This window comes from Mesorhizobium sp. Pch-S, assembly GCF_004136315.1.
Lineage (GTDB): Bacteria > Pseudomonadota > Alphaproteobacteria > Rhizobiales > Rhizobiaceae > Mesorhizobium.
The window spans coordinates 4,839,833-4,894,600 of sequence record NZ_CP029562.1; the positions used below are offsets into that span (position 1 = coordinate 4,839,833).

Genomic DNA, 54,768 nt, shown 5'->3' on the forward strand with positions numbered 1-54,768 from the left:
GATCCGGTCGCGCAGCTTGCCGCCCAGCAGCTCATGGATCGGTACACCCAGCGCCTTGCCCTTGATGTCCCACAACGCCTGGTCGATGCCCGCGATCGCGCTCATCATGATCGATCCGCCACGATAGAAACCGCCGCGATGCATGACCGTCCAGTGATCTTCGATCAGACGCGGATCCTTGCCGACGAGGTAGTCGCCCAACTCCTTCACGGCTGCTTCGACCGTACGAGCCTTGCCCTCGACGATGGGTTCACCCCAACCGGTCACGCCGGCATCCGTCTCGATCTTCAGGAACAGCCAGCGCGGCGGAACGATATAAGTGGTGAGCGATGTGATCTTCATGGCTGTCCGTCTCTTCCACGTTGCTTCGCACTGGCCAGATCCCTGGCCGCCAGATCGAGAATGCGGTCCGCTGCCCGCCGAGCGGCCTCACCGTCGCGTATGCGAAGGGCTTCAACCACTTCCCGGTGGGCATGGACGGCTTCGGTGCGCCGGTCGCTCGAGATGGTCGCAGTTGTCTCCAGCGCAAAGGTGAGGGCGGCGTCGATCATGCCGCCGATCTGGCGGAAAACCGGGTTGTGGCATGCGCCATACAGGATCCGATGGAATAGGATGTCGGACTGGGCGAACCTGATCAGATCATCGCCGGCATCGGCCATGCCTTGCCATGCCGCTTCGAGATCGGCGATTTCGCGCAGCGTGGCTCGCGTCGCGGCAAGGCAGGCAACGAGTGGCTCGATGGCACGGCGGGTTTCCAGGATAGCATCAAAGAGGGTGTCATCCAGGGCATGCGGGGCGTGCCAGGCGAGCACTTGCGGGTCGATGATGTTCCAGTTGTCGGCCTCGCACACCACCGTGCCGATCCGCGGACGCGTGACGACAAGGCCCTTGGCTGCAAGGACCTTCAGCGCCTCACGAATGACGGTCCGGCTGACACCATATTCGACACCAAGGTCGTTCTCGGTCGGCAGCGTTCCGCCCGGTATGTAGCGACCCGAGAAGATGCCCGACGCAATTGCGGCCGTGATGTCCATCATTACCCGCGGCCTGGCCTTTGCCTGCCTCTGGCTCTCGCCATCAATGCCGTCCACCCGTGTCTCCTCCAAAGGCGTGTGATCGATCATAGCCGACCATTTGCTGATCTCGGCCATACCTTCCAGGGGCCGGGAATGCCAACGGGAATGACGTAGCTTATTTATCATACCAGAGCAATTGACTGGTATGATAAAAAGAATTATTGCGAATTGGTCTCCGGATCGAAGGTCCGGTCATCGTTGGGAGGTATCGATGAGATTCTTGAAGACCGCGCTTCTTGCGGGCGCGCTGGCCGTCACGGCCATGGTTTCTGCCTACGCACAGGAAACCAAGATCGGCTTTATCGTGAAGCAGCCGGAGGAGCCCTGGTTCCAGGACGAGTGGAAGTTTGCGGACCAGGCTGCCAAGGAAAAAGGCTTCACCCTTGTCAAGATTGGCGCCGAAGACGGCGAGAAGCTGATGTCGGCGATCGACAATCTTGGCGCGCAGGGCGTTCAAGGCTTCATCGTCTGCACGCCGGACGTCAAGCTGGGGCCTGGCATTGTCGCCAAGGCCGAGGCCAACAGTCTCAAGCTCATGACGGTTGATGATCGGCTTGTGAGTGCTGACGGCAAGCCGATCGAATCCGTTCCGCACATGGGCATTTCCGCGACCAAGATCGGCGAAGCCGTGGGGCAGGCGATCGTTGACGAAATGAAGGCGCGTGGCTGGAAGCCGGAAGAGGTTGGGGCGATCCGCGTCTCCTATGACCAGTTGCCCACGGCCGTCGATCGTGTCGAGGGTGCGATTTCCGTGCTCAAGGCGAACGGTTTCAAAGCCGAGAACATCTTTGATGCTCCTCAGGCCAAAACCGACACCGAGACTGCGCTCAATGCCGCGACCGTCGTGCTCAACGCTCATGCCGGCGTCAAGAAATGGGTTGCCTTCGGGTTGAATGACGAGGCGGTTCTCGGTGCGGTTCGTGCGTCCGAAAGCGTTGGCATTGCGCCGGCAAACATGATCGGCGTCGGTATCGGCGGTGCGGATTCGGCAATCAACGAGTTCAAGAAGCCGGCCGCCACGGGCTTTGTGGGCACGGTGATCATTTCACCGAAGCGCCATGGCTATGAAACCGCGCTCAACATGTATGACTGGGTCGCCAACAACAAGGAGCCCGAAAAGCTCATCCTGACTTCGGGGGCGCTTGCCAAGCGCGATACGTACGAAGCGGTCCGCAAGGATCTCGGAATCGAGTGATCTTTCCAAGTCTGCGGGCGGCACGAAGAATGCCGCCCGCAGGGCAGACGGGGTCAGGCCGATGGCATTTCTTGAATTCTCTCACATCACCAAAACCTATCCCGGTGTGACGGCACTGGCCGACGTGTCGTTCGATGTCGCGAAAGGTGCGGTGCACGGGCTGATGGGCGAGAACGGAGCCGGCAAATCGACGTTGATCAAGATCCTGTCAGGGGATCTGCAGGCCAACGAAGGAAAGATCACCATCGACGGCGTGTCGCAAACCTACGCTTCGGCCAAAGGTGCCTATGAAGCCGGCGTCGTGGTCATTCACCAAGAATTGCAACTCGTTCCTGAACTGACCGTAGCCGAAAACCTTGTTCTTGGCCGCTTCCCCGCCAATGCCGGTATCATTTCGCGCCGCAGGATGTTCGAGGATGTCGCAACCAGGCTGAAGCGTGCAGGCATCGATATCGACCCGGCCCGCAAGATCAAGACGCTTTCCATCGGCGAACGGCAGATGGTCGAAATCGCCAAAGCGGTGATGCTCGACGCGCGGGTCATCGCGCTGGACGAGCCAACCTCGTCCTTGTCTTCGCGCGAAAGCGAAATCCTGTTCGCGTTGATCGAGCGACTGCGTTCCGAGGGCAAGATAATTCTCTACGTATCCCATCGCCTCGACGAGGTGTTCAGGCTCTGCGACAGCCTCACCGTCTTGCGGGATGGCAAGCTTGCAGCCCACCACGCTTCGCTCGAGGGCGTCACCCGCGATCAGGTTGTCGCCGAGATGGTTGGTCGCGAAATTTCGGACATCTGGGGCTACCGCGCGCGCAAGGCCGGACAGACAAGGCTTGCTGTCGATGGGCTTAGCGGCGACCAACTGCTGCAACCGGCCTCGTTTGAAGCGCGTGCTGGCGAGATCCTCGGCTTTTTCGGTTTGATCGGGGCAGGGCGCTCCGAACTGATGCGGCTGGTTTACGGCGCCGACCGGCGTCTCGGCGGCTCGATCAGCATCGACGGCGACAAAGTCAGCGCGCGCGACCCGCATGGCTCCATCCGTGCCGGCATCGTGCTGTGCTCGGAAGACCGCAAGCACGACGGTATCGTCCAGGGACGCTCGATCGAGGAAAATATCAACATCTCCTCGCGTCGACACCACACCCGGTTTGGCGTACTCAACCGCGCGCGTGAAATCGAAACGGCAGAGACCTTCATCAAGAAGCTGCGCGTTCGCACACCATCACGCAAGCAGGACATCGCCAATCTTTCCGGTGGCAATCAGCAGAAGGTCATCCTGGGGCGCTGGTTGTCGGAGCAGGGGGTACGCGTGCTGATCGTGGATGAGCCGACGCGTGGCATCGATGTCGGTGCGAAGTCGGAAATCTACGAGCTGCTTTACGATCTGGCGGATGCGGGCATGGCGATCATCATTGTCTCGTCGGAACTGCCCGAAGTCATGGGTATCTGCGATCGTATCCTCGTGATGTGCGGCGGCCGCATCAGCGCTGAACTCGACCGTAGTCAGTTCGCCGAAAAGGCGATCCTGGCAGCAGCTTTGCCTGACAAGAAAACTCCCGACGCGATCGCATCCTGAGAGCAATGGCATGACCAATCAACTGAAAAGACTGCTGCTCGGCGAACAAGGCCTCGTCGTCATCTTTGTGCTCGCCTTCGCACTGGTATCGCTGCTCGTCCCGAACTTCCTGACCGAGCGCAACATGCTGGGGCTCTTCCAATCCGTGGTCACGGTCGGCATCGTCGCCTGCACCATGATGCTATGCCTGTCAGCGCGTGATTTTGACCTCTCGGTCGGGTCCACGGTGGCGTTTGCCGGCATGGTCGCCGTCATGGTGTCCAATGCAACGGGCTCGATTGCTGCAGGCTTGTTGGCGGCGCTCGCCTGTGGCGCAGCGGTCGGGTTCATCAACGGCTTCGTCATTGCCAAATTTCATATCAACGCCCTGATAACAACGCTGGCCACCATGCAGATCGTGCGCGGCCTGGCGCTGATCGCATCGGATGGCAGGGCTGTCGGCATCAACGATCCGAACTTCTACCAGCTGGCTCTGTCCAAGCTGTTCGGTATCCCGACGCCGATCTGGGTTCTGGTGGTGCTGTTTGCCATTTTCGGCTTCGTGCTGAACCGGACCGTGTTCGGCAAGAACACGTTGGCGATCGGCGGCAATCCCGAGGCTTCACGCCTTGCCGGAGTGAATGTCGACCGGACCCGCATCTGGATATTCGCGCTTCAGGGCATGGTCTGCGGCATTGCGGGCGTGTTGCTTGCTTCGCGGATCACCTCCGGTCAACCCAATGCGGCGGTTGGCCTCGAGCTGTCCGTCATATCCGCCTGCGTGCTGGGCGGTGTGTCGCTGGCCGGAGGCAGGGCGACGATGTCGGGCGTCATTGTCGGCGTGATGATCATGGGCATCGCGGAGAATGCGATGAACCTGCTGAACATCCCGGCCTTCTACCAGTATATCGTACGCGGCATCATCCTGCTGCTCGCCGTGCTGCTCGACAATCTGAGATCGTCAGCACTCGGGCGGCGCTGACGGTTACCCCCGATCGGAGCCCCACATGACTGAGCGACTGCTTGGAAAACGTATTCTGATCACGGGTGCCGCCCAGGGTATCGGGCTTGCGATTGCCCGCGCCTGTCTGGCGGAGGGAGCACGGCTGTTCCTGCTGGATCAGGACGGCGGGCTTCTCCAGAAAAGTGTCAGCGATCTGGGTGCGCCGACCGGCATGGTCGCATCGGCAGGGGTGGACATCACCGACGCGGACGGGGTCCAAGCAGCTGTGCAGGATGCGGCGAACCGGATCGGCCCACTCAACGCGCTCATCAACAATGCCGGTGTGAATGTGTTTCACAGGCCGTTGGAGACAAGCGAAGCGGAATGGTACCGGGCGCTCGACGTCAACGTCAAAGGCGCATGGAATTGCTGCAAGGCGGTGTTACCCGGCTTGATTGAACAGGGCGGCGGAGCGATCCTCAACATCGCATCAACGCACAGTTTCACCATCATTCCAGGCACGTTTCCCTATCCGGTGGCGAAACATGCCTTGCTTGGCCTGACGAAGTCGCTGGCGCTCGAATATGCCAGTCAGGGTATCCGGGTGAATGCGCTGGCTCCCGGATACGTGGAGACGCAAAAGGCAACAGACTATTGGAACAGCTTCGAGAATCCCCTGGCAGCCCGAGCTGCTACCATGGAACTGCATCCAGGCAAGCGGATCGCCTCGGTCGCGGAAATCGCTCACGCCGCCGTCTTCATGATCTCCGACGAGTGCCCCTTCATGAATGCTGCGACGCTGGTCGTCGACGGCGGACTGAGCCAGCTTCAGCATCCTGCGTAGCAATGCTGGCAGACCCTTGTCGGCCAACCAGTCGAAACAAGCAGATGACAGCGCATAAAGCCGACAGGACTACTCTGTCGGCTTTATGCAATCTCGATCAGCAGTCGCCGTTGAAGAAGCAGTCGTCGTCACGACGCTCGCGGTAGCGACGGTCATAGTAAGGGTCGTAGCGACGCGGTTCGACAACCGGAGGTCCGAACGGGTCATCGGAGTAACGACGTACCACCCGACGGCCCGGCGAACCTTCGCCGAACACAGCGCGGCAGCCACCGTCAACCCAGATCGTACCTGAGCCGCGATCATAACCCCAGGTGCGGTTGCGGATGCAGGGACTGTCCGATTTCTGTCGCACGATGACGGCGGAACGGAAATCGGCTCGGCATTCATTGTACTGATCACCGTCGGACGAGCACGTGACCGTGCGTCCGGCATTGGCCGGCAAGGTGGAAACCCCCATAAGGGCTGCAAAACCAATCAGGGAAGCGGCAGCTATCTTGATCACGGTGCGATCTCTTTTTCCGTATGTGCTCATTTTATAAAATGTCCTAGGCCGTACAAGGTGGCGCAGGGTAATGACGAGGCGATTATCCCAATCGGATTCTGGCATTTTTCGAACAGCGGAATTCACGAATGCACCGCCAAATGTAACGGATTGCGAGATGCCACTTTATCAACGCAGTATTGCCGCTACATTGCGGGCACATTTCAATCCAATGGTTTCGGGGTAAATGCTCGCCCGCCTGTTTGTGATTTTCGGTGGCCTTTTCGTGCTGGCGCTGCTTGCGGCGCTGGTGGTGCCGCCATTTGTCGACTGGACGGGCTATCGGGCCGATTTCGAGCGCGAGGCGAGCACCATTCTCGGCCGCAAGGTGACGGTAAAAGGTAGCGCAACGGCGCGACTTTTGCCATTTCCATCCGTAACGTTCACCGACGTTTCGGTGGCTGGCAGTGCAGGTGGGGAACCTGCGATGACCGTCGAGACTTTCTCGATGGATGCCGAACTCGCGCCGTTCCTGCGTGGCGAAGTGCTGATTTTCGACATGCGCCTGGTGAGGCCGAAAGCGATTATCAGCGTCGCAGCGGACGGTAAGGTGGACTGGACGGCGAGGCCGTCTTCGCCCTTCGACCCCGCCCAGGTGGCGATCGAGAAACTGACGGTGACCGATGGAGCGGTGGAACTGCGCCAGGAAGCAAGCGGGCGCGTCACCACGGTATCGGACATCAACGCTACTGTGTCGGCGAAATCTCTGGCCGGCCCATGGCGCGCCGAAGGCGCGTTGAAGGCCGACGGGGTTGCGACGCGTCTTTCGCTGACGACCGGCAAAGCCGACGGCGCCGGCAGGATCGCACTTCGGATCAAGGCCGATCCGGACGGCTATCCGTTGTCAGTTGAAGCCGACGGCAATGCCGGCGTCGAGAACGGAAGGGCGCTTTATTCCGGCCAGTTCAAGCTTGTGGGTGACAATAGTGCCCAGCTTGCCGCCGCAAAGCCGGATGGTGGATCGGCGGAGGCCGGTGCCAAAGCGCCTCCCACCTATCGGGTAAGCGGCAAGTTCCAACTCGACCATAGCAAACTCGCAGTCGAAGAATTTCGCCTGGAGACCGGACCGCTCGACAACCCCTACACCGCTGACGGCAAGGCTTCGGTCGATCTTGGCGCTGATCCGCGCTTCGCAATCGAGGCGAGTGGCGCACAAATCCAGTTCGAGGAAACGCCCGGCAAGGAGGGGACAGCTGCATTGCCGCAGCGCATAGCGGCGCTCGAGCGTGTGCTTCTGGCTTTGCCAAGACCGGTGATGCCCGGCTCCGTCGAAGTAAAATTGCCGGCGATGGTGGCTGGCGACACAACCATCCGCGACGTTGTGGTTTCCGCCGAACCTGTCGCAGGCGGATGGGCGGTGAAATCCCTGGCGGCGCTTTTGCCCGGACGCACCACACTGGAGGCCAACGGACGGCTTGGCGTTGACGGAGAGGTGCGTTTCACCGGTTCGCTTCTGCTTGCGGTGGCCCAGCCTTCCGGTTTCGCGGCGTGGTTGTCGCAGGATGTCGATGAAGCCGTTCGGCGCCTCCCGACCGCGGGGTTCAGCGCAAAAGTCGATCTGACCGACGCGCGGCAGAAATTCGACGATCTCGAACTGGTGCTGGGAAAGGCAAGTTTTCACGGCAGTCTCGATGCCACCCAGCCTGCGGAAGGCAAACCGGCCGTGGTGACGAGATTGGAAGGGGGAGCGCTTGATGTCGAAGGGTTGACAGCCTTTGCCGCGCTTTTCGTTTCGGACAAAGGGGTGAACCGTTTCGCGGACGCCGATCTCGACGCTGCGATCAAGGCGGGCCCGGTCGATGCCTGGGGTTTTTCGGCTGAGAAGCTCGATACGGCTTTGCGACTGCGGGCCGGCATGCTGGAGATCGACAAGCTGTCGGTCGGCGGGCTGGCGGGGGCGTCGATCAGCGCCACTGGCCGTATGAAGGATTTTCCGAAAGGACCGACCGGCAGTCTGGACGCTTCGCTGCTGGCATCCGACCTTGCACCGTTGATCGATGCCGCAGCCAAACGCTTTCCCGACAGTCGGCTGCTCACGGTGCTTTCCGAGCGTGGCAAGGCCTATCCGGGTCTGTATCGGGATACACGCCTCGATGTGGTGATGAGTGCTGCGGACAATGGGGATGGCACCACCGGGCTGGCGCTTTCCGGCAAGGGAACAAGCGGCGGTTCCGCGCTGTCGGTTTCACTGTCGGCGCATGGACAGCCAGGCGAGATGGCAAAGGCGCCATTCTCGCTGACTTTCGATGCCAAGAACCCTGATGCCGCCGCGCTTCTCGCCTTGTATGGTCTGCCAGCGCTGCCGCTTGGCATGGTCGGCGAGGCGACGACCGACATCACCGCCAGAGGACGCTTGCCGAGGGAGTCGCGACAGCCTTCAATCTCTGGGGCCCCGATCTGCGTGCGCGCTTCGACGGTACGTTGACCGACACGCCACAAGGACTGGCGGCCAAGGGCAAGGTGGCGCTCGACACGGCTGATATCGAACCCTGGCTGATGACGACGGGCGTTGCACTGCCCGGCATGGGGTTCGGCGCTCCCGTGGCGCTTGCCGCCGAAGCCGACTATCGCAACGGGCGGGTCGCTGTTTCCGGCCTTAAGGGAAGTGCAGCCGGCACCGCCTTGTCCGGCGATGTGGCTGCAGAATTCGATGCTGCCAAACCGCATCTGAGTGGACAGCTGGCACTGGACACGCTCGATCTCCATCCGCTGGCGGCAATGCTGTTTGGCAATGATGCACTGTCTGGCGACGGCACGAACTGGCCGAAGACGCCTTTTGCCTCCAGGCCGATGCTGCAGATGACCGCCGATCTCGAACTGGCGGTGGTGAAACTGCTGGCCGGTCCGCTGATAACGGCAGACGACGCGATGTTGTCGCTGAAACTTGCCGATGACGGGCTGGGCATCTCGAAGCTGAAGGCGAGGGTGTTCGGTGGCGAAATCACCGGTCTGTTCGATTTGAAGAACAACGATGGCACCGGGTTGCTGAGCGGCCAGGCGACGCTAGCGGGTTCGGACCTCTCCAGGCTCCTGCCCGCATCGGGCCTTTCGGGTGCAGGTACATTTACAGCGAGTGCGACCACGAGCGGCAAGTCCATCGATGCGATGGTGTCTTCGCTTGCCGGTTCAGGTACGGCTTCGCTGAAAGGCATAACGGTTGCCAATCTCAATGCCGACGCGCTGCCGGCGCTGCTTGCGAAGGCCGATGGCATTGGTCGGGACATCGATGCACCGCGCACGGCAGCTTTCGCCCCGGGCATCGCCGGGCAGGGCTCCTTCGTCGCGCGCGACGCCGACATAGCCTTCACATTGGCCGCCGGTGTGCTGCGCGCGCCGCCGATGAGTTTCGAGACGCCGACGTCTTCCTTGTCGGCGGAGATGTCCGCCGATCTTGCGGCAGGCACAGTCGCGGCCCGGGGCACGGTCACCTACAAGGCCGGCAACGAGGCTTTGATCGGCTCGGATCCGGCATTGAACTATAGTGTCGATGGCCCGATCGAGGCACCGATACGCAGCTTCGACAGCGCGCCGCTGGCGCAGTTCCTCACCCAGCGCGCATTGGAGAAAGAACAGCGGCGGGTGGAGGCCATGCAGGCCGTATTGCTGGAAAAGCAACGACTGCGGCGCGAGGCCCGCTACTATGCCGATCTGCAGGAGCAGCGGGATCGTGCGGAGGAAGAAAAGCGCCGCATCGAGGACGAGAAACGCAAGGCTGAGGAAGAGGCGCGGCTGAAGGCGGAAAACGAAGCCAGGGCTGCCGCGGAAGCGAAGGCCAAAGTCGAAGCCGCAGAGAAGGCGCGGGCTGAAAAGGCTGCTGCGGACGCTGCCGAAGCAGAGCGGCGCAAGGCCGAAGCAGCAATCCGCGCGGCACAGGAGGAAAGGACAAAGCTGGATGCCGAGCGCCAGACAACCGTTCCGGCCCAAACCGCCCCAAGCGCTCCGGCGGGCAAACTCCAGCCGTTTTCGATCCAGGATTTCCTGAAAACGTTGCAATAGGTGTGTTGCACAGTCAAACCTTGACGGTTTGACGCGGATCCATGTGCTTGGAGGAACCGGGCATGAACATGAGCGCTGCAACGGTGCGATTGGCCGGCAAGGACGATGTCGCTGCCTTCAAAAACATAAGGCTGGAGGCACTGCGGCTGGAGCCGGCTGCCTTTGCCAGCCGGCTCGGGGATTGGGAGGCGCTGCCGGACGAAGAATGGCTGCGGCGGATAACGAGTGGCACGGTCCTCATCGCATTTCGAAACGGTGAACCGGTCGGTCTGATGGGCCTGTTGCGCGAGCAGTCGGCAAAATCGCATCATCGTGCCACGGTGGTCATGGTCTACGTACGGGCAAGCGAGCGTGGTACCGGGACGGCCAGGGCTTTGCTGGAGGCGTTGACGAGACTCGCGCGTGATGCCGGTATCCTGCAACTGGAACTGACTGTCAGCATCGACAAGCCGGCGGCACGACGCTTCTACGCACGCGAAGGCTTTGTCGAAATCGGCCGCCTGCCTGCCGGATTGATCGACGAGGGCCGCGAGATCGATGAAGTGATGATGGCCAAACGCATCGGCTGATGAAGCTGTGCGGCTCCGAAGATCGCTCTACCGAGCGATTTCGCCCGAACCCCGCTTCAGCCAATCCAGGACGTAAAGCCGCAGTGCCGATGACAGATTGGCTTCGCGCGGGCGCTGTTCGTCGATCTCGGCCACCAGTGCCGCGAGGGTGAGCCCGCGGTTTTCAGCGATTGCAGCGAGCTCTTCGGAGAATGGCTTTTCCAGCGAGTAGGACGTGCGATGGCCGCGTATGGTGACGGACCGTTTCTCGACCAGACTCACGCGCGCTCAGTCCTTGTCCTGCGCAGAGGTGTCAGAAGTCGACTCGCGGCGATGTCCTTCAATGAGGCGCTCGGCTTTTTCCGCCAGCAATCTATCTCGCTGCTTTTCATTCTTGCTGCGGCCGTGCAAGACACGATTCTGTTCGGCCGTAGCGGCGCGCTGCTCGCGCACCTTGCCCTTCCTGAACTGGCGGAGATTGACGATCTCGGCCATGAGGTTCCGGATTACTTCTTGCGGAAAGCGTCGAGCGAAACGACTTCGGCACCCTTGCCGGAGGCGGGCTCGTCGGCTGCTGGCTTCTCGGGCTCGGCCGCAGCTTTCTTCTTCGACTCGGATTTCTTTTCGGGAGCAAGTGCGACAGGCTCGACCGCCGGCTTTTCTTCGACCTCATCTGCCGTCTCGGTCCGGACATCGAATTCGAGTTCGAAATTCACCGACGGATCGTAGAAGCCGCGCACTGCAGAGAACGGGATTTCCAGCTTTTCCGGAATGTCGGAGAAGGACAGGCCAACCTCGAAGCCGGCTTCCGTTACCTTCAGATCCCAGTACTGGAACTGGATGACGATGGTCATCTGCTCGGGATAGCGCTCGCGCAGGCGTGATGAAATGCGCACGCCCGGCGCGCCCGTCAGGAAAGTGATGAAGAAGTGATGGTTGCCCGGAAGGCCGGTGCGTGCGACCTCCGCCAGCACCTTGCGCATGACGCCGCGCAAAGCTTCCTGGGCCAGGATGTCGTAGCGAATGTGGTCGTCGGCCATATGCCTGGGCGGTTCCGTTGAATCGTCCGCATAGCTGTAATCAAGCTTGGCGGGCTCGTAAACCGCATATAGACGGCGCCGGCCCAGTGGCCAACACCAAAGCCGTCTTTGGGTGACGCTTTCGCGACTGTGTCGTCAGGCCAGTGCGGCCTCGCGCTGGCGAGACGCCGGTTGGCGAGCACCATAGGCGCGCAGGAAAGCTCGTACGCCATGCGTAGCCGACTGCAGGACTTCTTCCTGGCTTGGTTGAATGCCCATCATGAATTCGATCTGCAGCTCGGCATTGATCAGGCCGACGAAATGACGGGCAGTCACGTCCGGGTCGTCGATGGCGAGATGACCAGCGAAGGCGAGACGCGCAAAACGCGCGGCAAGCGCTGGCAATGTCGTACCAGGACCATTCTCGCGCCATTCGGCGAACAATTCAGGGTAACGTTCGCCCTCGGTCTGGATCAGCTTGCGCAGGAATTTGCCGTCGCGGCTGCAGATGCAGTTGCGGTTCATGCGCACGGCGTAGCCGATCAGATCCGCCTCGAGATCCTTGGGCTGGTCGGGGAAGGTGGCCAGGGTTGCGAAGATGCCGGCATTGCAGCGCTCGGTCAGCTCGCGCACCACTGCGACGAACAACTTTTCCTTATCGCCGTGGTGATTGTAGACGGTCTGGCGCGAAACGCCTGCTTCCGCAGCGATCAGGTCGATATTGGCACCAGCGAAACCTTCGCGGCAGAAAACCGACATGGCAGCATCCACGATCGCAACCCTTTTGGCTTCGTGGCCGCGCGGCGGAAAACTGTCAGCAGCAATCGTCTGGCTCATAAAAATCTATATAGCCGTGATTGACAATTTAGACAAGAGTGTCTAATTTTCTGGACTATAAGATTTAGAGATGCGGCGTTTTTCGTGTCGGCATCTCAAGGGATGGAACGTCCTTGGGTTAGACGCCGCAGCGCGGCAGTAACCGGATTTGAAAGAGCCATATCATGAACGCGCATTTTCTCCGCACCGCGGTGCTGCTCGGCCTTATGTCCGCCGTCGGTGCCTTCGCCGTCGACATGTATCTGCCGGCGCTGCCTTCGATCGGTGCCGATCTCAATGCCGGCACTTCGGCCGTGCAGATGAGCCTTTTGATCTTCTTCCTGTCCATGGGTTTTGGCCAGATCGTGGTTGGCCCGTTGTCGGACATGTTCGGACGCAAGCCGCCGCTTTATGTCGGCCTTGCGCTGTTCATCATCGGCGGCGTCGGCTCGGCGATGGCGCCAAACATCGAATGGCTGATCGCGTTCCGCTTCCTGCAGGGGCTGGGCGCCAGCGCAGGCATGGCCATTCCGCGTGCCGTGGTGCGTGACATGCACACCGGTAACGAGGCGGCCAAGCTGATGTCGCTGCTCATGCTGGTGTTTTCCGTGTCGCCCATCCTGGCACCGCTTTCCGGCAGCCTGATCATCGAAACCCTAGGCTGGCGCGCGGTGTTCTGGGTGCTGACCGGTGCTGCGGTGATCGCGATCGTGCTTCTGGCCACGGCCCAGAAGGAGACACGTCCGGTTGAGGACCGGGTCGGCTCTTCCTTTGGCTCGGCACTGAAAGGCTACTGGTTCCTGCTCAATGATCGCAACTTTCTCGGGCTGACGGCGATCGGCGGCTTCGGCATCGCTTCTTTCTTCGTCTATCTGGCAAGCTCGTCCTTCATCCTGATCGACCACTATGGCCTTTCGCCCTCGCTCTACAGCGTGTTCTTCTCGATCAATGCGGTTGCCTTCATCGGCATGTCGCAGATGACGGGCCTGCTGGCCGATCGCTTTGGATTGAAGCGCGTCGTGAAGGTGGCTGTCGTCGGCTATGCCACCGCGATGGTGGTGCTGCTGGCGATCATGGCTTCCGGCGTCGATCGCCTGGACGTCATGGCGAGCCTGCTGTTCATCGGCTATGGCTTCCTTGGCCTGGTCATCCCGACCACCTCGGTGCTGGCCATGGAAGAGCACGGCACGATTGCCGGCACGGCTTCGGCGCTGATGGGCACGTTGCATTTCGCCATCGGCGCGGTGGCAATGGGAATCGCAGGATTGTTCTTCGACGGAACGCCGCTGCCGATGGTGGCAGGCATCACGCTGGCCGCAGTCATTGCCTTTGCGCTGACGCAGGTCACGCTCGGCCGCAACCGCCAGCCCGTCGAGGCACCGGCGGAATAGAAGTCTCTCCCAGGACTGCCAGAGGGCCGGGCTTTTGCCCGGCCTTTTTGTATTCTGGCTGGCTCAGGATCCCGTGCCCCTGGTTCGATCTGGCAGCTGTCTGAATCCACGTGGAAATCGGCGGATTTCAGGGGTTGGCAGGAATAACCCTCCGCCTGTGCAAGGCGCATGGACAGCCACCCGGCGGTTCCCTATCGTCGCTATATATTCGATAGAGCTAATGGACTGATGGCGAGGTGCCTCAAGGAAATTGCTCCATGAACGAGACGACACCCACGTCCTACATTCTCGGCCATTCGGCGTCGGAAATCCGCCGCCTCATGCTGCAAGGCGAGATACTCAAGCCGATAACTGGGCGTCTTTTACGCGAAGCCGGCATTGCGCCGGGCATGCGTGTTCTCGATGTCGGCTGCGGTGCCGGCGACGTCGCGATGCTTGCATGCGAGATGGTCGGGCCTGACGGCTCGGTGGTCGGCATAGACCGGAGCGCCGAAGCCATCGTGGTGGCGCAGCAACGGGCAGCAGGGTATCCGCAAGCTGTTTTCAAGGCGGCGGCGATCGAGGATTTTGTTGATGATGCCGGTTTCGACCTGGTGATTGGCCGTTATGTTCTCGTCCATCAGACGAACGCTGTGGCGCTTGTCCGCCGGGCTGTCGAACTTGTCCGACCAGGTGGTGTCGTCGCATTCCATGAAGTCAGCCATCGGCATCCGTTCGCGTCGTTGCCCATCGTGCCTTTGTGGGAACAGGTCGGCGACTGGCTGTTCACACTGTTTCACATGGTGGCTCCGCACCACGATGCCGCCGACAAGCTCTTCAGCATCTACACGGGGGCCGGTTTGCCGGAGCCCTCTCTCTTCAGCGAGACGCCGGTGGCGGGTGGACCGGACGCTCCGCACCATGCCTGGATAGCGGAGACTATTCGATCGCTTCTGCCCAGGCTGGTTCAACTCGGCCTCACCACCGAGGCGATTGTCGATATCGACACGCTGGAGGCGCGGCTGCGCGAAGCCACCGTGGCAGCACAGAGCCAGATCATTGCCCACGCGCAGGTCTGTGCCTGGGCGCGCCGTGCCGGGTAGGAGATAACGAACCCCGGAGCCTTTCGTGGGGAAAATGGGTGCGCGGCAACCTTTTGTTGTTCCGCTATCCTCTTTGTTTACCCGCGTCTTGTAGACATCGACCGGCATCTGACGCGGGTCACGGGCGCGGGCGAATACCTTGAAATTCATACCTTCGGCATTGCTGCTCCTGTTCGCGGCCAGCTTCTTCAGCGTGTGGCTGCTTGACCGCCGCCGCAGGCATCTCGTGCTGTTTTCGCTGGCATTCCTTTCGGTCAGCGTCGGTACCGTGGTGCAGTTCGCGCTGTGGCCCTCGGATATCGGCCTGAACACCCTTGCCTGTGCTGTCCTCTACACGGCTGGCCCGCTGTTCCTGGCGGAAGGTGTTCTCGTGCGCTCGGGCAAACGGATGCTCGTCGTCGAACATGCCGCTTGGATGACGCTGGTGGTCGGCCTGCTCGGCTATTTCTACTATGCGGAGGACAATCTCCAGCTCAGGGCCTGCCTGCTCAATCTCGGCATGGCTGGCATCGTATTGAGCTCAGCCTGGCAATTGCGGCATCTGATGTGTGGCAGCGCCATCGACAGGGCGTTGCTGTGGATGCTGTCTGGGCTTTCGCTGACTTTCGTGCTGCGGACGCTGCTTACCGGCGGCTCGGTGCCCATCAACGATGTCTCCGCCTTCTTTGAATCGCCATTCTGGTTGTGGGCACAATTCGCCATGTCGGTGCTCGGCGTGGCAATGGGACTCGGTCTGCTGGTCGTGGTATGTGCCGATGTGGTGCTGGGCCTCAAGGCGGAGCGCGACAGCGATCTTTTGACCAGTCTGCTCAATCGCCGCGGCCTGGAGACGCGGGCTGTGCAACTGTTCTCTGGCGCAATCCACCAAGCCGTCAGCGTGGTTGCCTGTGACATCGACCGCTTCAAGTCCATCAACGATCGCTTCGGCCATGCGGCCGGCGACAGTGTGCTTGCAACAGTGGCAGAAACGATCAGGCGCTGTGTCAGGGGGCGAGATCTGGTTGCCCGCATTGGTGGCGAGGAGTTCGTCATCCTGCTCAGAAACTGTACGGTCGACGATGCTTATGTGCTGACGGAACAGCTGAGGCGTGAGATAGCAGCATGCGATCTCGCTGGCTTGCCCGAGGGCTTCAGGGTGACCTGCAGCTTCGGCATCGTCGAAAGCCAGTCGGGCGAGCAGCTCTGGGATGCGATCGGCCGCGCCGACAAGATGCTTTATGCCGCCAAGCATGCAGGCCGCAACCGGACGGTAGCCGACAGACGCGAACTCCCGGCTGCTGCCTGACGGCACTCGGCGCGGGAGGTCAGCTTTTCCCCGGATTGGGAGCGTAGATCTGTATCAGGCGCTCGACTGCCCGGCCTGCGATGGTTTCGGCATCTTCGGTGGGATCATAGGCATTGTGCAGCGCGAGGATCTGTCGATCGCCAATCAGCAGGCCGTAGAGCGTTTGATAGGCATCCAGGGGGTCGCGGGCGTTGATGACGCCTTTGATGTTCAGCGTTTCGATTGCAGCCATGATTTTCGGCGCCGAGCGCTCCTTGCCAGTGGCTATCAGTATCCTGGACAGGTCTCCGCTGGCATCGCCAAGCGCTGCCCGGTTGATGGCAAGCGAAGCGGGCGAGGTGAGTAGTTTCAGCAGCTGGGTGCAGATCAGCGTCAGCCGATCGCGTGGTGAACCCTCGTTGCTGCTTTCCCGCAGGGCGGTGTTGAGCTGCGAAGCCTGCCGCATGACGAGGGCCGCCAGGATGGCGTCGCGGTTTTCAAACAAAACGTAGAGCGTGTCTTTCGAACATCTGGCGACGCGGGCGAGGGCCGTGGTGGTGACGGCCTGAAGTCCTCCCGCGGCAAGCAGTTCCAGCGCGGCGTCCAAAACGTCATCGCGCCGACCGGCAGGCATCTTTGCAGGCAAATCGTATTTCTCCGTAGCTTGCGGAGCTGAGTACCATGCGGTACTAATCGACGCAAGTACCGAGCGGTACTCAAGTTGAGGTGAGGTGATCATGGGCACGATGCGGGAAAATCGGATGCTGACGAATGTGGCGCAGGGGCTGTCGGGCATTGCGCTGCTGCTTGCCGGCGCAATTGCCGGGTTCTTCTATGCTTATACGAGTTCCGTCATGCGCGGCCTGGATGCGGTTGCGCCGGCGCATGCCATTGCTGCCATGCAAGGCATCAATGCGATGGTTCGCAATGCGGTGTTCGCGCCAGCTTTTTTTGGCACGCCGATTGCAGCCACGCTGGCCGGGGCTGCCTTGCTCGGGGCAGGGCGGCGGGCAGCGGCGTTCGCCATGCTGGCTGCCGCAGCAAGTTATCTGCTTGGTGCTCTCCTGCCGACCTTCGCCGTGAACGTGCCGATGAATGAAGCACTGGCAATCACGGCCGTGCCGACCGATGCGGCCGAGGCGGCGACGCTCTGGCGTACCTACTCTGTCGATTGGACATGGTGGAACACCTTGCGCACAGGTTTCAGCCTGCTCTGCCTGGCGCTGGTCGGGGTAGCCCTTTTCCTTGCGGGTCGTTCTACGAATCGATCTCTTCAAAGATGAAGGCAAGGCGCTCTTCGACCGATGCCCGTGGCAATGTGATCAGCTCATAGCCGTAGCGCGGATAGGTTTCGGCCAAGGCTTCGAAGGTGCGCTCGGCCTCATCGAGATCCTGCCTGCGTTCGGTATCCTGCGTAAAGATATCGGGCCATGGCGGTGCGATGAAAACACGGCGGTTGTAGCGGAAATGTTCGGCCGCCTTTTCCATGTGTGCCGGTATCGGCAGACTACTCAGCCTGAGATAGGCGAGCGTGTCCGGCACACCGCGGTCGAAAAACACAGGCCCCGACAGCCGCGAGGCGGTGTGATGGGAGCGCAGTTCCCAGGCCAGCATCAATTCGGCGAACAGGGCCCTGTCGTTCCAGGGCAGCGCCGATCCACCGACCGTCATCTGGTCCTGGATGATGTTGCGGCCTGCCTCAGGTGCGGTGGCGTAGCCCCGTGCGGCCAGTGCCTCGATGAGTGTGGTTTTGCCTGAGCCTGGGCCGCCGGTCAGCACGAAGAATTGGTCGGTATGGTTCTGCATGGCAGTCTCCATGGATGGGTGCGACGAGCTTGGTCAGGCCGTCGTCCGGGTCGTGGGAGTTCGGAAAGGATGTGTCGCGTGGTCCGGGATGCCGGCCACGGCGAGACGCGGGGATGTCTGGGAGGGAAGTGGAGGCTTCTGTTGCCAGGTGCCTCCGGACCCCGCCTAGAGGTGCGAACCGCTAGGGCTTGATTTGAAGCGTTCGCGCCGCATTAAGCAGCGAGACGAGCTTCCGCATAGTTGTCGTTGGCAACTATAAGTTTAGCCCGATAACGGTGGTACAATGCCGGGTACAGCAATCTGTCTTTCAACGCCCGTCGAACCCATTTCACCCCCATCATAAGCCGTCGAGCGGAAGACGGTTTATGGTGGAGGTGGCGGTATCGAAACCGCGTCCGGATCGCCTATTGCACAGTCGGTTTAGCACCATAGTCCTGTTGCCAGGACAGCTCCAATATACGGACCGACCGGCCGGGTTTCAATAGCAAGACGAACGAAAACAGAGCCTTGCACAGAAGACCCGCGAGATCTCCGAACCGGTGGTCGATTGATCGTGAGATACGTACATCAGATTCTGCTTTACGTACCTCAAAACTCCATGCTAGGTCGACGCCGGGAGTGAGGAATGCGTCCAACCGTTCATGATGTGGCCGGGGAGGCGGGTGTCAGTCTGGCAACCGTCGACCGCGTGCTGAACAGGCGCTCAGGCGTGCGCGCGGAGACGGTTGCGCGCGTCAATGCAGCCATCATCAGGCTTGGCTATGTGCGCGATATCTCGGCTGCCAACCTCGCCAAGCAACGCGTCTATAACCTGCTTTTCATTGTTCCCGAGGGCTCGAACAGTTTCATGCTGGGGTTGGAGCAGGAGCTCAACCAGGCAAAGCTCTATTCCATTCTCGACCGCACCCATCTCGACATCCGCAAGGTGAAGACTTTCGATGCCGATGCGCTGGCGACCGCGCTGGACGGCATCGACATCACCCAGGTGTCGGGTGTCGCCCTCGTCGCAACCGAATCCGAACGCGTGCGCGGAGCCTTGGCACGGTTGAGGGAGGCCGGCATTCCGGTTGTCACCCTCGTTTCCGATGTCTCCGATGTTTATCGGGACCACTATGTCGGCATCGACAACATTGCCGCAGGTCGAACCGCGGCCAGCCTTATCGGCCGTTTCTGCGGCCGCCGCTCCGGCAAAGTGGCATTGGTCGCCGGCTCGATGCTGGTGAAAGACCATGCCGAGCGTCGCGCTGCCTTCGGGCAAGCGATTGCAGAAGCATTTCCCGGGCTTGAGTGCCTGCCGGTGCTTGAGGGGCGGGACGATGCCGCAGTGACGCGGACATTGCTGGCCGAACTTCTTGACCGCGAGCACGATGTCGTCGGCCTCTACAGTATCGGCGCCGGCAACCGCGGCGTCATCGACGTGCTGATGTCGAGAACCGAGTATCGCGAGATCACGGTGGTTGCGCATGAACTTACCGACCATTCGAAACAGGCATTGCGCGACGGCATCTTCGACGCGGTCATCAACCAGGACGCCGGCCACGAAGTGCGCAGTGCGATCCGGTTGTTGAAGGCCAGGATCGACGACACGCCCGTCATCGCCAATCAGGAAGCCATCCGGATCGAAATCTACATCCGGGACAATCTGCCATGAGCCCCAAGACCAACGAGGCTGTCCTCCCGCAGCTTCGCGAGACGAACGGGCCTTCGACCTACAAGGAGTTTCAAGAGTGAGCACTGGGTTTTTCGGCGATATCGGCAAGGTGAAGTACGAAGGCCCGGATTCGACCAATCCGCTTGCCTATCGCTTCTACAACAAGGACGAAGTCGTGCTCGGCAAGCGCATGGAAGACCATCTGCGTTTCGCCGTCGCGTATTGGCATTCTTTCGCCTGGCCGGGCGGTGATCCTTTCGGGGGGCAGACTTTCGAGCGCCCATGGTTCGGCGACACGATGGATGCGGCCAGACTGAAAGCCGATGTGGCCTTTGAAATGTTCTCGGCGCTCGGCGTGCCCTACTATTGCTTCCATGACGCCGATGTGCGGCCAGAAGGCAGGAGTTTCGCCGAGAGTGCCGCGCGCCTCGATGAAATAGCCGATGTCTTCGCGGCGAAGCAGCTGGAGACGGGCGTCCGGTTGCTCTGGGGCACGGCCAATCTGTTCTCGCACCGCCGTTATATGGCTGGTGCCGCCACCAACCCGGATCCGGACGTGTTCTATTACGCCGCCGCCACGGTCAAGAAATGCATCGACGTCACCAAGCGGCTTGGCGGCGAGAATTATGTGCTGTGGGGCGGTCGAGAAGGCTACGAGACGCTGCTCAATACCGACATGAAGCGCGAACGCGAACAGGCCGGCCGCTTCCTGTCCATGGTCGTCGACTACAAGCACAGGATAGGCTTCAAGGGCACCATCCTGATTGAGCCGAAGCCGCAGGAGCCGACCAAGCATCAGTACGATTACGATGTTGCGACGGTCTATGGCTTCCTGAAGGACTTCGGCCTGGAGAAGGAGGTCAAGCTCAACATCGAGCAGGGCCACGCCATTCTGGCCGGTCATTCCTTCGAGCATGAGCTGGCCCTTGCCGATGCATTGGGCGTTTTCGGCTCTATCGATATGAACCGCAACGATTACCAGTCGGGCTGGGACACGGACCAGTTCCCCAACAATGTGCCGGAGATGGCGCTGGCCTACTACCAGGTCTTGAAGGCTGGCGGCTTCACCACCGGTGGTACCAATTTCGACGCCAAGCTGCGGCGCCAGTCGCTCGATCCGCAGGATCTGCTGATCGCCCATATCGGTGGCATCGATTGTTGTGCGCGTGGCCTGAAGGCCGCAGCGCGTATGATTGAGGACAAGGCGTTGTCCGCTCCGCTCGAGCAGCGTTACGGCGGCTGGGCCAGCGCCGAGGCAAAGAAGGTCCTCGCAGGCGGCACCACTCTCGAGGACCTCGCTGCCAAGGTCGTAACAGACGGCATCGAACCGGAGCCGCGCTCGGGGCGACAGGAACACCTGGAGAATATCGTCAACCGCTATGTGTAAGCGCAGCCCGCACGCGGTTGCCTGAATTGGGAGAAGTTCGATGAAAACCATCAAGGGACCGGCCATTTTCCTGGCGCAGTTCGCTGGGGATGCGGCGCCGTTCAATTCGTTCGATGCCATCTGCAAATGGGCGGCTTCCCTTGGTTACAAGGGCGTGCAGATCCCGACCTGGGATGCGCGCTTGTTCGACCTGAAGAAAGCATCGGACTCAAAGGGATATGCCGATGAAGTGAAGGGTGTGGCTGCCAGCCACGGGCTGGAGATCACGGAGCTCTCCACGCATCTGCAGGGCCAGCTCGTAGCCGTCCATCCAGCCTATGATGCGGCCTTCGACGGTTTTGCCGCGCCGGAGGTCCGTGGCAATCCTGCTGCACGCACCGAGTGGGCGGTCGATCAGGTCAAACGGGCGATCCGTGCGTCGAAACATCTTGGCCTCAAGGCACATGCCACGTTCTCCGGCGCACTCGCCTGGCCCTATGTCTATCCCTGGCCGCAGCGACCGGCAGGTCTGGTCGAGGCCGCCTTTGATGAGCTGGCGAAGCGCTGGAGACCGTTGCTCGACTATGCCGACGAACACGGCGTCGATCTCTGCTACGAGATCCATCCGGGCGAAGACCTGCATGACGGTGTCAGCTACGAGATGTTCCTGGAGCGGGTGAACAACCATGCCCGCGCCAACCTGCTCTACGATCCGTCGCACTTCGTGCTGCAGCAACTCGACTATCTCGACTACATCGACATCTATCATGAGCGCATCAAGGCCTTCCATGTGAAGGATGCCGAGTTCAATCCGACCGGCCGTCAGGGCGTCTATGGCGGCTTCCAGAGCTGGGTCGACCGGGCCGGGCGCTTCCGCTCGCTGGGGGACGGCCAGGTCGATTTCGGCGGCATCTTCTCCAAGCTTACCGCCTACGATTTCGATTCCTGGGCGGTGCTGGAATGGGAATGCGCGCTCAAGCATCCCGAGGACGGTGCGCGCGAAGGCGCTGAATTCATCAAGCATCACATCATCCGCGTGACCGAGCATGCCTTCGACGATTTTGCCGGTGCGGGCACCGACGACGCCGCGAACCGCAAGATGCTGGGGCTGGACAGGAGTTGATCATGGCGATCGAAGGCAGCAAGCAGGAAACGCAGAGCGACCGCATCCGGCTCGGCATGGTCGGAGGCGGGCAGGGCGCGTTCATCGGCGCAGTACATCGCATTGCCGCACGCATCGACGATCAGTTCGATCTGGTTGCCGGCGCGCTCTCTTCCGATCCGGCGCGTGCGAGAGCCTCGGCACTCGATCTCGGTATAGCGGCGGACCGTGCCTATGGCTCCTTCGAGGATATGGCCAAGGCCGAGGCAGCACGACTGGACGGCATCGAAGCCGTTTCAATCGTCACGCCGAACCATATGCACGCGCCGGCCGCGAAGGCGTTCCTGGAAGCGGGCATCCACGTGATCTGCGACAAGCCGATCACGACAACGGTCGCCGAAGCGCAGGGACTGGTTGATCTGGTTAAGAAGACCGGAAAGGTCTTCGTGCTGACTCACAACTACACCGGCTATCCGATGATCCGGCAGGCCCGCGCCATGGTTGCTGCCGGTGAACTGGGCGACATCCGACTGGTGCAGGTGGAGTATCCGCAGGACTGGCTGACCGAACGTGCGGAGCTTGCAGGTTCGAAGCAGGCGGAATGGCGCACCGACCCCAAACGCTCCGGTGCGGGAGGCGCGATCGGCGATATCGGCACCCATGCCTACAATCTCGCCGCCTTCGTCACCGGTCTGGAGACGGACGAACTCCTGGCGCAGCTGACGGCTTTCGTACCCGGCCGATTGCTCGATGACGACGTGCAGATCCTGCTCCGCTACAAGGGCGGCGCGCGTGGCATGCTGTGGGCCAGCCAGGTCGCCGTTGGCCACGAGAACGGGCTGAAACTGCGTGTCTACGGTACCAAGGGCGGCCTCGAATGGGTTCAGGCCGATCCGAACTATCTCTGGTTCACCCGGTTCGGCCAGCCGAAGCAGCTTTTCACCCGCGGCGGCAATGGCGCATGGGCCGAGGCGACACGGGTGACGCGCGTTCCAGGTGGCCATCCTGAAGGGTATCTCGAGGGCTTTGCCACGATCTATGCCGAAGCCGCGCGCGCCATACGCGCGGCCCGCACCGGAGAAAGGCCAGATGCCGATGTGATCTATCCGACCGTCGAGGACGGCTTGAAAGGCATGCAGTTCATCGAGGCTGCCGTCGCTTCGTCGAAAGGCGGCAATGTGTGGACGAAGGTGGGATGAGCCCGACACCTTCACCTGTACAGGCCGATGGCACCGTTCCGCTGCTCACCGTTGCGGGGCTCTCGAAGTCGTTTGGTCCCGTGCAGGTGTTGAAAGGGATCGACCTTGCGGTCGAGGCAGGCCAGGTGCACGCGATTATCGGCGAGAATGGTGCCGGCAAATCGACCTTGATGAAGATCCTGTCCGGTCATCTGCAGCCAACGGAGGGCGAGATCACGATCGACGGTCAGCCGGTGGTGTTCTCCGGGCCGGTCGACGCCGAGCATCGCGGTATCGTCCTGGTGCATCAGGAGATCCTGCTGGCACCGGACCTGACTGTCGCCCAGAACGTGTATCTCGGGCGCGAGATCGCCAGGGGCCTCGTCGTAGACGACAAGGCGATGAACGATGGCGCACGGAAAGCCATCCGCGAGCTCGGCGGCGATATAGATCCCACCGTCACGGTGGGGCGGCTGTCGATCGCACAGCGTCAACTGGTGCAGATCGCGCGCTCGTTGCTGGTGCCGCACCGGATCGTCATCTTCGACGAGCCGACCGCGTCTCTGACACCGGTGGAGACGGAGGCGCTGCTCAAGGTCATTGCCGATATCCGCGCCAGGGGCACGGCCGTTCTCTATATTTCGCACCGTCTGCCGGAAGTGAAGCAGATCGCCGACAAGGTAACCGTGCTGCGCGACGGACGTCTGGTCACGACGCGCGACGCGGCCGAAGTCGAACCCGTCGACATGGCCAGGCTGATGGTCGGCCGCGACGTGGCCAAGCTTTATCCGGATCGGGCGACCGCGGGCGCGCGTGAGGTCGTGCTCGAGGTCGAGGATATGTCCGTGCCAGGCTATGCCGAGCACGCTTCCTTCCAGTTGCGCAAAGGCGAGATATTGGGGTTCGCCGGTCTCGTCGGTGCCGGCCGTACGGAACTGATGGAGGGCATGGTTGGCTTGCGGCCAGCATACGGAACCGTTCGCCTTGCCGGAAAGCCGGTCAGCTTTGCCAATGTGCATGACAGCCTGAAGGCCGGCATTGCCTACCTTTCCGAAGACCGCAAGGGCAAGGGCCTGCTGCTTGCCAAGGATCTCAGGGTCAATCTCACTCTGGCTTCGCTCGGACGTTTCGTGCGTTGGGGGCAGGTGGACCGTGCACGGGAGCGCGAGGCGCTCGACAAGGCAATTTCCGAATTCGACATCCGCACCGGCAGCAAGGATCTGCTGGCCGGCCAACTGTCCGGCGGCAACCAGCAGAAACTGCTGCTTGCCAAGATGATGATGCTGGATCCGTCGATCGTCATCATCGACGAGCCGACGCGCGGCATCGACATCGGCACCAAGCAGCAGATCTACAAATTCATTGCCGGGCTGGCGGCAGAAGGCCGGTCCATCATCGTGGTTTCGTCCGAGATGCCGGAGTTGATCGGCCTGTGCGACCGCATCCTGGTGATGCGGACCGGCCATATCGTCGGCGAAGTGGCCGGCGATCACATGAATGAAAACGAGATCGTCGTGCTGGCAACCGGCGTGCAAGCGGGAGAGGCCGCCTGATGCGCGGCATGCTTTGGGCGGGGGAAGAATGACCGAAACGGCACCAGCAACGGCAAAAGCGAAACGATCCTGGAAGGACGTGGACCTGCGGGCAGTGGCACCCTTCGTGGCGCTGGCACTTCTGCTCGTGCTTGGCGCCTTCGCCAACCCGAATTTCATCAGCGTCGACAATCTGCTCAATGTGCTGACGCGCAGCGCCTTCATCGCGATCATCGCGGTGGGAGCGACCTTCGTCATCTCGGCAGGCGGGCTGGACCTTTCAGTTGGTTCCATGGTGGCCTTCGTGGCGAGCCTTACCATCCTGTTCATGAACAGTGGTGCGGTCAGCGATCCGATGATGACGATCGTGGCGGCGGCGCTGCTTGCGCTTGCGATCGGGGCTGCCTGCGGACTGGCCAATGGCCTGATCACCACCGTTGGACGGATCGAACCGTTCATCGCGACGCTGGGCACGATGGGCATTTATCGCGGACTGACCACCTGGCTGTCGCAAGGCGGGGCGATCACACTGCGCAATCCGGACGTGCAGTCGCTTTATCGGCCGGTCTATTTCGGGGAGATTTTCGGCGTGCCGTTCCCGATCTATGTGATCGTCATCACCGCCGCGATCGGCGCTTTCGTGTTCTATCGCACGCGTTATGGCCGCCATGTCGTTGCGGTCGGCTCCAATGAGGATGTGGCGCATTATTCCGGCATCCCGGTCAGCCGCGTGCGCACGCTTACCTACGTGATCCAGGGGCTATGCGTGGCCGTGGCCTGCCTGATCTACATTCCCCGGCTCGGCTCCACGTCCGCGACCACCGGCCTGATGTGGGAACTGCAGGCGATCACCGCGGTGGTGGTCGGCGGCACGGCGTTGCGCGGCGGGGTTGGGCGCATCTGGGGCACGATCTGCGGCGCCTTCATCCTGGAAATCGTCGGCAACATCATGCTGCTTTCGAACTTTGTCAGCGAGTACCTGCTCGGGGCCATCCAGGGCGCGATCATCATCATCGCCATGCTCGTTCAACGCTCACTGGTGAGGAAAACCTGAAACGGGGCCGGGTCCTCGGGTCGCCCGGCCACTGATTGACCAGACCTGCAAGCATAGGGAGGAAACAATGCGAAAACGACTAATCGGAGTGGCGGCAGTCGCCATGGTGGCGCTGATGAGCGTTGCCCAGGCGCAGGACAAGAAGACGATCGGCGTCTCGATCCCGGCAGCCGACCATGGCTGGACTGCCGGCGTGGTGTTTCATGCCGAACGTGTCGCCAAGAAGCTGATGGAAGAGCATCCGGGCCTCAACGTCATCGTCAAGACGTCACCCGACGCTGCCAGCCAGGCGAATGCCGTACAGGACCTGGAGACACAGGGCATCGATGCGCTGGTGATCCTGCCGTCCGATCCGGATCCGCTGGTCAATGCCATCAAGGAAGTGAAGGACAAGGGCAAGTTCGTGGCGCTTGTCGACCGGGCTCCGTCCAGCAACGACAACTCCGTGCGCGATCTCTACGTCGCCGGCAACAATCCGGCACTCGGCGAAGTGGCCGGCAAGTACATTGCCGAAAAGACGCCGGAAGCAGAAGTCGTCATCATCCGCGGCCTGCCGATCCCGATCGACCAGCAGCGCCAGGACGGTTTCGACAAGGGTATCGCCGGCTCGAAGGTCAAGGTTCTGGACCGCCAGTTCGGCAACTGGAACCGTGACGATGCCTTCAAGGTCATGCAGGACTACCTGACCAAATATCCGAAGATCGATGTGGTCTGGTGCCAGGACGACGACATGGCGGTCGGCGTGCTGCAGGCCATCGAGCAGGCAAAACGCACCGACATCCAGTATGTCGTGGCCGGTGCCGGCTCGAAGGACATGATCAAGAAGGTCATGGACGGCGACAAGATGATCCCGGTCGACGTGCTCTATCCGCCGGCCATGGTCGGCACCGCGATGGAACTGACTGCGGCGGCGCTAATCGACCAGGTACCCGTCAGCGGCAACTACATTCTCGACGCGACGCTGATCACCCCGGAAAATGCCAAGAACTTCTATTTCCCGGATTCGCCATTCTGAGCGAAGCAATCGCTCGTCATGAGGCGGGGGAAGGAGGCGGTCCGGCTAATTTAGCTGGGCCGCTTCTGTGTCCTCAAATCAGCTTCCGCAGCGTAAAAGAGCAAGCATTCCAGCGTGATGCTATCTCAAACCCTGTCTGCAAGGCTTGACTTGCGACGAACTGCAACCGAAGGTTTGCCTCGGTGTGGAGAATCCGGTTTCGACCGGTCGTTGTCTCACCGGACAGACATGGCTCCGATGAGGGGAATTCCTGATGAGCGATTATCTTGCAGACGTGAAGAAGTATGACGCCGGCGCCAACGCTGATGTCGTCGACAAGATCGTGAAGCACCTGGGCATCGCGCTCAGGAACCGCGACTCCTCGCTGGTGTCCTGCACCGATCCGGAAGAATTGAAGCGCGTGCGCGACAGCTGGGTCGGCAAGAAGCTCGGCGTTGCCGATGCCGCCAAGGCCGACGCTGCGATCGAGAAGACCTGCAAGGCGATGAGCGCGGACAACACCAAGAACCGGGTGACTTTCTACTATCTGGTCGCCAAGGATCTCGGCAAGCTCGGCTCGCTCTGAGCTTTCCAGCTTCCTGCACTGTTTGACGATACCCTCCGGCGCGCTCCTGCGCCGGAATGCTGTGGTTTGGTCTATCAGGCCAATAGCCTGACAAGCATTGGCCGGGTATGATCGCGGCCAACGCCAATACCGCGAATCAGGGCGATAGCGATGCGCCAATATCTTGATCTGCTTAGCCATGTCCTGGAGAACGGCACCGACCGGGGTGACCGCACGGGTACGGGAACGCGCTCGGTGTTCGGCTACCAGATGCGCTATGACCTGGGGCAGGGCTTCCCTGTGCTGACCACCAAGAAGCTGCACCTCAAGTCGATCATCCACGAGTTGCTGTGGTTCCTGGCCGGCGACACCAACATCAAATATCTCAACGACAACGGCGTCTCCATCTGGGACGAGTGGGCCGACGCCAACGGCGATCTCGGTCCGGTATACGGAAAGCAGTGGCGCTCCTGGCCCGATGCGCAGGGCGGCACGATCGACCAGATCGAAAATCTGCTGCGCGAGATCCGCTGCAATCCATATTCGCGGCGGCTCATCGTTTCGGCATGGAATCCTGCGGAAGTGGAACAGATGGCGCTGCCGCCCTGCCACTGTCTGTTCCAGTTCTATGTTTCGGACGGACGATTGTCCTGCCAGCTTTACCAGCGCTCGGCTGACATCTTCCTCGGCGTGCCGTTCAACATCGCTTCCTATGCGCTGCTGACCATGATGGTGGCGCAGGTGACCGGGCTGAGACCGGGCGACTTCGTGCACACGCTGGGCGACGCGCACATCTATTCAAACCATTTCGAACAGGCGCACGAACAGCTTCGCCGCCAGCCGAAGACGTTGCCGACGATGTGGATCAATCCGGAGGTGAAAGACCTCTTTGCTTTCCGCTTCGATGATTTCCGCCTGGAAAACTACGTCGCCGATGCGACGATCAAGGCGCCGATCGCGGTTTGATGTTCCGGCCGGAAAAACGTTTCCGGCGATCCCAATTCAACCGACTTCGAAATCGCCCGGCTGGGGCGGCGCAATTGGGTTGAACAGCGCGCGATCCGGCTTCAGGTCGAGCAGCGGTGTCCCGTCCAGGCAGTCCAGACCGCGCACCAGCAGGATCGAGCCTTCGACACCGACCAGCGTGACGATGGAGGTGCCGATCGGGTTTGGCCTGACCGGCGAGCGCAGGGCAAACGTGCCACGCGCGGAACCATCATTGGCAGGGCTTTGGCGGACCAGATCGCGCCGCGACAGATGCAGCCAGTAGAGCACTTCGAGGCGTTCGAACTGTTCGATGCCGGCAAGCGCCTCGCGCCACAGCGGAAAGATCTCGATGCGGCAGATCGGGCCGTCGGCGCGACCCTGGCGCGGCGCCATCAGCCGCGAGACCCACGGCGTGCGGATCGTGCCGATGAAGACGAGGCCGGCGTCCGTCGGCGCTGGCGCGTCGACGGCGATCTCTCCCTGGCGGATTTCGTTCTCGCGCACCAAGTCAGTCGATGCCGACCATGACGTCGGATGCCTTGATGACGGCATATGCATCCTTGCCGACGGCAAGCCCGAGATCGGCGACGGCTTCGTTGGTGATGGACGAGGTGACCACGGCGCCGCCGATGTCGATGCGCACATGCGAGGTGGTCGCGCCCTTGGTGATCTCGACGATCTTGCCCTTCAGCGTGTTGCGCGCACTGATCTTCATGGGGAACTCCTGGTTGATTTTCTATCCGATGCGCGCCGTTGCGCGAGCGGTCACCGTAGCCCGTGGTGGTCAGCCGTTACAACGGGTTTTCAGTGAAACTCTTTTCCCGAAAAAAGCGCAGAAGCCTTCCCTTTGTTATGTTCATATGGATATATCGCCCAAAGCCGCTGGCTGGACGGGTTTGCAAAATCAGGGAGAGCTTCGATGAAGAAACGTAATGGTTTGGTGCTGATGGCGATGACCGCTGGGGCGATGATGCTGGCAGCGCCTGCCGCACATGCGGACGAGCAGGTTGTCGTATTTGCCGCCGCCAGCCTCAAGAATGCGCTCGATGAGGTCAACAAGGCCTGCGAGAAGGATGTCGGCGAGGCTGCCAAGATTTCCTACGCGGCAAGTTCCGCGCTGGCCAAGCAGATCGAAGAAGGAGCGCCAGCGGATGTCTTCATCTCGGCTGACCTCGACTGGATGAAATACCTCTCCGACAAGAAGCTGACCAAGTCTGACACCGAGGTGAAGCTCCTCGGCAACCAGATCGTGCTGGTAGCACCGAAGGACTCCAAGGCCGAGGTCAAGATCGAGAAGGGGTTCGATCTCGCCAAGGTGATTGGCGACGGCAAGCTGGCGATGGGTGATTTCAAGGCGGTCCCGGCTGGCAAGTACGGCAAGGCGGCGCTGGAATCGCTTGGCGCGTGGTCTTCCGTCGAAGGCAAGGTGGCGCAGGCCGAGAATGTCCGCGCGGCGCTCAAGCTGGTGGCCACCGGCGAGGCGGCTGCCGGTATCGTCTACCAGACCGACGCCAATGCCGAGAAGGGCGTCAAGGTCATTGGAGTGTTCCCGGAAGAGACGCATCCTCCCATCGTCTATCCGGTTGCCCAGACGGCGGAATCCAAGGACAAGGATGCGCCGGCATTCCTGAAGTGCCTGCGCTCTGCTAAGGCAGGAGAGCTTTTCAAGGCGCAGGGTTTCACGCTGCTCGCGCCCACCCAGTAAGGTATCGCAGGAACGCATGAACTGGCTGCTGGACCTCAGCCCCGACGAATGGAATGCGGTCCGGCTGTCCATCAAGGTCGCCACGGTTGCGATGCTGGTCAGTTTGCCATTCGGCATCGCGGTGGCATTGCTTCTGGCGCGCGGCAGATTCTGGGGCAAGACGCTGCTCAACGGCATCGTGCACCTGCCTCTGATCCTGCCGCCGGTGGTGACCGGTTATCTTCTTCTGCTGGCTTTCGGTCGGCGCGGACCGGCCGGCATCTTTTTTGCCGATTATTTTGGCCTCGTCTTTTCGTTTCGCTGGACTGGTGCGGCCCTGGCGTGCGGCGTGATGGGCTTTCCGCTGATGGTAAGAGCGATCCGCCTGTCCATCGAGGCCGTAGATCGCAAGCTGGAAGCGGCTGCGGGCACGCTAGGGGCCAGTCCGCTCTGGGTTTTCGCCACCATCACGCTTCCGCTGATCCTGCCCGGCATGATTGCCGGCGCGATACTTTCCTTTGCCAAAGCGATGGGCGAGTTTGGGGCGACCATCACCTTCGTTTCCAATATCCCGAACGAAACCCAGACCCTGCCTTCCGCGATCTACACCTTCACGCAGGTGCCTGGCGGTGACGAAGGGGCACTAAGGCTGACGCTGATCAGCATCGTCATCTCGATGGCTGCCCTGGTCGCTTCCGAAGTGCTGGCGCGCCGGGTCGGACGACGGATGGACATCGAATGAGCGTGGCGGTCGATATCGGCCATCAGCAAGGTGGCTTTTCGCTCGAGGCGGCTTTCGACAGCTCCGGTCGCCTGACGGCGCTGTTCGGCCCTTCCGGTTCCGGCAAGACCTCGCTGATCAATGCCATTGCCGGCCTGATCCGGCCTCGGCGTGGTCGCATCACCGTCGACGGACAGGTGCTGGTCGACACTGAAAAAGGCGTTTTCGTACCGAGGCATAAGCGCCGTATCGGAATGGTGTTCCAGGACGCACGCCTGTTCCCACACATGAGCGTGGCAGCCAATCTGGGCTACGGCCGCTGGTTCACGCCGACGACCGAGCGTTACGGCGATATGGGGGCCGTTGTCGAGCTGCTCGGCATCGGACATCTGCTCGACCGCCGGCCGGGCAAGCTTTCCGGTGGCGAAAAACAACGTGTGGCGATCGGCCGGGCACTGCTGGCCAGCCCGAAGCTGCTTCTGATGGACGAGCCGCTCGCCTCGCTGGATGAAGCCCGCAAGGCTGAAATCCTGCCCTACATCGAGAGGCTGCGCGACGAGACGAAGATCCCGATCGTCTATGTAAGTCATTCGGTTGCTGAAGTGGCGCGATTGGCGAGCGACGTCGTGGTGATGACGCAAGGCAAGGTCGCTGCCGCAGGCCCGACCACCGAGATCATGCAGCGGCTCGATCTGCTTTCCCACGAGGAGCGGGTGGAAGGCGGTGCCGTGCTGGATACACGCGTGCTGCATCACGACGAGCGTTTCGGCATGACCGTACTCGGCTCGCCAGCGGGCGAGATCCGCGTCCCTTATGTGGAGGCCGTTGTCGGCCAGCCGGTCAGGGTTCGCATTCGTGCACGCGACGTCATGATAGCAACCGAAAAGCCGCATGGTTTGAGTGCGCTCAACGTGCTGGCCGGTCGCATCGCGGCGATCGAGCCAGGTGAGGGGGCTGCGGTGGAAGTCCGGATCGATTGCAACGGGGTAGCGGTGATGGCGCGCATCACGCGGCAGTCGCAGCATGCGCTGTCGCTCGCCTCCGGTCGCGATGTCTTCGCGGTCATCAAGACCGTGAGTTTCGATCAGGCGAATATGGCTGCTGCTCCCAAGGGGCAATTCGACGCCTGATGCACGTCGCCAGCTTTGAGATCGGCTCCTTGCACATCAGATCTTTGATTTCACGCATGTTGTGATCACAAAACCGCTGCGCACTTTTGCGCGGCATGCGCAGGCGCAGCCTCTTGTCATGCGCTATTCTCTCATGGAATAACGACGGCAATAACAAGCAGCAACATAACGCGGGAGGAAAACGTGCCTTCTCTCAGCCTGCGGATCAATCTCGACCCGGACGGCCGCATCGGTCCCGGCAAGATAGAACTCCTGGAACAGATCGCTGCTTTCGGCTCGATCTCGGCGGCTGCGCGGGGCATGGAGATGTCCTACAAGCATGCGTGGGATCTGGTCGAAGACATGAACCGTGTCTTTGGCAAGCCGCTGGTGGCGGCGCAGACCGGAGGACGCAAAGGCGGCGGCGCGCAATTGACTGCGGTGGGTCTGGCAGTGGTCAGCCGTTACCGGGCCATCGAACGGGCCGCCACTGCAGCGGCGCAGGCGCATATGGAGGCCCTGCAGGCCGAAATCGATGCAGCATGACAGCCTGTGCCGCTATTCCGGTTTGCGCAGCAGATAGGTGTCCATGATCCAGCCCTTGCGCAGCCGGGCGGCTTCACGGGTCCTGACGATTTCATCCTCGACGTCGCCCAGGCGGCCATGGATGAGGAGTTCGTCCGCGGTGCCGAGATAGGCTCCCCAATGAATGGTCGTATCCTTGTCGGCGACAGTCTGAAACGAGCATTTTCCGTCCAGCATCACAACCGTGGTGCCTGCGTTGTCGGGGAGGCCCTCATCCGTCAGCCGGCGCCCTGTCGTGACCAGGAATGGGTCGCCGATGCGATTCAAAGCCATCTTGTGGCCGGCAGCCAACGCCTGAATGGCGGTGATGCCGGGAATGACCTCCAGTTCGAAGCCGACATTGCCCCGCCGGCTGACGCGATCCAGGATTCGGAGCGCGGAATCGTAGAGTGAGGGATCACCCCAGATCAGGAAGGCACCGCAGCCATCCTCGGCGGTTTCTTCAAGCAGCAGGTGCTCGTAGATGCCGGCGATCTCTTCGTGCCAGTCGTCGACAGTCGTGCGATAGGACGGCGCGGGTTCGGCCCGCACCGGCACGTCGAACTCGACGCGGCGCGACTTCTGGTTGGTGACGAAACGGTCGCAGATGTGGCGGCGCAGATCGGCGAGGTCGTTCTTCCTTGCGCCCTTGTCGGGAATGAACAGAACGTCAGCGCGGTTCAGGCCGTTGATGGCCTGGACCGTCATGTGTTCGGGATTGCCGGCGCCGATGCCGATCACGAGAACCTTACGCATGACGCTGTCCTGCCCGATCCCCGGCGGCCTGTCCAGAGCGGCAACGGTGGTGACAGAAGGCTTTGATGCGGCGTTCGGAGCAGGTAGGCTCTACGAGCTTCTTCAGAAGGGAATCGCTTCGATGATCCGCATCGCGCTGACGGTCAGCATGGCGCTTTTCGCCGCGCCAGCCTTCGCCAACGATTCCACCGCGGAGCTTGGTGCCGGTGGGCTCATCCTGTCCCGCAACGATGTCGTCTCGATGGACAGCGAGGATCTTTTCATTTCGCCCGACAAGGTCACGGTCGACTACGTTTTCCGCAACACATCTGATGCGGATGTGAGCACCATTGTTGCCTTCCCGCTACCGGAAATCGAAGCCAACCCTTACGAGATGCCTTCCATACCTGAGGAGGGCAGCGACAACTTCCTCGATTTCGAAGTGTCCGTGGATGGCGCTGCCGTCAAACCCGAGCTGGAACAGAAGGCGTTTGCGGTCGGCGTTGATGTCAGCGCTGACCTGAAGGCGCAGAATGTGCCGCTGTATCCCTATGGCAAGGCGGCTCTGGCGGCGCTCGCGAAGCTGCCGCAACCAGTTGCAGACGACTGGCTGGCGCGCGGCATCATCGTCATGGATCAGTATGACGATGGTTCCGGCTGGAAAAGCGTGCGCTCACCTTACTGGCAATTGCGCTCGACCTTCTGGTGGCGTGCGACCTTTCCGGCCGGCAAGCCGGTCCATGTATCGCATCGCTACAAGCCGAGCGTCGGCGCAACGGCCGGGCTCTCTTTCTTCAACGATGGCAAGTTTGAAGGCGAGTATGACAATTACAAACGCCGCTATTGCATGGATGACGCTTTCGAGGCCGCCGTGCGCAAGGCACAGAAAGACAATACCGACAGCAGTCCGCAGCTTTATGAGAGCCGGATAGCCTATATCCTGACCACCGGCGGCAACTGGGCAACCGGCAGCATCGGCAAGTTCAAGCTCACGGTGGACAAGATCGATGCACGGTCTCTCGTTTCTTTCTGCGGCACCGGTGTGAGGAAAACCGGGCCGACGACCTTTGAGATGACGGCGGAGGACTTCGTGCCGGAGCGCGATATCGACATCCTGCTGCTGGATAGACCCGAAAACGAAAGCGGCAAGTGATGCTCGTATCAATCCATGTCGCCATCGCCGAAAACGGGATCATCGGCCGCGAGGGCGGTCTGCCATGGCGGCTTTCCACCGACCTCAAGCGCTTCAAGGCGGATACGCTGGGCAAGCCGGTCGTCATGGGGCGCAAGACCTGGGAGAGTTTCCCCAAGCGCCCGCTTCCGGATCGACTGAACATAGTCGTCACCCGTGATCCTTCTTACCGGGCAGAGGGGGCTGAAGTCGTCACCTCCCTGGAGGATGGTCTGGCGCTCGCCCGCATTCGCGGCCGCTGCATGGCAGCCGCAGACGAAATCTGCGTCATCGGTGGTGGCCAGATCTATGCGCGGGCGCTGCCGCTGGCCCACCGTCTGCATGTCACGCATGTGCTGGCTTCGATCGATGGCGACACATCCTTCCCGCCGATCGATCCCGAAACGTGGCACATCATCAGCTCAGAAGAGATTCCGGCCGGCGAGAAAGACAGCCATCCGACGCGTCATGTCGTCTACGAAAGGTCTGTTCGGGGTTAACCACGACAAAGCGTCGCGGCAAAACTGCAGCTAAGAACAGCGCATTAAAAGGCGGACGCGTTGAAAGCGCGCTGAGGCATCCCTATAGAAGGACGACAAGGATTTTGCGCCGGCTCCGGCGTGTGAGGGAATCCCAGCGAAAGGACATTCATGCCCTGGAACGACAAAAGTGGCGGAGGAGGCGGCCCGTGGGGAGGCGGCGGTAATAACCAAGGCCCATGGGGGCAAGGTCCACGCGGACCAAGCGGCCCTCAAGGTACGCCCCCCGATCTCGAAGACATCATTCGCCGCGGCCAGGACCGGTTGCGCAATGCGCTTCCCGGCGGAGGCGGCAGCCCGGCAGTCTACCTTCTGATCGCACTCGTGCTGATCGCCGGCTGGCTGTTCAAAGCAGTTTATACGGTTCAGCCGGACGAGGTGGCGGTGGAGTTGCGCTTCGGCAAGCCGAAGGAGCAGCTTTCAGAGCCTGGCCTGCATTTCCATTGGTGGCCGATCGAAACGGTCGAGACCGCCAAGATTTCCGAACAACTGGTCAACATCGGTGGTGGCGCCCGCAGCGGCAACACCTCCGGGCTGATGCTGTCGGGTGACCAGAACATCGTCAATGTGCAGTTCTCGGTGGCCTATCAGGTGGCTGACCCGCGCGCTTTCCTGTTCGACGTCGCCGATCCGGACGAGATGCTGAGGCAGGTTGCAGAAAGCGCCATGCGCGAGGCCGTTGGCCGGCGCCCAGCTCAGGACATCTTCCGTGACGACCGCCAGGGCATTGCAACGACGGTCCGCGAGAATATCCAGGCAACGCTGGACAGCTACAAGGCAGGCCTGACCATCAACGCGGTGTCGATCGAAGATGCGGCTCCGCCGCGCGAGGTGGCCGACGCGTTCGACGAAGTGCAGCGTGCGGAGCAGGATGAGGATCGTTTCGTCGAAGAGGCGAACCAGTACTCCAACCAGAAACTCGGTCAGGCGCGCGGCCAGGCGGCCCAGGTCCGCGAAGAGGCCGCTGCGTACAAGAACCGTGTTGTGCAGGAAGCACAGGGTGAAGCGCAGCGCTTCATCTCGATCTACGACGAATACGCCAAGGCGCCTGACGTCACGCGCCGGCGCATGTATCTGGAAACGATGGAGAAGGTGCTGAGAGACTCCAGCAAGGTGATCGTCGAGCCGAACGGCAATGGCCAGGGCGTCGTGCCTTATCTGCCTTTGCCGGCCCTGCAGCCGAAGACCTCGGGAGGTAACCAGTAATGGCAAATCGTCTTCCCGCGATCATCGTCGCCGTCGCCGTCCTGTTGTTCCTGCTCTATTCGTCGGTTTTCGTGGTCAACGCGCGCCAGCAGGCGATCGTGCTGCGTTTCGGCGAGATCATCGACGTCAAGAGCGAGCCCGGCATCTATTTCAAGGCGCCGTTCCCGTTCTTCGACGCCGACACGGTGCAACTCGTCGAGAAGCGCGTGCTGCGCTTCGATCTCGACAACATCCGCGTCCAGGTTTCGGGCGGCAAATTCTACGAGGTCGATGCCTTTATAGCCTATCGTATCTCCAATCCGCGCGTCTTCCGTTCCGCGGTTTCCGGCCAGATCGAACTGGCCGAACAGCGGCTGAAGACACGTCTCGATGCCGCGTTGCGCCGGGTCTACGGCCAGCGCGCCTTCGAGGCGGCTCTTTCCGAAGAGCGTGGCATCATGATGCGTGAAGTGCGCGACCAACTGCGCCCGGACGCAACGTCGCTCGGTCTCGAGATCGATGATGTCCGTATCCGTCGCACCGACCTGACGGCCGAAGTCTCGCAACAGACCTACGACCGCATGAAGGCCGAGCGTCTGGCGGAAGCCGAGCGGCTGCGCGCACGCGGTAATGAAGCCGCACAGCGCATCAAGGCTCGTGCCGACCGCGAGGTGGTCGAGATCGTCGCCGAGGCCAACAAGGAATCGGAGATCCTGCGTGGTCAGGGCGATGCGGAGCGCAGTGCAATCTTCGCCAACGCCTACAACCGGGATACAGCCTTCTTCGATTTCTACCGCTCGATGAACGCTTATGGCACCGCGCTGGACAACACCGGCACGACCATGCTGCTGTCGCCGAATTCTGAGTTCTTCCGCTACTTCCGGGATCCGGCAGGCGGGGCGGCTCCGACTGCACCCAAGCCTGCGCAATAGACCGTGCAGGACTTCTTTGCCGCCATGGGCCTTGTCCTCGTCGTCGAGGGCCTGGTCTATGGCGGTTTTCCACGTCTGGCCAAGCGGCTTGCAACCGATGTCCTCGCCATGCCGGAAGGCGTATTGAGAATCGGGGGACTGGCGGCAATCGCCGCCGGTGTCGGCATCGTATGGCTGGTTCGCGGTTGAAGGATGCGGCGTCACCTTGGGGATTTGTCTTCGCCGGGTGGTCAGGGCCGTAAACGTGCCTTATTTCTTTCCACACTGACGACATGTCGTTGAAAGCGTTCTTGCTGACTTGCCGGGAGGCCCTGATGAAGTCCCAATCCATCCTGCGTGCAGCAAGCAAGACGCTTGCCGCCGCCACTGCGGCGCTGATGCTTGGCACCGCAGCCGTTCCATCGGCCATTGCCCAGACGCAGGCTCCCGCAAACACCAAGGCAGCGCCCGCAGCCAATGGTCCGGCTTCGGTGGCGGATCTCGCCGAGGGATTGCTTGGTGCCGTCGTCAACATCTCGACGTCGCAGACGGTGAAGGGCAGCGAAGGTCCGGGCGCCGTGCCGATGCCGCAGCTGCCCGAAGGCTCACCCTTCCAGGACTTCTTCGACGACTTCTTCAAGGATCGCGGCGGTCAAAAGGGCGGCGGCGCACAGAAAGTGCAGTCGCTGGGCTCCGGTTTCGTTGTCGATGCCGTTGAGGGCATCGTGGTCACGAACAACCACGTCATCGCGGACGCCGACGACATCGAGGTGAATTTCTCCGACGGGGTGACGCTGAAAGCGAAGCTGGTCGGCACCGATACCAAGACCGATATCGCGGTGCTGAAGGTGGATCCGAAGGGCCACAAGCTGACGGCCGTGAAGTTCGGCGATTCCAACAAGATGCGCATCGGCGACTGGGTCATGGCGATCGGCAATCCGTTCGGCCTGGGCGGCACCGTAACGGTCGGTATCGTCTCGGCACGTAACCGCGATATCAATTCCGGTCCCTATGACGACTTCATCCAGACCGACGCTGCCATCAACCGCGGCAATTCTGGCGGTCCGCTGTTCAACATGAACGGCGAGGTCATCGGCATCAACACGGCGATCATTTCGCCTTCTGGCGGCTCGATTGGCATCGGCTTCTCGATCCCGTCCCAGCTTGCGGCCGGTGTTGTCGATCAGTTGCGCCAGTTCGGCGAAACGCGGCGTGGCTGGCTGGGCGTGCGCATCCAGCCCGTCACCAAGGACATTGCCGAGAGCCTTGGCATGGCGGAGCCGAAGGGCGCGCTGGTGGCTGGTATCATCAAGGGTGGGCCGGTCGACAATGGTTCGATCCAGGCTGGCGATGTCATTACCAAGTTCGACGGCAAGGATATCGAGGAAACGCGCGACCTGCCGCGTGTCGTCGCGGAGAGCCCGGTCGGCAAGGCCGTCGACGTCATCATCATCCGCAAGGGCAAGGAACAGACCGTCAAGGTCACGCTGGGTCGCCTTGAGGACGGCGAGAAGCTGGCGGATGCCGAAGGCAAGGGCGAGCCCGGCAAGGACGGAACGGCTGCGCCTGTGGCAGCAGCCAAAGTGCTTGGCATGTCGATCGGCGAATTGAACGACGACACGCGCGGCAAGTTCGGCATTGCCGCTGATGTCTCCGGCGTGGTCGTTACTGAGGTCGCCAAGGATTCGGCAGCGGCCGAGCGTGGTATCCAGCCGGGCGAGGTGATCACCGAGATCGGACAGGAATCGGTGGCGACGCCCAAGGATGTCGTCGATCGCATCGCTTCGCTGAAGCAACAGGGGCGCAAGAACGCGCTGCTGATGCTTGCGTCCAAAACCGGAGAATTGCGCTTCGTGACCGTGCGGATGGATTGATTCCGGAAACCGCTGGAAGTCACTGATCCTGAATCGAAAAAGGGCGGCTATTCGGTCGCCCTTTTTCGTGCCTCCCAATCCCTGCGCGTCAGGCTGTAGAAGGTATGGGGACGCAGATGCGGATGGCTTTCGGGGACATGCGGATGATCGAAATCGCGCGAACGATCAGCTGTCATGCCGATCCGTTCCATTACCGCCGTCGAGCGGTGATTGTCGCGAACCGCGAAGGAAACGATCTCGTCGGGGCCAAGCGTTTCGAAGCCGAAGGTCAGCCATGCCCGGGCTGCCTCCGAGGCATAACCGTTGCCCCAGAATTCCGGTGCCAGGCGCCAGCCGATCTCGAGAGTGCCCGCGGGCAGGAAGGGTAAGTGCTCCGTGCCCGTCAGGCCAACGAAGCCTATGCATTCACCGGTGGCCACGATTTCGGCTGCGGCGAAGCCGAAGCCCCTGCGCCCGATATCGGCGCGCATCTCGCCAATTTTCGCGTCCGTCTCGGCCCGGGTTCGGCGAAATGGGAAGAACTCCATGACGCGTTCGTCGCTGTTGATGCGGAAGAACGTTTCGCGATCACGATCCTCCCAGTTGCGCAGGATCAGCCTTGTCGTTTGGATCGGCTTCATTCGATGAAGTCCTTACGATGGTAGCCTTGCAGGTAGAGCAGGGCGGTAAGGTCACCGTGATCGATGCGGACCTTGGCTTCGGCTGCAACCGACGGCTTGGCATGAAGCGCCACACCCGTACCGGAAAGCCGGATCATGTCGAGGTCGTTGGCACCGTCGCCGACTGCGATAGCATCCGCAGGTGTAAGGCCGAGCCTGGCCGAAATATCCTGGAGCGCTTCCGCCTTGGCAGCGCGGCCGAGAATCGGGTCGGCCACTTCGCCCGTCAGAAAGCCATTGACTTCGAGCAGCCGGTTGGCGCGGTTTTCGTGAAAGCCGAGCATGGCGGCGATACGGCTGGTGAAAACATCGAAGCCGCCTGAGACAAGTGCCGTGTAGGCACCGGCCTTGCGCATTGTCTGCACCAGCGCGCGACCGCCGGATGCAAGCGTCAGCCGGTTGGCGATGATGCGATCGACCACCGCCGCGTCGAGGTTCTTGAGCAGCGCGACACGCTCGCGCAGGGCTGGCTCGAAGGCGATCTCGCCGTTCATGGAGCGCGCGGTGATCGCTGCCACCTTTTCCTTCAAACCCACTTCATCGGCCAGTTCGTCAATGCACTCCTGGTCGATCATGGTGGAATCCATGTCGGCGATCAGGATCTTCTTGCGACGCGTGGTTTCGTCCTGAACGGCGACGTCAACGGGCTCGGAAGCCAGAAGCGCGCGTAGGACCGCCATGGCTTCGTCATGTCCGATGCCTGCCGGCAACGCGAGATCACAGGCGATCGTTTCGCCCAGCCAGCGCGTTGTGCTTGCGCCGACCGCCTGGGAAGCCTTATTCGCAAGGGCCGGCGTGAGTGCACCGCCGGCTGGACTGGAGACGAGCGTGGCGACGAGCGGCATGAAGGAAACCCAGGAAAAGACGGCCGATGAGGGCCGTGTTAAGGACGCGATCCTGATAGCCGGCCCGACCGCGAGCGGCAAGTCGGCGTTGGCGCTGGAGATCGCGGAGCGGACCGGTGGCGTCATCGTCAACACCGATTCCATGCAAGGCTATTCGATCCTGGATGTGTTGACCGCGCGCCCGGGGGCGGAGGATCTGGCACGCGCGCCTCATTTTCTCTATGGCCACGTTCACCCGTCGATCCCGTACTCAACCGGGGCGTGGCAGCGCGACGTGGTCGACCTGATCGAAAAGAAGGCTCTCGCCGGCCGCCGGCCGATTTTCGTCGGGGGTACCGGTCTCTATTTCAGGGCGCTCGCCGAGGGAATTTCGGACATGCCGGAGATTCCATCGCATATACGTGAGCGCTGGCGCCACGAGTTGGTCGAGCGCGGCGCACCGCGCCTGCATCGCGAATTGATGCTGCGGGATTCGGCGATGGCCATGCAGCTGCGGCCGAATGACGGCCAGCGCATAGCGCGAGCGCTGGAGGTTCTGGACGCCTCGGGCCGCTCGATCCTGACCTGGCAAGGCCAGCGTGGCGCGCCGCTGATCGATCGTGACAGCGCGCGTTGCTTTGTCATCGATCCGGACCGCGAAATTCTGAGGGAGCGCATCAACCGACGTTTCGATACCATGATCGAACATGGTGCGCTGGAGGAGGTCCGGCAGATTCTGGCGCTCGACCTTGATCCTGCGCTCCCCGCCATGAAGGCGATCGCGTGCGTGAACTGCAGGCGGTCCTGGATGGAGAGATGGACACCGGCACGGCGATGGAACGGGCCAAGATCGCGACAAGACAATATGCCAAGCGCCAATCCACATGGTTCCGAAACCAGTTCGGGGCCGAATGGCAAAGATTGTTGCCAAATGAAACCATGATCGGCGTGGTGTGGGCGGCAATCAAAAAGGAAATTGAATAGACTTTTTAGTATTAACTCTGCACTCGCAAGGATTGTGCAAGTTAACTGTGGCGTAAGCCTGCGCGTGCCATAAAGCTCTCGTGTCGCTATGGGCTGGGTTGGCATGCGATTTCATAAGGCCGAACACGCCTTTTTCGTCTTTATCTTCGTGATCCTTGCCGCGGGCATGGTGACGCTGCATGCCTATGGATTGCTGGATACCACCGCTGCCCAGATCGACGACGTTGCTGAAGCCCGTCAGAACATCAGCTACCTTGGCACTTTGCTGTTTGCAGTCGGTGTTCTGCTGGCCACCGCATTCTTCTTTGGCGTGTTCTTCATCTACCCGCTGATCCGTGACCAGGTGCGCGAGGAAGGCAAGCTGAGGGCGATGACGGCGACGCTCAGTGCCCGCTCGGAGACGCTGGAACACGCTGCCCTGACGGACGGCCTCACCGGCATGCAGAACCGACGCTTCTTTGATGATGCGCTGCGTGAATACATCGCCGAATTCCATCGCATCGGGAAACCGGTCGGGTTGATGATCCTCGACCTCGATCACTTCAAGTCGATCAACGACACGCACGGCCATGACGTCGGCGACGAGGTCCTGCGGGCCGTCGCCGGCTGTCTCAAAGGCATGACCCGCTACCACGACGTCGTGGCGCGGCTGGGCGGCGAGGAGTTTGCCGTCGTCACGCCGAACATGGATATCGAGCTGTTGCGGAAGTTTGCCGAGCGGATCCGCAAGGGGGTTGCCAACCTGACGATCCTGAACGGCAATGTGCGGCTCAAGGTCACCACCAGCGTCGGGCTGGCGGTCTGGGAGGATTCAGAGACCGCGGAGGCTTTCTACCGCCGGGCCGACAAGCAGCTCTATGAAGCCAAGCGCCAGGGCCGTAATCGGGTTTGTGCAGCCTGACCGAGCCCACGACGACTACGTCGCTTCCGGCGACGATCGCAACCGCGATCAACTCACGCGCTGTCAGTCGTTTTGCGGCTTGAGCCCGAATGTCGCCGGCTTGAGACCATAGCGTGTGTCGAAATCATCATCCGGCTGCGGCCGCGGCGCCAGCGCAGGCTTGCGATAGTCCGAATCTCCGGCCTGCCGCATCGTGTCGACGACCTCCGAGAAGTTCATTGCCGGTTGTGGCTTCGGCACATTGCGCAGCCGTTCGACGATGCCGACAAGATCGACATCGCGGCCGTCTCCGGATGGCGCTTCCATCGCGTGTTTGGCCGCGCCCGGGATGAGGCTCTGGTCGATCTTCTCGAATTTCAATCGCATCGTGGTGGCGACACCTTCGCCGAAGGCGATCGCCTCGCGCTGGCCCATGGAGGACAGGAAGGCGAGGCTCGAGGCCGACGAATCGGCGATGGCAGAACGAACGATGGCCTGATCCTGCTCGTTGGCGAGACGCATGGCGAAGAAGGTCGAACATTGCGACAGAATGGTCGGGTCGAGCTCGCCCGGGCGTTGGGTAACGACGCCGAGGTAGCAGCCATACTTCCGGCCCTCCTTGGCGATGCGTGACAGGGCATGCCGGGTCGGCTCGAAGCCAAGGCGCGGGTCGGCGGGCATATAGCGGTGCGCCTCTTCGCACAGGAACAGCAATCGCAGTTTTCCTTCGCTCCACAGAGCAAGGTCAAAGGCAAGGCGTGCCAGAACCGAGCACACCGAGTTGACGACTTCGGAGGGCAGGCCGGCCATTTCGAAGCAGGTCACCGGGCGGCCGTGATGCGGTACGCGAAAGATGTTGCCGATCGTCTCGTGAATGGTGTCGTCGATCAGGCGCGAGTTGAACATGAAACGATAGCGAGGGTCGGCGGCGGCTGACTCGATGCGTATGCGCAGCGACTTCAGGGTAGGCCTCTCGGTTTTGCTTTCGAGCATTCCCATGCGTTCGTCGATCTGCTTGAGGAGATCGGCGATGCGGTAGGGGACCGGCGTGTCGGCGGTCATGGTGTCGGCGCCGCGGCGTACATAGCTGGTGCCGCCGGCGTTGCGGTAGAGGTTCTTGGCGACGGGAATCAGGTCGCGCAGCAGGTCGACCTCTTCAGGTGGCGCCTCGCGCCCACGGAAGATGACTTCCGCAAATTCCTCCAGTTTGAACATCCAGAACGGCAGATCGAGCGTCGTTGCGTCGACCTTGACGCATTGATCCTGCAGCGACGCCGCGAACTCGTTGTGGGGGTCTAGGATCAGTACCCGGAGATCCGGCCTGGCTGCGATCGCCTTGCGCAGGAGCAGGGAAACAGCGGTCGATTTGCCGACACCAGTGGTGCCGACAACGGCGAAATGCCGGGACAATGTGTCGTCGATGGCGATGTTGGCTGAAATTGCCTCATCCTGCGACAAGGTGCCGACTGTAATGGCGCGGCGACCGGCAAGGTCGTAGACCGCCGCGAGATCGCGGCTGCGGATGCGGTGGGCGATCGCGCCGATGTGCGGATAGATCGTGATGCCACGGTCGAATACTGGTCTTGCGGCCGGTTCTGCGCCGTCGCGCACTTCGCCGACCAGCTCGATGTTGACTTCGATCGGGTTCTGCCCGCTGTCGTCCCAGGCGAGATCCGATTTGGAGATGGAGTAGACCAGGCCGACCGTGCGCGTGCTGCCAAGATTGATCGAGATCATCTTGCCGACTGACCAGTGACCGGTGACAAGGCCTTCCTCGCCATCGGCGAAAGCACTGATGGTGGCACGGGCACCGTCGCAGCGTACGACATGGCCAAGGATGCGCTTGTCGGTCTGGGCTGCATCCCGCCGCTCTTGCGATATCGGCTCGCCACCGGAAACTGCACGTTCGACAAACATCAACGAATGGGGTCCCCACTACCTTCGCTGATGCTAATCAATCTCGGTTAAGGTCGCGTGTGAGCGGATGGTATAGAGGCGGTTAAAAAACTCGCGACACTTTGAACAATCCGCAAAGAAGTCCCTTTCGCGCCAGCGATCATATGATATCTTGGACGTATGTCTGATATATCGAATGATCTTTCGACAAGAATTGCCACTCGCATCCGCGCCGAGCGCATGGCGAGAAGCTGGTCGCTGGCAGAGCTTGCCGACCGGTCCGGCGTATCGAAGGCGATGCTGAGTTCCATCGAAAGGGGTTCGGCGAGTCCGACCGCGCCGATCCTGGTGCGCATCGCGACCGCATTCGAGCTGACGCTTTCCAGTCTGATCGCCCGCGCTGAGCTGCAAGGTGGCAGTGTAGCGAGGCGCAATGACCAGCCGGAGTGGCGCGACCCGGGCACCGGCTACGTCCGTCGGCACTTGTCGCCGCAAACCGACATGCCGCTGGAAATGGTGCAGGTTGAACTCCCCGCAGGTGCCCGCGTCAGCCTGCCAGCGAGCAGCTATGCCTTCATCCGCCAGCAGATTTGGCTGATGGAGGGGCGGCTGGATTTCACCGAAGGCGAGGTGGTGCACAAACTGGAACCCGGCGATTGCCTGGCGCTCGGCGCACCGGCCGACTGCGTTTTCCATGCGCCTGGGCCAGGACCTGCTCGCTATCTTACAGTGCTCATCAGGACATGATCATGCCACGGGTATCGAAGCGAAATCACAATGGCGGGCCGCCGCTTGACGACTACAAGGGGCCGGCATGGGGCAAGGGGGATCCGCATCGCTTCATCCATTGGCGCAGTGCTCACAAGACTGCCTGGAAACCCAAATCGCGCGACATCGCGCTGTTTCGCCTGGCGAAGGCCGAGGCGGTTGGCCTGACCTATGAAGAATACACGTTGGAATTGCTGGAGCGCGGTCGTCATCTCAGCGCCGACGACGAGGCGCGTGTCGATGAGATCAAACGCACGCGCAAACGCCGCAGTTTCCGCCATTTCGACTGAGCTCTTCACCTGAAAAAACGATAATGACTGCAATCGAAATCAGAACACTCAGCCACTCGCCGGAAATCCTGGCGGCACTGGCCGAAACGCTTGTTGAGACAGTCGCTGCCGGTGGGTCGGTCAGCTTCATGCATCCGCTCTCCCACGAAACCGCCATGTCGTTCTGGGACCAGTCGCTGGTTGCCGCGGCACGCGGTGACCGGGTCGTGCTGGGAGCGTTCGACGGGGATGTCCTCGCCGGCACGGTGACGTTGCTGCTTGGGCTGCCGCAAAATCAGCCGCATCGAGCCGAAATCGCCAAGCTGATGACGCGGCATTCTTACCGGGGCAGAGGTATCGCCACCGCATTGATGCAGGCTGCGGAAGAATATGCCGTGCGAGAGGGGCGCACGCTTCTGGTCCTCGACACGGCGACCGATGGTGGTGCGGGCTCTCTCTATCAGAAGCTTGATTTCACCCTCGCTGGTGAGATTCCGGACTACGCATTGAAACCTCACGGAGGTCTCAGCGGAACGTTGCTGTTCTGGAAACGGATTGGCTCGTCCAGACAGAAACCGGTGACATTGGCGAAGGCTTGAACGGATGACATTTTCGATCACATTGGAAGATCCGGCCGAACCCGAGATCGTCGCGCTGCTGGAAGACGGCGAGAAGTATGGCGCTTCGCTCTATCCCGCCGAGAGCAATCATTTCCTGTCGATCGACGAATTGCGGGCTGACAATGTTCGTTTCGCGGTGGCGCGGGACGTTGATGGCGTTGCGGTTGCGACCGGGGCGCTGGCCCTCAATGACGGCTGGGCGGAATTGAAGCGGATGTGGGTGGTGCCGGCAGCCCGGGGCAAAGGATTGTCCAGGGCGCTGCTGACCGAACTGGAGGCGAGGGCGCAGGAAGCTGGCGTCTCCTTGCTGCGGCTCGAGACCGGCGTTGCCAACCACGAGGCTCTGGGGCTCTATGAACGCACCGGCTTCGTCCGCATCGGGCCATTCGGCGACTATCGTCCCGATCCGCTCAGCATCTTCATGGAAAAGCGACTGGTCAGTTCTTCGTAGGTTTCAGAAATTCGGCTATCCGGGTGACGAAAGCTTGCAGGAGCGGATCGTCGGCGCGGTCGGTGGCTGCGACGAAATAATATGCGCGGGCCGCATTGATGGCGGTAGAAAAGGGTTGGATCAGCCGCCCTTCGTTCAGGTAGCTGCCGGTAAGAACATCAGACAATAGAGCGATGCCTCGCCCCTGGACGGCGGAGGCGACGGCGTGCGCCACGGAAGGGACACGCACTCTGGCGCTGCCCTGGAGGTCGACGCGGGCCGCGATCGCCCATTTGTTCCATTCCTGTCCATCGTCTTCGTGCAGCAAGGTGATGCCGTTCAGCCGTCGTTCGCGATGCTGCAGGTCCAGGCGGGGAAACAAAACCGGCGAACACACGGTCTTGAGTTGCACCTCGGAGAGCAATTGCCACCAGCGGCCGGCGAAGGGCGGATTGTCATAGACGACGGCGATGTCACTGCGCTCCCAATCAACGGCATCCGCGACGATCGCCTCGTTGATGATTAGATTGGAAATGCTCCTGCTTTCGGCAAATTCGACGACGGCGCCGCTTAACCACGCAACGCCGAGTGCTGTCGGTAGCGAGACCGACAGCGAGCGCGCGTGGGCATGGCCGTCGTGTCGACCGGAGTCACGCACAGCCATCGAAAGCTGCGCCAGGGCCTGCGAGACAGTGCGGGAAAAATCCCGCCCGGCTTCGGTCAGCGCCACGTTGCGGCCGTTCCGCTCGAACAAGACGATGCCGGTGGCATCTCCAAGTTTGCGCAACTGCAGCGAAATTGCGCTTGGGCTGAGATGAAGTTCGTCGGCGGCACCGCGTAGCGTTCCCAGCCGCGATACCGCTTCGAATACTTTGAGGTAGGGCAGAAAAGCCAGAGGTCGGACCATCGGCAAGGTACCCGTTGAGCGTCTCAACACTGCATAATGTTGAGTTTTTCTGAACGATTTTGGTCAGGATAAATCGTTTTTGTCAAACGGTCCTGCCTGTTACCAATGGAAAGCACTGATCGAGGAGGACTTCATGATTTCGGCCCAGCCGTTCGACTTTCCCTATGACGGCAACTTGTCGGCCAGTTCGACTGCTCTGGTGGTTATCGACCTGCAGGAAGATTTCCTCTCCAACACCGGCTATTTTGCCAAGAGTGGCTACGATCCCTCGCCATTGCGCGCCATCCTGCCGACGGTCAACAAACTGATTGTTGCCGCCCGCGCCGCCGGTGTGCGTGTCATCCACACGCGCCAGGGTTATCGCGGCGACATGGCCGACATGACGCCTTATGAAAAATGGCGGCGTAAGCGCAACGGTCTGGAGGGGACGCAGGTGCTGTTGCGGTCCAGCCCTGGCTTCCAGATCGTCAAAGACATCGATGTTCGCGATGAAGACATCATCGTCGACAAGACGTGCAACGGCGCCTTCACCTATACCGACTTCGAACATGTCCTGCGCGCGCAGGGGATAAGCCATCTGCTCTTCAGTGGCTGCACGACGGATGTCTGTGTCCATACGACGTTGCGCGAAGCATGCGATCGCAACTTTCAGTGTCTGACCATCTCAGACGCCTGCGCCAGCGGCGACCAGTATGCGCATGAGGCGGCGCTGCACATGGTGACCGTCGAGAACGGCATTTTCGGTACGATTGCCGATTCTGCCGCGGTGCTCGCCGGGCTCGCCAAGCTGCCGAGGGCAAGATGAGCCAGGATCTCATTGGCGCACAGTTGGTTTCCGAGCCGCAGCGTTACATCTCCCTGATGCGGCTGACCGCCAAGGGCTTGGCTGAACTCTCGGACAGCGCCACGCGTCGAAAGCGCAGTGAAGAGCGGGTAGCCGCACTGGGGGGCCGCTCCATCGCATTCTACGCAACCATGGGACCTTATGACTTCGTGCAGGTCTTCGAGATGCCGAGCAACGAGGCGATGATGCAGTACGTGCTCACCGCCCGCCGTGATGGCCATGTCGATCCGTTGATCATGCCTGCCTTCGATCCTCTGGCCTATGGCGGGATCGTCGCTCGCGTGGGTTAGCCGCGACACACAAACAACAAAAAAGGGGAACGCAATGATCCGATTTTTCATCCTGGGAGCTGCCGCATTGATGGGTACGCAGGCGGCCCTGGCAGGTGCGCCGAGCTTCGTATCGGATGGCACGATAAGTGTCTGCACGACAGCCGCGTTTCCGCCGCTATCCTACAAGAAAGATCCCGGCGACGCAGTTCCGTCCGGCATAGACATAGAAATAGCCGAGGCTTTGGCCAAATCCTGGAGCGCCAAGACAGCCTACGTCATCACCGACTTCGCTGGCCTGCTGCCAACTCTTGGGTCAGGCCGCTGCGGCATGACCGTTTCGGGAATCTACGTCAATGAGGAGCGCCGCAAGACCTACGATGGCGTGCGCTACATGAAGTCGGCAACGGTTCTGGTCACAAAGGCCGACAATACCGAGATCGCGGCGCCTGCCGCGCTGAGCGGCAGGACCGTCGCGTTGGAAGCCGGTACCTACTATCGCGAAGAGCGGCTGGACCCGCTCAACAAGGAACTCGCCGCCACCGGCAAGCCGGCAGTGGTGATCCAGAATTATCCGGCACAGCAGGGCGCGTATCAGCAGGTCCTGGTCGGCCGTGCGGATGCTACCTTGACCGAGGAGGCGGAGGGTGCCTTCCGCGTCGCCAATGCCCCGAACCAGTTGAAGATCGCCTATACTTGGCAGTCAGATTTCACCTACGGCATCTACGTTGCGCGCAAGGACGGCGACGCCGCGGCCATCAAGGCGGCGCTGAAGACACTGCGCGAAGAGGGGTTCTTTGCCCGGCTCGCAGAGAAGTACGGGCTGAACCCCACGGTATTCGACGTGGATTACGACTCTTGACCGTTTCTGGCCCGAAAAGCTGCCGGCGATGACCTTCGATGTCGACCTCTTCCTAAGGGCGCTAGCATCGCCACCCATGCTATGGGGGGCGATCATCGCTTTGCTCCTGTCGGTCGTGGTGCAAGCGCTGTCGTTTGCCGCCTGCCTGCCGATAGCGCTTTGCCTGAATTCACAGAGGCGTGGCCGCAATGCCGCCGCACAGGTCTATGTCTGGGTATTTCGCGCGGCGCCACTGCTGCTCGTCCTGCTGCTGATCTGGAACGGGGCGCCGCAACTTGTTCCGGCACTGCTCAAGGCCAACTGGTACACGCCGTTCTTTGCCGCCACGATCTCGTTCAGCCTGGTGACGGCCGCCTATATGGCCGAGATCATGAAGGGGGCGCTGCGTGCCATCGGTCCCGGCCAGTACGACGCCGCCAAGGCCCTCGGCCTGACACGCATCCAGGGATTTCGCCTCGTGGTCCTGCCGCAGGCTCTGAGAATTGCGCTGCCGTCTCTGGTCAACGAGTTCATCAATCTGGTGAAGCTGACCTCACTCGCCTACGTTATTTCGCTGCGCGAGATCATGGCGGTGGTCAACGATGCCATTGCTGCGAGCTTCCGTTTCGTCGAGTGGTATTGCGCTGCTCTTGTCTACTACCTAGTCATCGTATCGGCTCTCATGGTGGTGCAGTCGGCGATCCAGAAACGTTTGGGGTGACAGCGGCTCGTGCGGCCGCTGCCACTGCAACGAGGATATTCGGGTCTTGGTGCCGCAGCTGCGCACCACCTAGCCCTTGTGATGCACTTCCTGCAGTCCATAGACCTGTGTCGGAATACCCGCATGCCGGGCCTTGAGCTGCAGGGACAGGAACTGCGAATAGTGGCGCGACTGATGCAGGTTGCCGCCATGGAACCACAGCGCTTCCTGCTGTGTCGGCTTCCACATGTTGCGCTGCTCGCCCTCCCAGGGTCCTGGATCCTTGGTGGTGCTCGAGCCAAGGCCCCAGCATTTGCCGACTTTGTCGGCAACATCCTGACTGATCAGTTCGGCAGCCCAGCCATTCATCGAACCGTAGCCGGTGGCATAGACGATGACGTCCGCCGGCAGCTCGGTGCCGCCCTCGAGCAGCACGGAATGTTCTCTGATCTCCTGGACCTGGCCACGCTGCAGTTTGATCTCACCGTCGATGATCAATTGCGAGGCGCCGATGTCGATGTAGTAACCAGAGCCGCGGCGAAGATACTTCATGAACAGGCCGGAGCCATCGTCGCCCCAGTCGAGCATGAAGCCGGCCTTTTCCAGCCCGTCATAAAACTTGGCGTCGCGTTCTTTCATCTGCTGGTAGAGCGGGATCTGGAACTCATGCAGGATCCTGTACGGCACGGAGGCGAAGATCAGGTCGGCCTTGGCGGTGGTGACGCCGTTCTGGACCGCCTGTTCCGAATAGAGCGGCCCCAGTCCAACCTCCATCAGCGTGTCCGATTTCACGATGTGCGTGGTCGAGCGCTGCACCATGGTGACATCGACGCCGTTTTCCCAAAGGGCGGCGCAGATGTCGTGGGCGGAGTTGTTGGAGCCGATGACAACCGCCTTCTTGCCCGCGTATCTGTCCGGTCCCGGATGTTTCGAGGAATGGTGCTGGTCGCCCTTGAAGGTCTCCATGCCCTTGTATCTCGGCAGATTGGGCCTGCCGGACATTCCGGTGGCGAGCACAAGCTGTTTAGGCTTCAAAACGACATCCTTGCCGTCGCGCCGCACCGTGACGGTCCATTCCTTCTTGCTGTCGTCATAGGATGCGCTCCTGGCCTCGGTTGAGGACCAGTAGTTCAGCTCCATCACCTTGGTGTACATTTCCAGCCAGTCGCCGATCTTGTCCTTGGGCGAGAAGATCGGCCAGTTTTTCGGGAAATCGATATAGGGCAGGTGGTCGTACCAGACCGGGTCGTGCAGGCAGAGTGACTTGTAGCGCTTGCGCCAGGAATCGCCGGGACGTTCATTGCGCTCCACGATGATGGTTGGCACGCCGAGCTGCCGCAGCCGTGCGCCGAGCGCGATGCCGCCTTGGCCACCGCCGATGATGAGCGTGTGCGGCTGGGTGGCAAAGCCGAGTTCGGCCTGTTCCTTCTCGCGCTCCTCCTTCCAGCTCGGCCGGTTCTTGCCCTGACCGTGCCTGGCGCCGAGCGGTCGGGTGAAACCGGCCTTTTCCTCGTGTCCCTTCAGTTCGGCCGCGGTGGTGAGCAATGTCCATATCTTGCCATCCTTCACCCGGATGTGGCCGTAGCCACGGGCGGCCTCCGTCTCGAACGTGATCCAGCCTTCCAGCAGTCCATCGCTTTCGGTGGCATCTTCGCCTTCAGCGATCGCGAAGTTCGATGGCTTGATCGCACTGAGCTGGCTTTTCAGCATTGCGCGGATCTGGTCGCGGCCTTCCAGGGTCTTGATGTTCCAGGTGAAGGCGACAAGGTCACGCCAATAGCAGTCGTCCTGGAAGAAGGAGACCGCCTTCTCGACGTCGCCGGCGGCAAGGGCGGCACCGAAATCTGCGAGCAGTTTGACGAGCTTTGCGTTGGGCGCCTTGTCGAGCATGCGAGGGGTCCTCCCAAGGAAACGTGATAGTCGTTGCGGCTTTGCCGATCCTCCCGACCGGTCATTGAAAGTATCGGCAGAGACCGCAGCTTTCGTCACGCCCCACCATAGTTTGTCGCCTTTTCAAGGAGTTGTACCGTTTTGACGCGAGAGAGCGCGCTGTGCCTGGTACGGAAAATCTTCCGTTGCGGCATATCGTTTCAAAAAAACCAGGCTGCCCGTTGACTTGGTCGGCGAACTCAACCTATTGTCCGCCACCATGAAGAAGGCACTTATTCTCGTACGAAGGCGCGTGGGCAAGGCGGTGTGACCGCCGGGCGAAATCCTCCCATGCGCAACACACAGGCTCCCTCGGGGGCCTTTTTTATTATCCGGAATATGATCAAAATACCAGCAAGTGCTTGAAAAAGCAGGGAAAAGACGGAACGAGACCCATGAGCAACGGACAAAGCGAGCGGCGCGAGATGACAGGCGCCGAAATGGTTGTGCAGGCGCTGATCGACAACGGCGTCAAGCATCTCTTCGGCTATCCCGGCGGCGCGGTCCTTCCGATCTATGACGAACTGTTCCAGCAGGACGCCGTCCAGCACATTCTGGTCCGCCACGAGCAAGGTGCCGGCCATGCCGCGGAGGGATACGCGCGTTCGACGGGCAAAGCGGGCGTCATGCTGGTGACCTCAGGTCCGGGCGCCACAAACGCGGTGACTCCGTTGCAGGATGCGCTGATGGATTCCATTCCGCTGGTGTGCCTGACCGGGCAGGTGCCGACGTCGCTGATCGGCTCGGACGCTTTCCAGGAATGCGATACCGTCGGCATTACGCGGCCCTGCACCAAGCACAATTGGCTGGTGAAGGACGTCAATGAACTCTCCGCCATCATCCATGAGGCGTTTCATGTCGCGACCACCGGGCGTCCGGGGCCGGTCGTTGTCGACATCCCGAAGGATGTGCAGTTCGCCCGCGGAATCTACACTCCGCCGCAGACAGCGCCGCGCACTTCCTATCAGCCGAAGGTCCAGGGTGACCTCGACAAGATCAAGGCGGCGGTCGAGATGCTGGCCGGTGCCAAGAAGCCGGTCATCTATTCCGGCGGCGGCGTCGTCAATTCAGGGCCTGAGGCAAGCCATCTGCTGCGCGAGCTGGTTGATCTGACCGGCTTCCCCATCACCTCGACGCTGATGGGGCTCGGCGCGTATCCGGCGTCCGGCAAGAACTGGCTCGGCATGCTCGGCATGCATGGTACCTATGAAGCCAACATGGCCATGCACGACTGTGACGTCATGCTGTGCGTCGGCGCGCGGTTCGACGATCGCATCACCGGGCGTCTCAACGCGTTCTCGCCAAACTCCAAGAAGATCCACATCGACATCGATCCGTCCTCGATCAACAAGAACGTGCGTGCCGATATCGGCATCCTCGGCGACGTCGGTCGGGTTCTCGAAGATCTCGTGCGGCTGTGGCGCGCCACCGCCAAGACCGACAAGAAGACGCTCTATCCCTGGTGGGAACAGATTGCCCGCTGGCGTGCCCGTGACTCGCTTGCCTACAAGCCGAGCAACGATGTGATCATGCCGCAATATGCGATTGAGCGGCTCTACGAGCTGACCAAGGACCGCGACACCTACATCACGACCGAGGTCGGCCAGCATCAGATGTGGGCGGCACAGCATTTCCATTTCGACAAACCCAACCACTGGATGACCTCCGGCGGGCTCGGCACGATGGGCTACGGCCTGCCGGCGGCCCTCGGCGTGCAGATCGCACACCCCGAGGCGCTGGTCATCGATATCGCCGGCGATGCCTCGGTGCAGATGACGATCCAGGAGATGAGTGCTGCGGTGCAGTACGAGGCACCGATCAAGATCTTCATCCTCAACAACCAGTACATGGGCATGGTGCGCCAGTGGCAGCAATTGCTGCATGGAAACCGGCTGTCGCATTCCTACACGGAGGCGATGCCGGACTTCGTCAAGCTTGCCGAAGCCTATGGTGGCCACGGCATCCGCTGTGAAAAGCCGGACGAACTGGACGACGCCATCAAGGAGATGATCTCGGTCAAGAAGCCGGTGCTGTTCGATTGTCGCGTTGCCAACCTTGCCAACTGCTTCCCGATGATCCCGTCAGGCAAGGCGCATAACGAGATGCTGCTTCCGGACGAGGCCACCGACGAAGCGGTGGCGAATGCCATCGACGCCAAGGGCCGGGAACTGGTGTGACGGACAGCGTGGCTTCGCCACGCACCGCATAATCAACGAGTTAGCGTAGATTCCTGAAATCGAGATTCATCTTATGAACGCACAGCACCTTCAACCCACCGGTTCCGCCTACTTCATCGCCAAGGAGACGGAAAAGCCGGAAAACCACACTTTGTCGGTGCTGGTCGACAACGAGCCGGGCGTCCTTGCCCGGGTCATCGGTCTGTTCTCGGGCCGTGGCTATAACATCGAAAGCCTGACCGTCTCGGAGACCGAGCACGAGAAGCACCTTTCGCGCATCACCATCGTGACGCGCGGCACGCCGCATGTGCTGGAGCAGATCAAGCATCAGCTCGAGCGTATCGTGCCGGTGCATCGCGTGGTCGACCTTACGGTGCGCTCGACCGAACTCGGTCAGGAGCGGCCGCTGGAGCGGGAGCTTGCCCTGGTCAAAGTGGCGGGAACCGGTGACAGCCGTGTGGAGGCTCTGAGACTTGCTGACGCATTCCGCGCCAGCGTGATCGACGCCAACACCGAGCATTTCATCTTCGAAATCACCGGCAAGGGCTCCAAGATCGATCAGTTCATCGCCATCATGCGCCCGCTCGGTCTTGTCGAGATCTGCCGCACCGGTGTGGCGGCGATGAACCGCGGACCTCAAGGGATGTGACGTGCCGCCGCCGCGGCGGCATTGTCACCGAGACAACAATTTCCGTGACTTGCACCGGGAGACAGGTCAACTAGCCTGACCTGTTTTGCCGGCACCATATCGAACCCTCGTTATGTCCTTCGACACG

General features: G+C 61.2%; 59 protein-coding genes, 1 other RNA gene and 1 pseudogene (2 of these 61 only partly in view). 43 read left to right on the top strand and 18 right to left on the bottom strand.

The features are described from left to right. Both dgoD and C1M53_RS22635 read right to left on the bottom strand, forming a co-directional pair. A protein-coding gene (dgoD, locus tag C1M53_RS22630; RefSeq protein WP_129414283.1) for a galactonate dehydratase crosses the window boundary here: on the bottom strand, positions 1-342 show its start. 807 nt of this gene lie to the left of the window's left edge; the window shows 342 of its 1,149 coding nt (coding positions 1-342); its start codon is at positions 340-342; its stop codon lies beyond the left edge, outside the window. Then, positions 339-1,037 carry a FadR/GntR family transcriptional regulator gene (locus C1M53_RS22635; RefSeq protein WP_245488640.1) on the bottom strand — a complete coding sequence of 233 codons (699 nt, stop codon included), beginning with the start codon at positions 1,035-1,037 and terminating at the stop codon, positions 339-341. Before C1M53_RS22635 ends, dgoD begins: the two co-directional genes overlap by 4 nt. 250 nt (positions 1,038-1,287) lie before the next feature. Between C1M53_RS22635 and C1M53_RS22640 the strand changes: the two genes are divergently transcribed. The 4 genes from C1M53_RS22640 (at position 1,288) to C1M53_RS22655 (ending at position 5,610) form a co-directional block, all read left to right on the top strand. Beyond that, the gene (locus C1M53_RS22640) at positions 1,288-2,271 is read left to right on the top strand and encodes an arabinose ABC transporter substrate-binding protein (protein ID WP_129414284.1); all 984 of its coding nucleotides are present in this window, start codon (positions 1,288-1,290) and stop codon (positions 2,269-2,271) included. Between the two features lie 61 nt (positions 2,272-2,332). Continuing rightward, positions 2,333-3,844 (top strand): L-arabinose ABC transporter ATP-binding protein AraG, encoded by a 1,512-nt coding sequence (araG, locus tag C1M53_RS22645; RefSeq protein WP_129414285.1) that lies wholly within the window; start codon positions 2,333-2,335, stop codon positions 3,842-3,844. Between the two features lie 10 nt (positions 3,845-3,854). Beyond that, positions 3,855-4,805, top strand: a complete 951-nt coding sequence (gene araH, locus C1M53_RS22650) for an L-arabinose ABC transporter permease AraH (RefSeq protein WP_129414286.1) — start codon at positions 3,855-3,857, stop codon at positions 4,803-4,805. Positions 4,806-4,830: 25 nt separating this feature from the next. Further along, the gene (locus C1M53_RS22655) at positions 4,831-5,610 is read left to right on the top strand and encodes an SDR family oxidoreductase (protein WP_129414287.1); all 780 of its coding nucleotides are present in this window, start codon (positions 4,831-4,833) and stop codon (positions 5,608-5,610) included. A gap of 97 nt (positions 5,611-5,707) precedes the next feature. On the opposite strand, the gene C1M53_RS22660 is transcribed toward C1M53_RS22655, so the two are convergent. Beyond that, entirely contained in the window at positions 5,708-6,112 is a 405-nt protein-coding gene (locus C1M53_RS22660) for a DUF3011 domain-containing protein (protein WP_165358213.1), read from the bottom strand. Positions 6,113-6,338: 226 nt separating this feature from the next. Between C1M53_RS22660 and C1M53_RS32550 the strand changes: the two genes are divergently transcribed. From C1M53_RS32550 to C1M53_RS22670, 3 genes are all read left to right on the top strand, one after another. Then, entirely contained in the window at positions 6,339-8,576 is a 2,238-nt protein-coding gene (locus tag C1M53_RS32550; RefSeq protein WP_348630005.1) for an AsmA family protein, read from the top strand. Then, the gene (locus tag C1M53_RS32555) at positions 8,573-10,147 is read left to right on the top strand and encodes an AsmA-like C-terminal region-containing protein (RefSeq protein WP_348630006.1); all 1,575 of its coding nucleotides are present in this window, start codon (positions 8,573-8,575) and stop codon (positions 10,145-10,147) included. Before C1M53_RS32550 ends, C1M53_RS32555 begins: the two co-directional genes overlap by 4 nt. 62 nt (positions 10,148-10,209) lie before the next feature. Further along, positions 10,210-10,716 carry a GNAT family N-acetyltransferase gene (locus C1M53_RS22670; RefSeq protein WP_129414289.1) on the top strand — a complete coding sequence of 169 codons (507 nt, stop codon included), beginning with the start codon at positions 10,210-10,212 and terminating at the stop codon, positions 10,714-10,716. Between the two features lie 27 nt (positions 10,717-10,743). On the opposite strand, the gene C1M53_RS22675 is transcribed toward C1M53_RS22670, so the two are convergent. The 4 genes from C1M53_RS22675 to C1M53_RS22690 all read right to left on the bottom strand — a co-directional run bounded on the left by C1M53_RS22675 (position 10,744) and on the right by C1M53_RS22690 (position 12,551). Then, entirely contained in the window at positions 10,744-10,977 is a 234-nt protein-coding gene (locus C1M53_RS22675) for a ribbon-helix-helix domain-containing protein (protein ID WP_129414290.1), read from the bottom strand. A 6-nt stretch (positions 10,978-10,983) separates the two neighbouring features. Then, on the bottom strand, positions 10,984-11,190 hold the full coding sequence (locus tag C1M53_RS22680) for a DUF4169 family protein (protein ID WP_129414291.1): 207 nt from the start codon (positions 11,188-11,190) through the stop codon (positions 10,984-10,986). A gap of 11 nt (positions 11,191-11,201) precedes the next feature. Continuing rightward, the gene (locus C1M53_RS22685) at positions 11,202-11,735 is read right to left on the bottom strand and encodes an SspB family protein (protein ID WP_129414292.1); all 534 of its coding nucleotides are present in this window, start codon (positions 11,733-11,735) and stop codon (positions 11,202-11,204) included. A gap of 135 nt (positions 11,736-11,870) precedes the next feature. Continuing rightward, positions 11,871-12,551, bottom strand: coding sequence for a TetR/AcrR family transcriptional regulator (locus C1M53_RS22690; RefSeq protein ID WP_129414293.1), 681 nt, complete (start codon positions 12,549-12,551; stop codon positions 11,871-11,873). A gap of 164 nt (positions 12,552-12,715) precedes the next feature. Between C1M53_RS22690 and C1M53_RS22695 the strand changes: the two genes are divergently transcribed. The 3 genes from C1M53_RS22695 to C1M53_RS22705 all read left to right on the top strand — a co-directional run bounded on the left by C1M53_RS22695 (position 12,716) and on the right by C1M53_RS22705 (position 16,288). Beyond that, positions 12,716-13,921: a multidrug effflux MFS transporter gene (locus C1M53_RS22695; RefSeq protein WP_129414294.1), complete on the top strand. Its 1,206-nt coding sequence runs from the start codon at positions 12,716-12,718 to the stop codon at positions 13,919-13,921. Between the two features lie 257 nt (positions 13,922-14,178). Beyond that, positions 14,179-15,003 (top strand): class I SAM-dependent methyltransferase, encoded by an 825-nt coding sequence (locus C1M53_RS22700; protein ID WP_129414295.1) that lies wholly within the window; start codon positions 14,179-14,181, stop codon positions 15,001-15,003. A gap of 139 nt (positions 15,004-15,142) precedes the next feature. After that, positions 15,143-16,288: a GGDEF domain-containing protein gene (locus C1M53_RS22705; RefSeq protein WP_129414296.1), complete on the top strand. Its 1,146-nt coding sequence runs from the start codon at positions 15,143-15,145 to the stop codon at positions 16,286-16,288. A 19-nt stretch (positions 16,289-16,307) separates the two neighbouring features. Here C1M53_RS22705 and C1M53_RS22710 read toward each other — a convergent pair whose 3' ends face one another. Then, entirely contained in the window at positions 16,308-16,913 is a 606-nt protein-coding gene (locus C1M53_RS22710) for a TetR/AcrR family transcriptional regulator (RefSeq protein WP_165358214.1), read from the bottom strand. 115 nt (positions 16,914-17,028) lie between these two features. On the opposite strand from C1M53_RS22710, the gene C1M53_RS22715 reads away from it, so the two are divergent. Continuing rightward, positions 17,029-17,550 carry an anthrone oxygenase family protein gene (locus C1M53_RS22715; RefSeq protein WP_129414298.1) on the top strand — a complete coding sequence of 174 codons (522 nt, stop codon included), beginning with the start codon at positions 17,029-17,031 and terminating at the stop codon, positions 17,548-17,550. Here C1M53_RS22715 and C1M53_RS22720 read toward each other — a convergent pair. Beyond that, positions 17,525-18,073 (bottom strand): AAA family ATPase, encoded by a 549-nt coding sequence (locus C1M53_RS22720; protein WP_129414299.1) that lies wholly within the window; start codon positions 18,071-18,073, stop codon positions 17,525-17,527. The two genes, C1M53_RS22715 and C1M53_RS22720, sit on opposite strands and share 26 nt — an antisense overlap. A 127-nt stretch (positions 18,074-18,200) precedes the next feature. Beyond that, positions 18,201-18,559: a transfer-messenger RNA gene (ssrA, locus tag C1M53_RS22725) on the bottom strand. Between the two features lie 139 nt (positions 18,560-18,698). On the opposite strand from ssrA, the gene C1M53_RS22730 reads away from it, so the two are divergent. From C1M53_RS22730 to C1M53_RS22770, 9 genes are all read left to right on the top strand, one after another. Next, entirely contained in the window at positions 18,699-19,724 is a 1,026-nt protein-coding gene (locus C1M53_RS22730) for a LacI family DNA-binding transcriptional regulator (protein ID WP_129414300.1), read from the top strand. 76 nt (positions 19,725-19,800) lie between these two features. Then, positions 19,801-21,111: a xylose isomerase gene (xylA, locus tag C1M53_RS22735; protein ID WP_129414301.1), complete on the top strand. Its 1,311-nt coding sequence runs from the start codon at positions 19,801-19,803 to the stop codon at positions 21,109-21,111. A 40-nt stretch (positions 21,112-21,151) separates the two neighbouring features. After that, on the top strand, positions 21,152-22,213 hold the full coding sequence (locus C1M53_RS22740) for a sugar phosphate isomerase/epimerase (RefSeq protein WP_129414302.1): 1,062 nt from the start codon (positions 21,152-21,154) through the stop codon (positions 22,211-22,213). Between the two features lie 2 nt (positions 22,214-22,215). Continuing rightward, entirely contained in the window at positions 22,216-23,391 is a 1,176-nt protein-coding gene (locus tag C1M53_RS22745) for a Gfo/Idh/MocA family oxidoreductase (protein ID WP_129414303.1), read from the top strand. Continuing rightward, on the top strand, positions 23,388-24,923 hold the full coding sequence (locus C1M53_RS22750; protein ID WP_129414304.1) for a sugar ABC transporter ATP-binding protein: 1,536 nt from the start codon (positions 23,388-23,390) through the stop codon (positions 24,921-24,923). The genes C1M53_RS22745 and C1M53_RS22750 overlap by 4 nt, the downstream gene beginning before the upstream one ends. A 28-nt stretch (positions 24,924-24,951) precedes the next feature. Further along, positions 24,952-25,956: an ABC transporter permease gene (locus C1M53_RS22755; protein WP_129414305.1), complete on the top strand. Its 1,005-nt coding sequence runs from the start codon at positions 24,952-24,954 to the stop codon at positions 25,954-25,956. 67 nt (positions 25,957-26,023) lie between these two features. Then, a complete protein-coding gene (locus tag C1M53_RS22760) occupies positions 26,024-26,971 on the top strand; it encodes a substrate-binding domain-containing protein (protein WP_129414306.1) in 948 nt (315 codons plus the stop codon). Positions 26,972-27,224: 253 nt separating this feature from the next. Next, a complete protein-coding gene (locus tag C1M53_RS22765) occupies positions 27,225-27,536 on the top strand; it encodes a DUF2853 family protein (protein WP_129414307.1) in 312 nt (103 codons plus the stop codon). A gap of 150 nt (positions 27,537-27,686) precedes the next feature. Next, positions 27,687-28,481: a thymidylate synthase gene (locus tag C1M53_RS22770; protein WP_129414308.1), complete on the top strand. Its 795-nt coding sequence runs from the start codon at positions 27,687-27,689 to the stop codon at positions 28,479-28,481. Positions 28,482-28,517: 36 nt separating this feature from the next. Here the strand turns inward: C1M53_RS22770 and tsaA are convergent, their stop codons facing one another. After that, a complete protein-coding gene (gene tsaA, locus C1M53_RS22775; RefSeq protein WP_129414309.1) occupies positions 28,518-29,009 on the bottom strand; it encodes a tRNA (N6-threonylcarbamoyladenosine(37)-N6)-methyltransferase TrmO in 492 nt (163 codons plus the stop codon). A gap of 1 nt (position 29,010) precedes the next feature. Continuing rightward, positions 29,011-29,217 (bottom strand): molybdopterin-binding protein, encoded by a 207-nt coding sequence (locus C1M53_RS22780; RefSeq protein ID WP_101935060.1) that lies wholly within the window; start codon positions 29,215-29,217, stop codon positions 29,011-29,013. Between the two features lie 204 nt (positions 29,218-29,421). Between C1M53_RS22780 and modA the strand changes: the two genes are divergently transcribed. The 4 genes from modA (at position 29,422) to C1M53_RS22800 (ending at position 32,562) form a co-directional block, all read left to right on the top strand. Then, the gene (modA, locus tag C1M53_RS22785) at positions 29,422-30,207 is read left to right on the top strand and encodes a molybdate ABC transporter substrate-binding protein (protein ID WP_129414310.1); all 786 of its coding nucleotides are present in this window, start codon (positions 29,422-29,424) and stop codon (positions 30,205-30,207) included. Positions 30,208-30,223: 16 nt separating this feature from the next. Further along, on the top strand, positions 30,224-30,928 hold the full coding sequence (gene modB, locus C1M53_RS22790) for a molybdate ABC transporter permease subunit (RefSeq protein WP_129414311.1): 705 nt from the start codon (positions 30,224-30,226) through the stop codon (positions 30,926-30,928). Then, a complete protein-coding gene (modC, locus tag C1M53_RS22795) occupies positions 30,925-32,037 on the top strand; it encodes a molybdenum ABC transporter ATP-binding protein (RefSeq protein ID WP_129414312.1) in 1,113 nt (370 codons plus the stop codon). Before modB ends, modC begins: the two co-directional genes overlap by 4 nt. 183 nt (positions 32,038-32,220) lie before the next feature. Further along, a complete protein-coding gene (locus tag C1M53_RS22800) occupies positions 32,221-32,562 on the top strand; it encodes a winged helix-turn-helix domain-containing protein (protein ID WP_054308175.1) in 342 nt (113 codons plus the stop codon). A gap of 12 nt (positions 32,563-32,574) precedes the next feature. Here C1M53_RS22800 and cobF read toward each other — a convergent pair whose 3' ends face one another. After that, complete coding sequence (gene cobF, locus C1M53_RS22805) at positions 32,575-33,336, bottom strand: precorrin-6A synthase (deacetylating) (RefSeq protein ID WP_129414313.1); 762 nt, start codon at positions 33,334-33,336, stop codon at positions 32,575-32,577. Positions 33,337-33,457: 121 nt separating this feature from the next. Between cobF and C1M53_RS22810 the strand changes: the two genes are divergently transcribed. The 6 genes from C1M53_RS22810 to C1M53_RS22835 all read left to right on the top strand — a co-directional run bounded on the left by C1M53_RS22810 (position 33,458) and on the right by C1M53_RS22835 (position 38,995). Next, on the top strand, positions 33,458-34,468 hold the full coding sequence (locus C1M53_RS22810) for a DUF4424 domain-containing protein (RefSeq protein WP_129416317.1): 1,011 nt from the start codon (positions 33,458-33,460) through the stop codon (positions 34,466-34,468). Next, complete coding sequence (locus C1M53_RS22815; RefSeq protein ID WP_129416318.1) at positions 34,468-34,986, top strand: dihydrofolate reductase; 519 nt, start codon at positions 34,468-34,470, stop codon at positions 34,984-34,986. Before C1M53_RS22810 ends, C1M53_RS22815 begins: the two co-directional genes overlap by 1 nt. A gap of 150 nt (positions 34,987-35,136) precedes the next feature. Further along, on the top strand, positions 35,137-36,231 hold the full coding sequence (gene hflK / locus C1M53_RS22820) for an FtsH protease activity modulator HflK (protein WP_129414315.1): 1,095 nt from the start codon (positions 35,137-35,139) through the stop codon (positions 36,229-36,231). Next, positions 36,231-37,142, top strand: coding sequence for a protease modulator HflC (locus tag C1M53_RS22825; RefSeq protein WP_129414317.1), 912 nt, complete (start codon positions 36,231-36,233; stop codon positions 37,140-37,142). The genes hflK and C1M53_RS22825 overlap by 1 nt, the downstream gene beginning before the upstream one ends. Before the next feature lie 3 nt (positions 37,143-37,145). Continuing rightward, on the top strand, positions 37,146-37,331 hold the full coding sequence (locus tag C1M53_RS22830; protein ID WP_129414318.1) for a DUF2065 domain-containing protein: 186 nt from the start codon (positions 37,146-37,148) through the stop codon (positions 37,329-37,331). A 125-nt stretch (positions 37,332-37,456) separates the two neighbouring features. Beyond that, positions 37,457-38,995 (top strand): DegQ family serine endoprotease, encoded by a 1,539-nt coding sequence (locus C1M53_RS22835; protein WP_129414319.1) that lies wholly within the window; start codon positions 37,457-37,459, stop codon positions 38,993-38,995. A gap of 47 nt (positions 38,996-39,042) precedes the next feature. Here the strand turns inward: C1M53_RS22835 and C1M53_RS22840 are convergent, their stop codons facing one another. Next, positions 39,043-39,615: a GNAT family N-acetyltransferase gene (locus C1M53_RS22840; protein WP_129414320.1), complete on the bottom strand. Its 573-nt coding sequence runs from the start codon at positions 39,613-39,615 to the stop codon at positions 39,043-39,045. Beyond that, positions 39,612-40,499, bottom strand: coding sequence for a phosphoserine phosphatase SerB (gene serB, locus C1M53_RS22845; protein WP_129414321.1), 888 nt, complete (start codon positions 40,497-40,499; stop codon positions 39,612-39,614). The genes C1M53_RS22840 and serB overlap by 4 nt, the downstream gene beginning before the upstream one ends. On the opposite strand from serB, the pseudogene miaA reads away from it, so the two are divergent. Both miaA and C1M53_RS22855 read left to right on the top strand, forming a co-directional pair. Then, positions 40,498-41,462 (top strand): annotated as a pseudogene (miaA, locus tag C1M53_RS22850) (tRNA (adenosine(37)-N6)-dimethylallyltransferase MiaA). The gene serB and the pseudogene miaA overlap by 2 nt on opposite strands. 103 nt (positions 41,463-41,565) lie before the next feature. Further along, on the top strand, positions 41,566-42,363 hold the full coding sequence (locus C1M53_RS22855) for a GGDEF domain-containing protein (protein WP_129414323.1): 798 nt from the start codon (positions 41,566-41,568) through the stop codon (positions 42,361-42,363). 63 nt (positions 42,364-42,426) lie between these two features. On the opposite strand, the gene C1M53_RS22860 is transcribed toward C1M53_RS22855, so the two are convergent. Next, positions 42,427-44,259, bottom strand: a complete 1,833-nt coding sequence (locus tag C1M53_RS22860; protein WP_129414324.1) for an ATP-binding protein — start codon at positions 44,257-44,259, stop codon at positions 42,427-42,429. 159 nt (positions 44,260-44,418) lie between these two features. Between C1M53_RS22860 and C1M53_RS22865 the strand changes: the two genes are divergently transcribed. From C1M53_RS22865 to C1M53_RS22880, 4 genes are read left to right on the top strand one after another with little or no spacing between them, the layout of a single operon-like run. Next, the gene (locus C1M53_RS22865) at positions 44,419-44,985 is read left to right on the top strand and encodes an XRE family transcriptional regulator (RefSeq protein WP_129414326.1); all 567 of its coding nucleotides are present in this window, start codon (positions 44,419-44,421) and stop codon (positions 44,983-44,985) included. A 2-nt stretch (positions 44,986-44,987) separates the two neighbouring features. Next, positions 44,988-45,296, top strand: a complete 309-nt coding sequence (locus C1M53_RS22870) for a hypothetical protein (protein ID WP_129414327.1) — start codon at positions 44,988-44,990, stop codon at positions 45,294-45,296. A 23-nt stretch (positions 45,297-45,319) separates the two neighbouring features. Then, complete coding sequence (locus C1M53_RS22875) at positions 45,320-45,874, top strand: GNAT family N-acetyltransferase (RefSeq protein ID WP_129414328.1); 555 nt, start codon at positions 45,320-45,322, stop codon at positions 45,872-45,874. Between the two features lie 4 nt (positions 45,875-45,878). After that, positions 45,879-46,346 (top strand): GNAT family N-acetyltransferase, encoded by a 468-nt coding sequence (locus C1M53_RS22880; RefSeq protein ID WP_129414329.1) that lies wholly within the window; start codon positions 45,879-45,881, stop codon positions 46,344-46,346. Here the strand turns inward: C1M53_RS22880 and C1M53_RS22885 are convergent. Next, positions 46,333-47,232 (bottom strand): LysR family transcriptional regulator, encoded by a 900-nt coding sequence (locus tag C1M53_RS22885; protein ID WP_129414330.1) that lies wholly within the window; start codon positions 47,230-47,232, stop codon positions 46,333-46,335. The genes C1M53_RS22880 and C1M53_RS22885 overlap by 14 nt on opposite strands. A gap of 133 nt (positions 47,233-47,365) precedes the next feature. Here C1M53_RS22885 and C1M53_RS22890 point away from each other — a divergent pair, with 133 nt between their 5' ends. The 4 genes from C1M53_RS22890 to C1M53_RS22905 are packed head-to-tail and all read left to right on the top strand — an operon-like array spanning position 47,366 to position 49,907. Then, positions 47,366-48,037, top strand: a complete 672-nt coding sequence (locus tag C1M53_RS22890; protein WP_129414331.1) for an isochorismatase family cysteine hydrolase — start codon at positions 47,366-47,368, stop codon at positions 48,035-48,037. After that, positions 48,034-48,366 (top strand): GYD domain-containing protein, encoded by a 333-nt coding sequence (locus C1M53_RS22895; protein ID WP_129414332.1) that lies wholly within the window; start codon positions 48,034-48,036, stop codon positions 48,364-48,366. Before C1M53_RS22890 ends, C1M53_RS22895 begins: the two co-directional genes overlap by 4 nt. A gap of 34 nt (positions 48,367-48,400) precedes the next feature. After that, positions 48,401-49,207, top strand: coding sequence for a transporter substrate-binding domain-containing protein (locus C1M53_RS22900; protein WP_165358215.1), 807 nt, complete (start codon positions 48,401-48,403; stop codon positions 49,205-49,207). Between the two features lie 28 nt (positions 49,208-49,235). Further along, on the top strand, positions 49,236-49,907 hold the full coding sequence (locus C1M53_RS22905; protein WP_129414334.1) for an amino acid ABC transporter permease: 672 nt from the start codon (positions 49,236-49,238) through the stop codon (positions 49,905-49,907). Between the two features lie 69 nt (positions 49,908-49,976). Here C1M53_RS22905 and C1M53_RS22910 read toward each other — a convergent pair whose 3' ends face one another. Further along, the gene (locus C1M53_RS22910) at positions 49,977-51,776 is read right to left on the bottom strand and encodes an NAD(P)/FAD-dependent oxidoreductase (RefSeq protein WP_129414335.1); all 1,800 of its coding nucleotides are present in this window, start codon (positions 51,774-51,776) and stop codon (positions 49,977-49,979) included. Between the two features lie 434 nt (positions 51,777-52,210). On the opposite strand from C1M53_RS22910, the gene C1M53_RS22915 reads away from it, so the two are divergent. The 3 genes from C1M53_RS22915 to C1M53_RS22925 all read left to right on the top strand — a co-directional run. Then, on the top strand, positions 52,211-53,992 hold the full coding sequence (locus C1M53_RS22915; RefSeq protein ID WP_129414336.1) for an acetolactate synthase 3 large subunit: 1,782 nt from the start codon (positions 52,211-52,213) through the stop codon (positions 53,990-53,992). A 73-nt stretch (positions 53,993-54,065) separates the two neighbouring features. Next, the gene (gene ilvN / locus C1M53_RS22920) at positions 54,066-54,641 is read left to right on the top strand and encodes an acetolactate synthase small subunit (RefSeq protein ID WP_129414337.1); all 576 of its coding nucleotides are present in this window, start codon (positions 54,066-54,068) and stop codon (positions 54,639-54,641) included. A gap of 112 nt (positions 54,642-54,753) precedes the next feature. Continuing rightward, a protein-coding gene (locus tag C1M53_RS22925; protein ID WP_129414338.1) for a LysE family translocator crosses the window boundary here: on the top strand, positions 54,754-54,768 show its 5' end (the start). The gene runs 582 nt beyond the window's last position; 15 of the gene's 597 nt are visible here — the first part of the coding sequence; it begins with the start codon at positions 54,754-54,756; the stop codon falls past the right edge of the window.

Excerpts from the sequence above, each read along its gene's own strand:
- C1M53_RS22635 (WP_245488640.1), bottom strand. The coding sequence starts at position 1,037 with ATGATGGACATCACGGCCGCAATTGCGTCGGGCATCTTCTCGGGTCGC.
- C1M53_RS22640 (WP_129414284.1), top strand. The coding sequence starts at position 1,288 with ATGAGATTCTTGAAGACCGCGCTTCTTGCGGGCGCGCTGGCCGTCACG.
- araG (WP_129414285.1), top strand. The coding sequence starts at position 2,333 with ATGGCATTTCTTGAATTCTCTCACATCACCAAAACCTATCCCGGTGTG.
- araH (WP_129414286.1), top strand. The coding sequence starts at position 3,855 with ATGACCAATCAACTGAAAAGACTGCTGCTCGGCGAACAAGGCCTCGTC.
- C1M53_RS22655 (WP_129414287.1), top strand. The coding sequence starts at position 4,831 with ATGACTGAGCGACTGCTTGGAAAACGTATTCTGATCACGGGTGCCGCC.
- C1M53_RS32550 (WP_348630005.1), top strand. The coding sequence starts at position 6,339 with ATGCTCGCCCGCCTGTTTGTGATTTTCGGTGGCCTTTTCGTGCTGGCG.
- C1M53_RS22670 (WP_129414289.1), top strand. The coding sequence starts at position 10,210 with ATGAACATGAGCGCTGCAACGGTGCGATTGGCCGGCAAGGACGATGTC.
- C1M53_RS22680 (WP_129414291.1), bottom strand. The coding sequence starts at position 11,190 with ATGGCCGAGATCGTCAATCTCCGCCAGTTCAGGAAGGGCAAGGTGCGC.
- C1M53_RS22685 (WP_129414292.1), bottom strand. The coding sequence starts at position 11,735 with ATGGCCGACGACCACATTCGCTACGACATCCTGGCCCAGGAAGCTTTG.
- C1M53_RS22690 (WP_129414293.1), bottom strand. The coding sequence starts at position 12,551 with ATGAGCCAGACGATTGCTGCTGACAGTTTTCCGCCGCGCGGCCACGAA.
- C1M53_RS22695 (WP_129414294.1), top strand. The coding sequence starts at position 12,716 with ATGAACGCGCATTTTCTCCGCACCGCGGTGCTGCTCGGCCTTATGTCC.
- C1M53_RS22700 (WP_129414295.1), top strand. The coding sequence starts at position 14,179 with ATGAACGAGACGACACCCACGTCCTACATTCTCGGCCATTCGGCGTCG.
- C1M53_RS22715 (WP_129414298.1), top strand. The coding sequence starts at position 17,029 with ATGCTGACGAATGTGGCGCAGGGGCTGTCGGGCATTGCGCTGCTGCTT.
- C1M53_RS22720 (WP_129414299.1), bottom strand. The coding sequence starts at position 18,073 with ATGCAGAACCATACCGACCAATTCTTCGTGCTGACCGGCGGCCCAGGC.
- C1M53_RS22730 (WP_129414300.1), top strand. The coding sequence starts at position 18,699 with ATGCGTCCAACCGTTCATGATGTGGCCGGGGAGGCGGGTGTCAGTCTG.
- C1M53_RS22740 (WP_129414302.1), top strand. The coding sequence starts at position 21,152 with ATGAAAACCATCAAGGGACCGGCCATTTTCCTGGCGCAGTTCGCTGGG.
- C1M53_RS22745 (WP_129414303.1), top strand. The coding sequence starts at position 22,216 with ATGGCGATCGAAGGCAGCAAGCAGGAAACGCAGAGCGACCGCATCCGG.
- C1M53_RS22750 (WP_129414304.1), top strand. The coding sequence starts at position 23,388 with ATGAGCCCGACACCTTCACCTGTACAGGCCGATGGCACCGTTCCGCTG.
- C1M53_RS22755 (WP_129414305.1), top strand. The coding sequence starts at position 24,952 with ATGACCGAAACGGCACCAGCAACGGCAAAAGCGAAACGATCCTGGAAG.
- C1M53_RS22760 (WP_129414306.1), top strand. The coding sequence starts at position 26,024 with ATGCGAAAACGACTAATCGGAGTGGCGGCAGTCGCCATGGTGGCGCTG.
- C1M53_RS22765 (WP_129414307.1), top strand. The coding sequence starts at position 27,225 with ATGAGCGATTATCTTGCAGACGTGAAGAAGTATGACGCCGGCGCCAAC.
- C1M53_RS22770 (WP_129414308.1), top strand. The coding sequence starts at position 27,687 with ATGCGCCAATATCTTGATCTGCTTAGCCATGTCCTGGAGAACGGCACC.
- C1M53_RS22780 (WP_101935060.1), bottom strand. The coding sequence starts at position 29,217 with ATGAAGATCAGTGCGCGCAACACGCTGAAGGGCAAGATCGTCGAGATC.
- modA (WP_129414310.1), top strand. The coding sequence starts at position 29,422 with ATGAAGAAACGTAATGGTTTGGTGCTGATGGCGATGACCGCTGGGGCG.
- modB (WP_129414311.1), top strand. The coding sequence starts at position 30,224 with ATGAACTGGCTGCTGGACCTCAGCCCCGACGAATGGAATGCGGTCCGG.
- modC (WP_129414312.1), top strand. The coding sequence starts at position 30,925 with ATGAGCGTGGCGGTCGATATCGGCCATCAGCAAGGTGGCTTTTCGCTC.
- cobF (WP_129414313.1), bottom strand. The coding sequence starts at position 33,336 with ATGCGTAAGGTTCTCGTGATCGGCATCGGCGCCGGCAATCCCGAACAC.
- C1M53_RS22810 (WP_129416317.1), top strand. The coding sequence starts at position 33,458 with ATGATCCGCATCGCGCTGACGGTCAGCATGGCGCTTTTCGCCGCGCCA.
- C1M53_RS22815 (WP_129416318.1), top strand. The coding sequence starts at position 34,468 with ATGCTCGTATCAATCCATGTCGCCATCGCCGAAAACGGGATCATCGGC.
- hflK (WP_129414315.1), top strand. The coding sequence starts at position 35,137 with ATGCCCTGGAACGACAAAAGTGGCGGAGGAGGCGGCCCGTGGGGAGGC.
- C1M53_RS22825 (WP_129414317.1), top strand. The coding sequence starts at position 36,231 with ATGGCAAATCGTCTTCCCGCGATCATCGTCGCCGTCGCCGTCCTGTTG.
- C1M53_RS22835 (WP_129414319.1), top strand. The coding sequence starts at position 37,457 with ATGAAGTCCCAATCCATCCTGCGTGCAGCAAGCAAGACGCTTGCCGCC.
- C1M53_RS22840 (WP_129414320.1), bottom strand. The coding sequence starts at position 39,615 with ATGAAGCCGATCCAAACGACAAGGCTGATCCTGCGCAACTGGGAGGAT.
- serB (WP_129414321.1), bottom strand. The coding sequence starts at position 40,499 with ATGCCGCTCGTCGCCACGCTCGTCTCCAGTCCAGCCGGCGGTGCACTC.
- C1M53_RS22855 (WP_129414323.1), top strand. The coding sequence starts at position 41,566 with ATGCGATTTCATAAGGCCGAACACGCCTTTTTCGTCTTTATCTTCGTG.
- C1M53_RS22860 (WP_129414324.1), bottom strand. The coding sequence starts at position 44,259 with ATGTTTGTCGAACGTGCAGTTTCCGGTGGCGAGCCGATATCGCAAGAG.
- C1M53_RS22865 (WP_129414326.1), top strand. The coding sequence starts at position 44,419 with ATGTCTGATATATCGAATGATCTTTCGACAAGAATTGCCACTCGCATC.
- C1M53_RS22870 (WP_129414327.1), top strand. The coding sequence starts at position 44,988 with ATGCCACGGGTATCGAAGCGAAATCACAATGGCGGGCCGCCGCTTGAC.
- C1M53_RS22875 (WP_129414328.1), top strand. The coding sequence starts at position 45,320 with ATGACTGCAATCGAAATCAGAACACTCAGCCACTCGCCGGAAATCCTG.
- C1M53_RS22880 (WP_129414329.1), top strand. The coding sequence starts at position 45,879 with ATGACATTTTCGATCACATTGGAAGATCCGGCCGAACCCGAGATCGTC.
- C1M53_RS22885 (WP_129414330.1), bottom strand. The coding sequence starts at position 47,232 with ATGGTCCGACCTCTGGCTTTTCTGCCCTACCTCAAAGTATTCGAAGCG.
- C1M53_RS22890 (WP_129414331.1), top strand. The coding sequence starts at position 47,366 with ATGATTTCGGCCCAGCCGTTCGACTTTCCCTATGACGGCAACTTGTCG.
- C1M53_RS22895 (WP_129414332.1), top strand. The coding sequence starts at position 48,034 with ATGAGCCAGGATCTCATTGGCGCACAGTTGGTTTCCGAGCCGCAGCGT.
- C1M53_RS22900 (WP_165358215.1), top strand. The coding sequence starts at position 48,401 with ATGATCCGATTTTTCATCCTGGGAGCTGCCGCATTGATGGGTACGCAG.
- C1M53_RS22905 (WP_129414334.1), top strand. The coding sequence starts at position 49,236 with ATGACCTTCGATGTCGACCTCTTCCTAAGGGCGCTAGCATCGCCACCC.
- C1M53_RS22910 (WP_129414335.1), bottom strand. The coding sequence starts at position 51,776 with ATGCTCGACAAGGCGCCCAACGCAAAGCTCGTCAAACTGCTCGCAGAT.
- C1M53_RS22915 (WP_129414336.1), top strand. The coding sequence starts at position 52,211 with ATGAGCAACGGACAAAGCGAGCGGCGCGAGATGACAGGCGCCGAAATG.
- ilvN (WP_129414337.1), top strand. The coding sequence starts at position 54,066 with ATGAACGCACAGCACCTTCAACCCACCGGTTCCGCCTACTTCATCGCC.